The organism is Bacillus cereus (assembly GCF_007678085.1).
Classification (GTDB): Bacteria; Bacillota; Bacilli; order Bacillales; family Bacillaceae_G; genus Bacillus_A; species Bacillus_A cereus_BE.
In genome coordinates this window covers 1,211,100-1,253,408 of sequence record NZ_VEDW01000001.1, presented here as the reverse complement: position 1 = coordinate 1,253,408, position 42,309 = coordinate 1,211,100, and the positions used below count along the sequence as shown (strand labels likewise).

Sequence of the window (42,309 nt, the reverse complement as noted above, 5' to 3'; positions counted from 1 at the left end):
GAAGAGGAAGTAACTGAAGGAAAGGAAGAAGAGGAAGTAACTGAAGGAAAGGAAGAAGAGGAAGTAACTGAAGGAAAGGAAGAAGAGGAAGTAACTGAAGGAAAGGAAGAAGAGGAAGTAACTGAAGGAAAGAAAGAGGAGGAAGTAACTGAAGGAAAGAAAGAGGAGGAAGTATCTGAGGTAAAGAAAGAAAATGCAACATCTGAATCACAAATAGAATCTTCAGTGCGTTCAATGGTAGTGAAAACACCATTTTCTATTATTTCTGAAGTGTCTAGTTTTAAAATATTTCCAAAAATAAACATAAAAAATCAAGAAGCGTTTGTTTTTCAAAATGAAAAAGATGTAGGTAGGCGTGAATTAGATTCTAAGTTATTAACTACAGTACAACAGTATCATTCGGAGGCTTATTGTGAAATAGTTTCTTTTAATCTTCATGAAAAAAGAGTGCTTATGGAATTATATAATAAAAAAGTCATAGGGAATATTGAAGAGAATAAGGTAGAGACATCTTCATGGACCCCTATACATAGCATAGTATTAGAGGGTGAAAATGAAGGAGAAATAAATAATGTTATAACAGCCAAGCTACCAATAGAAATAGGGAAATATAAAGGTGAAATTATTTTACGAGAAAAAGTTGTATTTAAAGAAAAAGTCATAGGAATAAAAGAGGTGGAACAGGAGATTGTTTTGACAAAAACTGAATTCTTAGTGCCAAAAGTAATAAAAAATGGACAAAATACATTTACAGTTGAAAAAGGGAGCTTATTTGTAGAAGGCTATATTTATCAATGTATTGAATACATATCAGAACAAAGTACATTTCATAATAATGTGTATCAATTAATGCAAAATATTGTACTGGAATTAGTCGTTCAAGTAATACAAGAACAGGAAGTACAAGTACGAATTAAATAAAAATGAATATATTCCCTAAATGCTACAAATGTTTTTTCCTCAATAAATTCAGTGTAATATTTATAAATACTAATTTTTGCTAACAGGGATAGTTACTTTATTATATGAATCTATTTAGGTCTATGAAAAAATAAGTGCTAACATGTTTGAAAACGAACTTACTAACACTTATTAAAAACAGACATAAAATTTGGATTATATGTGGTTTGATTTAAGAATTTAATAAAAAACATTGAAAATTACTTGCTATAAATTGATGTGTAATATAAAGTGTATTCACTTCTTTTTTTACAGGACTCACAATTTAAATAGTAATACATGCCTATCATAATGATCTAAACACCAATTATATTTTTTTAGAATAATTGGATGAACTATTTCTTTCTTGGTATCGACCGCAGTATATCCATATTTCTTATAAAAGTATTCTAATTCCTCAAAAGGAAGGCAATATACATGTTGTACTTGTAATTTCTTCGCAATTTCTACTAAAAATGAAACAAGTTCCCCCGCTAATTGTAGACCTCTAAATTTAGGGAGAATAAAAATCCCGCCCATTTCTATAGTATCTTTATCTATTTGGACTAATCGACCAACACCTGCATACACATTATCGTATGTAATGATTGCCACTAGATCCCGTTCTAAATCACTGGGTACAAATCCTATCGATTTATATTGATTATTAACCCATTCTAAATCATAAGAGGTGGCTAGTTGAATACTCATTTGTATCACTCCTTTGGAAAATTCGATATATTTGTATTATACAGAATGTAAAGCGGTTAAATTTAGATGATTTTTATTAACAGTTCAAGTTTTGAAGAATAGTGCATACAATATAAAGTCTTTTCCTTTCTTCATTTAAGTTTTACGTATATAATTTAAAAGTACTATTTTTATTTTATATTTTTTATATTTATAACAGAATAGAGGTTTAAAAATGGGTGTTAAAATCATTACGGATAGTGCGGCGGATTTACCGGTAGAATTGCTGCAAGCATATGATATTGATTTAATTCCACTCCGTGTTTATGATGAAGCAGAAACAGAGTATTTAGATGGAGTTACATTAGAGTCAGTTACATTATTGCAAAACATGAAAGAAGGCGCTGTTTATAGAACGTCATTGCCTTCGCTTGAAACTTTCCAAGAAAAATTTGTTTCTTATGCAAAAGAAGGTAATCCTTGTATATATTTAGCTTTTTCATCTGAACTGTCTGGTACATATCAATCGTCAGTTGTTATTAAAGAAGAAGTAAAAGAAACATATGCTGATTTAGATTTAGAAATTATCGATACAAAATGTGCTTCGCTTGGTCAAGGGCTTGTCGTACTAGAAGCTGCTAAAATGGCGAAAGATGGTGCATCAAAAGAAGATATTTTAAAACGTGTTGATTTTCTAATGAACCATATAGAACATATCTTCACAGTAGCTGACTTACAGTACTTAGTGAGAGGTGGGCGCTTAAGTAAAGTAGCTGGTTTTATCGGTGGTTTACTAAACATTAAGCCGATCTTAAACGTGGAAGAAGGAAAGCTTGTACCACTTGAAAAGGTAAGAGGGAAAAAGAAAGTACTAAGCCGAATTGTAGATATTATGGAAGAGCGCGGAAAAGACCTTAAAGGTCAAACAATCGCTATGACTCACGGTGATGACTTAGAAACAGCTGAAGCATTAAAAGCATTAATTACTGAAAGATTTGGCTGTGAGGTATTTATCGTAAATACAATTGGAGCAGCAATCGGTGCGCATACAGGACCTGGTGCGTTAACATTGTTCTTCTTAAATGAAGTAGAGTAAAGGATTGATCTTTTGATCAATCCTTTTTTCTTATTAATCAGTAATAATTGGTCGATATGGTATCGGTGAAGATAAAATCATCGAATATTACCTAGTATGACAGCGAGTGTAGCAGAAGGGAATGCGATTGTTTCTTGGCTTGTTATGATATTACTTAGTATTCCACTTGCATTTACGTTCGCTTTTTTATCGATTGAGTACTCAAGTGCAGGTGGAATTGCCACGTTTGCAGAAAAAGCTTTCGGTAAAAATATAGGTGCTATTATAGGATGGTGTTTTTTTATTGCGGGTAGCGTTGGTCAAATCGTAGTCTCAATGACTGGTGGAATTTATATAGTGAGAGTGTTTGCATTATCAGTAATTGGAACGAAATCCTATCATATAAATGCTGATAATACTACGGCTCTCGTGCTTGTAATGAAACAAACATTAGGCGAGCAATTTGCATGGATAATTGGATTTGTAGCTTTTATAATTTGTTTAGGGACGACAAATGCATTTATCGCAAGTATGGGTCGCTTAGGTTATTCGTTAGGAAAAGCTGAAGTTGCACCACATTATTTAGCACATATAAATAAAAAAAGAGAAACCCCAACAAATGCATTAAAAGTTGTAGGTTGCACTGCAATAATAGGTTTGTTAATAAGTTTCGTTTTCCATATTAGTATAGATAAAATTGTATTAATACCGAATTCGTTAGGAATTGTTACATATATAGTCGGTACTGCGGCTGGAATGAAATTAATAAAGAATAGGTTAGGTAAAATTTTTTCTATAGTAGCTTTTACATGTTGTGTAGTTGTTTATCCTTTTATTGGAGGAGTAATACTGATTCCAGTAGCAGTAGCATTCATATGTTTATGGTATGTGTGTTTCAGTAGCAGAAGAATATAAATAAGAATGTATTTATAGAAATCTAAATATTTAAAGATATTAAAAAATTTACATTTCGTTTATAATTGTGAGGGGAGAAATATCTGTAACTATTTGTAAAAATAGGAGGCGGCTATAAAAATGAACGAAATTGCTAGGTGGGATTTAGATCGATTGTATGCGATTGAGGATATTCTAACTCCAATATTAGTGCTGAAAGAACAATATTATGCGACAAAAGCTGTAGGGGGCCTTTCAAAACTTATACAAGCTATTGAAAAGGCTGAATATTATTTGTATTGCCGATCGGCTGAAGAAAGTGTTGCATCTGACCTTACTATATTGACCAAGGAAGTAATAGATTTGAAAAGAGAAGTGCAGCAAGTATTACAGAAAAGTGAAATGGAAACTTCCAATAATATTAATACTAATTTAATAAAAGATGAACTTCATGCATGGGAAAATATGTACATACAATTAAGAAATAAGATAGAAATAGAGCACAATAATAAGCAATTATCATTTGGACAAGCAAATAATATTGCAATGAATAGTAATAATGAAAAGGAAAGAGTACAAGTATTCGAGTTAGTAACAATTGCCTTACATAAGGAAAAAGAAATCTTTGCTACCGTATTGACTCACATAGGGAGATTACGTAATACAAAGATTAATGAATTAGAAGATAGAGAGGTTTTAACGCAATCTCTACATGCGAATGGCATTACTGACACTGTATTATTACAAATGTGGAATGCGACAGAAGAAAATCTTGATAAATTAGTAAGTGTTTTAAACGTGTTTAAGAAGGGGGAAGCTTCGATTACATGGCATGAACTTATGACAGTAAAGGAAAATAATGAAGTTAATTTCCCCTTTTCAGTAGCAGTTCAAAACATATACGATGCATTTGAAAATATAGATAAAGAATTAGCAGAATTTGCACGTAATGCAATAGAGAGTGGATGGGTAGATGCGGAGCCGGGAGATAATAAAGCACCAGGCGGGTTTTGCGCTCCTTTCTTCAGTGAGAAAGAATCGCGAATTTCAATGCGTTATGACGGAAGTATCGATAGTGTAAGAGTACTTGCGCATGAACTAGGACATGCTTGGCATTTTTATAATATGAGCTTTGAACAATCTACTTCTTTTTTAGATGATTATTTGCCAATGAGTACAGCAGAATCAGCGTCTATATTTTTTGAAACCGTGCTTATAAACTATCTAATTCAAACAACAGATAGTATAGATATGAAAAAGTCATTGCTTAGTTGGAAAATAAGAAATAGTTTTAATTATGTAATGGCAATACGAGCATCATTTGAATTTGAGAAGAACTTTTATGAAAAATGTAAAGAAGGTCCTTTAAGTGCTGATGAAATTGAGAAATTATCTATAGCATCACAAGAAAAAGCATACGGGCATGCTTTATTAGAATATCAGCCGTTTGTGTGGATGAAATACATTCAATTTTATATAGCAGATGTTCCATTTTATAATTATCCATACACATTTGGGTATTTAGCTAGTTTTAGTTTAATAGAAATAGCTCAAGAAAGTAAAAGTACTTTTCATTCGAAATATAAAAAGTTTTTACGAGAAACAGGAAAAGCTCCAGTGGAAGAACTTATGAAAAAACATTTTGAAATAGATATAACGAGATATGCATTTTGGGATAAAGCTTTTAGACAAATTTCGAAAGATCTTGATGAATATTTGCAACTGATGTAAAGAACGTCAAGTTAAGAAAGGATAAGTAAGATGATTGAGCCATTATGTAATAAAAAAGCTGCAATGATTTTTCAAGAGCTGAAAGTGGAGTGTGAGTCTTTATTTAAGTTTAAAATTCGAAATGCAATACCTATTCATCGTGGTTGGCTAAATTTAAAGTGGAAACTCGATACGGATGCAGGATTTTTTGTATTAAAGCAATATAATAAAGAACGTTACAAAATGTATAACCCAGAACTTTTAATACAAGCATTACAACAACAGCAAAGACTACATAATAATGGTGTAAGTTGTCCAAATCTCCTAACTTATAAAAATAATGTAATGCATTTATCAAAAAACAATGAAAGATTTATAGTTTTAGAACATAAAGAAGGTAATATAATTTCACCAGGAAAATTGAATGAAAAGGAAATCTACTCTCTTGGTAAGACAATAGGTCAAATGCATAAATTGTTAAATGATGGCTCTTTAATAGAAGGAGAAAAACCTAAATTTGTTCCGCCTACTAAAGAGGAAAGGCTTAAACATTGGGAAGATAAAAGGAAAGAAGCAGAACAGCTAGGAAAAGAACATATTCTCTCCCATATAAAATTACAGCGAGAAGCAACACAATTAGTAAAAATAGAGCAATTTTATAGTAGTAAAAAAGGATGGGGGCACCGTGATCTATGGGTAGATAATTTCTTATTCCATAACGATGAAGTCTCAGCAATTCTAGATTTTGATCGTATGGATTATGATTATGTAGAGTTGGATATTGGGCGTGCGGTTATCTCTTGTGCTCTACATGATGGAGTATTAAATAAGAGTCTAGTTGCATCATTTTTAGCGGGATACCGTAATAAATTAGACTTTCCAGTAGGGAGTATTGTTCGGGCAATTCAAATGCTTTGGTATATGGAGAGTACATGGTGGATTCATGCCAATATGGATCAGCATAGTGTACCACCTTCACGTTTTGCAGATGAAATGAATTGGATAGCTGAAAATTATAGTGCATTACATAATATATTGGCAGACTTATAACAAAAAAGGAGATAACATTCATGAAGAGAATCGGCATTATCGGAGCAATGCAAATTGAAATAGACTTACTTTTAGAAAAACTAGCTATACAAGAGGAACAGACGATTGCGGGAATGCCTTTTTACGTTGGAGAATTCATGGGAACAGAAGTAATTATTACACGTTCTGGTGTAGGGAAAGTAAATGCATCCGCATGTACGCAAACATTAATTCATAAATTTCATGTAGATGCTATCATCAATACGGGTGTTGCTGGAGGGTTACACCGAGATGTAAAAGTTGGTGATATCGTTATTTCAACAAATGTTACCCATCATGATGTAAGTAAAACTCAAATGAAAAACTTATTCCCGTTCCAAGAAGAGTTTATCGCAAATAAGGAATTAATAGAGTTAGCACGTATTGCATGCAATAGTAGTGATTTACACATGGAGGTTCATGTAGGAAGAATTGTAAGCGGTGAATGTTTTGTTGAAGATTCAAAACTAAAAGCGAAATTAATAGATGAATATGCGCCACTTTGTACAGAAATGGAAGGCGCAGCAATTGGACATGTTGCGCACATAAATGATATACCGTTTCTCGTTATACGATGTATTTCTGACAGTGCAGATGATGAAGCTCAAATTTCATATGACGACTTTGCGAAAACTGCCGCAAATTATTGTTCAGAAATTATAGTTGAGATGCTGAAAAATATATCGAGTAATACTTATAGTTTAAAAGGGGAGAATGACATGTTACAAGCATTAATTTTTGATATGGACGGAACGTTATTTCAAACAGATAAAATCTTAGAATTATCGTTAGATGATACATTTGACCACTTAAGATCACTACAATTATGGGATACGGTAACACCTATTGATAAATACCGTGAAATTATGGGTGTGCCTTTACCGAAAGTTTGGGAAGCTTTATTACCGGATCATTCTCTTGAAATAAGAGAACAAACGGATGCATATTTTTTAGAAAAATTAATTGAAAACATTAAAAGCGGAAAAGGTGCTTTATATCCGAACGTAAAAGAAATTTTTACATATATAAAAGAAAATAATTGTTCAATTTATATTGCTAGTAATGGTCTAACTGAATATTTACGAGCAATCGTATCTTATTATGGTTTAGACCAATGGATTACTGAAACGTTTAGTATTGAACAAATAAACTCACTTAATAAAAGCGACTTAGTAAAAAGTATTTCGAACAAATATGATATAAAAGAAGCAGCTGTAGTTGGGGACCGGTTATCTGATATAAATGCAGCGAAAGATAATGGTTTGATTGCGATTGGATGCAATTTTGATTTTGCACAAGAAGATGAACTTGCTCAGGCGGATATAGTAATAGATGATTTATTGGAGTTGAAGGGGATGTTGTCAGTTGTGCAGAGATAGTAAAGATGTTTAATTTATAATAGAGCCATTTAAAAAATAATATAATTGTTAAAAAAATTATTCTTCCACTAACGAAGTAGATTAGCTGAATAAGGAATTAAAATAAGAGTTTGTAGTTTCTGAAGAAGTGGAAAAGTATGATTTTCTAATTCAAAATATACGCTGTTATGCAGAGGTAGAATAAGATTTTAATTCACTTATGATGAATTAGTAATAGTTTAATTTCTTAAAAATTGAGTAGTGAATTTTATAGTTTCTGTAGTTTTTTGCTAATTCCTATATGTCTTGTTTTACGGAGGAAATATGATTAAAGATTACTTTAAAATTGGTAATATTCCAGTGGTTTTATGGGGAGATAAAAGTGAAAAAGTTTTTATTGCAGTACATGGAAATATGTCAAATAAGGAAGATGCGGTTATTCAAATATTAGCTGAAGAAGCCAATCAAAAAGGCTATCAAGTATTAAGTTTTGATTTACCTGAGCATGGAGAAAGAACAAATGATAATACACCTTGCAAAGTACAGGTTTGTGTTAGTGAATTATCTATAATTATGAATTACGCAAAAGAACATTGGAAAGAAGTAAGCGTGTTTGCATGTAGTATCGGAGCTTATTTTAGCCTTTTAGCCTATCAAAATGATGTGATAGAAAAGGCATTATTTTTATCACCGGTAGTTAATATGGAACGAATTATCGAAAATATGATGAAATGGTTTAATGTAACACCAGAACTTTTGCAAAAAGAAATGACTATAGAGACACCGATTGGTCAAAAGTTATATTGGGATTATTTATGTTATGTAAAAGAACATCCTATTAATACATGGGATACGGATACATATATTATGTACGGAGCCAAGGATGAACTGTGCGAATTTGAAACTATTAATGATTTTAGAAAAAAACATCGTTGTGAATTAGAAGTCATGGAGACGGGTGAACATTACTTTCATACTGTAGAACAGTTAAAGATATTTGAACAGTGGTTACACAAACATATCAATTAACAAATTATAATTTATCTTGAGTCTGCTAGAGAAGGATGGCGAATATATAAACTAATACAATATTTGAGAGATATTATAAATGTATTTATTTAAATGGCTTTATTCATGATTTTTGAGTACTAATAGCTTTAAATGTATAGAAATTAGACAATTATATTATCGATTTACATATGAAGTGAAGAATAGCCATTCTACAAATTGAATAAAGTAACAATCATAAAAATGCTCAGAATAAATCATTCTAGAGCATTTTTATGTATTTCAAAATTAAGGAGGAAATCACTTGAAAGATATACTTATTCGACAAATAGAAGATTTAATGATATACGAACACGATTATCTTGTTCAAGAAAGCAAAGAAGAAGGATTCAATTTCCTAAAGAGACTAATAAGTGAATATGAAAATAAAATAAACACATTTAATAAAACCGGTGAATGTTTATTTGGTGTTTTTCAAGGGGAAAAGTTAATTGGAATAGGAGGGTTAAATGAGGATCCATATACAGAAACTAATAAGATTGGTAGGGTGAGGAGATTTTATATTTCAAAGGACTACCGTCGTATAGGGCTAGGGAATTTGTTGTTAATCCGAATATTAAATCATGCGGAAAAGTATTTTAAAGTGGTTGTTTTACATACAGATACAAAGCAAGGTGATGCGTTTTATACTGCAAATGGATTTGTGAAAGGGGAATTAGTTAAAGGATCTAGTCACTATAAAGTATTATATGAGTAAGAAAAGAGACCTCTGCTTATAAAAATAAGCTTATGAAGTCTCTTTTTTCTAGTCAATTATGTTTAACATTCATTTCTTTCAATAATCCCTTCGGATCACCTTTTACATAATAAAAATGCGGATTATTTTCATCATCGTAAAGCATAATATAAGGTTTTTGATTTAGCGGTAGAAGAATTAGTACTTCATCAATTGTTGTATGTAACCATTGATTTGTAATAGAAACTGGTTTAGATAAAGGGATTTTTATCATGTGACCATCTTTTGGAACGACGTTTAAGTTTTTGAACGGGCCAGTAATGGATTTAGCATATTGAACAGCTTTTTTTTGAATAGCTGGATCTAAAGATTGTTTTTGAATGACCATTTCTTTTTGACAATCAAATACTTCAATTTGTTGATTACTATTTGCGAACACATTTGTTGATAATAAGAAACAAAGAAGAGTAATGACCCCGATTTTTTTAATCATAATACAACACCTCGTCTTTACTATACCCTTAAAAGGTTCAAATATTTTTCTGTCACATTTATGTAACAAAGAAGTTGTATAATACAATTGGTTTTTGTTTAAAAGCAATGGAGGATCATGTATGAGAGTATTAATAGCAGATGATGAACAAGATATGTTAAGAATTTTAAAGGCTTATTTCGAAAAAGAAGGCTTCGAGGTTTTATTAGCGAAAGATGGAGAAGAAGCACTTCAAATATTTTATGATGAAAAAATTGATTTAGCTATTTTAGACTGGATGATGCCGAAACATAGTGGTATTACTGTTTGTCAGGAAATAAAAAAGAACTCAAGCGTTAAAGTATTAATGCTTACGGCGAAAAGTGAAAGCGAAGACGAATTAGCGGCGCTTCAAAGTGGGGCAGATGAGTACGTGAAAAAACCATTTCATCCAGGCGTACTCATTACACGAGCGAAAAAGTTGATACAGCATGATGATGTCATTCAAGTTCAAGATTTGAAAATAGATTTCACTAAAAATAAAGTTTATAAAAATGACAAAGAGTTAGATATCACAAAAACAGAGCTAGAATTAATAAAGTGTTTTTTAAATCATAAAGGCATGATTTTAACTCGTAAAAAATTGTTAGATATTGTATGGGGATTTGACTATTTTGGAGAAGAGCGGACTGTTGATACACATGTAAGAAGATTACGTAAAAAAGTTGGAGAAAATATTATAAAGACGCACCGAGGGCTAGGATATAGTTTGGAGGAGCAGAGTGAATAAACTTGGAAAAAAGCTATTTCTCAGTATTTCTTTAACTGTGGTACTTATTTTTACGATATCTTTATTATTAATTAACTATCTTTTACCGAAATATAATATTTACAAAACGCGAGAAAGTTTAGAAGGTATTACAGCACAAATACAGGCAATACCGAGTGAACAACTGGATGAAGCAATTTCTAGTATTGAAAATGAGGCGAATGTTACCATTACGTATACATCGATAAACGATTCAGAAGATCGTATTAATGAAGAGTTACGTATGCAACTTACAAAGAAAAGAGTTGCCCTTGATAAACTTTGGATTACAAAAGAAGAAATAATGAAAGTAAAGAACTTCGGGCATTCGAATAAAATATACGATCAAGAGAAGATGAAATCTAGTTTTTTTGTGAAATATATTGCGAAAGACAATTTGCTGATTTTAGTAGGAGTTTCTATCGCACATTCAAATGAAGTGATAAAAACGTTAAATTCATTTTATTTATACATATTAGGTATTACGATTTTTCTCATCATCGCACTTGTATGGATACTTTCAACAACAATCACGAGACCATTGAAAGAATTAAGTGAAGTGGCAGAAGATATTTCAAATTTGAAATTTGAACGAGCGAAAGTGAAAACAAATGATGAAATAGGAGAATTAGCAAATAGTATTAATATCATGAGTGATAAACTACATGAGGCACATGAAGATTTAACAAATCGAAATGAACATTTAAAACGATTTATGGGTGATGTGACGCACGAATTGAAAACACCAATCGCACTAGTAAAAGCATATTCTATGGGAATAAAAGATGGTTTAGATGATGGTACATACATAGATACTATTATTAAACAAACTGATCACATTTCGAACTTAATTGAAGAGTTATTACGATTTTCTAAATTAGAGAGAGATGTTTTACAAAAAGAACAATTTCCTATTGTATCACTAGTCCAAAGTATAGTAGATAAGCATAAGATTGAACTGGAGTCGAATGAAATTGATTTGCAAGTGAATTATACTGTTGGCGATGCAATTATTTATGCAGATATAAATAAAATGAGAATGGTGTTTCAAAATTTAATATCTAATGCGATAAAATATACAGCGAATCAACATATAAAAATTACTTTAGAAGATCGAAATGAAAGTGTATATTTTCAAATTCAAAATGGTATGAATGCGGAACAGATGAAAGATATCGATAAAATTTGGGAACCTTTTTATGTCTTAGAATCTTCTCGCAGTAAAGACCATTCTGGTACGGGACTAGGTTTAGCGATCGTGAAAAGTATTTTAGAGAGACATGGTTTTGACTATGGAGTATCTACTATAGATGGAGAAATACGATTTTATATTAATATGAAGAATGTTTAATTCAATATTATTAGGAGCATCGTCTATTATTAGGCGATGTTTTTTATTAATTATATGAGAGTGGTAAATCAGGATATATAATCTTGAAAGCTCGTTGGTAGAGTGTTCTACAAATTTCTCAAGTTTTTGTATAAAATATAAACTGAATTTTCAGTAATTTTGTTGTATAGTAAAAGGAGACATATATGGGGAGGAAAGAGTATGGGGAAAAAGAAAATAGCAATTACACTATCAACAATTTTATCTTTATCAGTCACATCGGGAGTTTCTAGTATGACTGCGCATGCAGACAAGAAAGAAACAAACTATATAAATGAGGATGATGTGAAGTTAAATGGGAAAGTTTCAGAAGGGTTACAATCAAATACGAAGATTGAATTAGAAAATGGGATGACAAAACCGATCTACTCGCTTGATGAAGCAATTATCGAAAATCTATTTGTAGAGACGGAAGTTGATAGTGATCGAGATGGTAAAAAAGACCGAGTGTCAGTAAAAGTTATGCGCCCGAAAACAGATCCTAATGTGAAAGTTCCCGTTATTTATGAAATGAGTCCATATCGATCTGGTTTAAAAGATGTTCCTGTATATAATGTAGATGAAGAATTGTATGCGTATGAAGGGAAACCGTATGGAGCTGTTAATCTTGGTTCATACGGAAATTATTATGTTCCGAGAGGTTATGCAGTAATTTTAGGTGAAAGTATTGGAACTGGAAAATCAGATGGATGTCCGACTACTGGAGACGAACAAGAAATACTAGGAACGAAATCTGTCATTGATTGGGTAAATGGGCGTGCGAAAGCATACACAGAAAATGGTGAGGAAGTTAAGGCTGATTGGTCTACAGGAAATGTAGGGATGACTGGCGTTTCTTATAATGGTACGTTACCAAATGCTGTTGCGACGACTGGTGTTGAAGGGTTAAAAACAATTATTCCAATCGCAGCGATTAGTAGTTGGTATGATTATTATCGTGCAAACGGTGCAGTCATTGCGCCAGGTGGATACCAAGGAGAAGATACAGATAATATGGCAGAAGCAGTACTAACAAGAGAAAATCCTGAAGTTTGTGGACAAGTAATAAAAGAATTAACAGCTGGACAAGACCGGAAAACTGGTAATTATAATGATTTTTGGGATAAACGTAATTATGTAAAAGATGCTAAAAATGTAAAAGCGAGCGTATTTGTTGTGCATGGTTTAAATGATTGGAATGTAAAGACGAAGCAGTTCGCGCAATGGTGGGATGCACTTGGAGAAAATAATGTTCCTCGTAAAATGTGGTTACATCAAGGTGGGCACGGTGGGACATCAACGAATGACTGGCAAAGAACACAAAATAAATGGCTCGATTATTGGTTGTATGGAATTGAAAATGGAATTATGAATGAACCAATGGTTGATGTACAACGTGAAAATAAAACTTGGGAGAAATTAAAAAACTGGCCGGATCCATCAGCTGTGCCGTCAAAAGTCCGTATGTATTTAAGTAACAAAGCAGTTAATTTGCCATTAAGTATGGGCTCTGCAAATAAAGTTTTCTCATTCGTAGATGATGCAAAAATGAAATCAAATCAATTAATAGCAAACCCAGAATTAGAAGGGGCAAATCGATTAGTGTATACAATGCCTGTATTACAAAAGGATATGAAAATAAGCGGTACACCAAAGATTTCAATTACAGGAAATATTGATCGATCTGTATCAAATTTAACTGCTTTACTTGTTGATTATGGAGGAACAAAGCCGGAAATTGTAACGAGAGGTTGGATGGATCCACAAAACTTAACGAGTATAGAAAGTTCAACAGCGATTAAACCGGGCAAAGATTATACATTTACATGGGACATGCAGCCAGACGATTATGTATTTAAAGCGGGGCATCAAATAGGGGTTGTTTTAATCGCTAGTGACTATGATTATACTATTAGACCGAAAGCTGGCACGAGGCTTACAGTAAAATTAAGTGAAGTGACATTGCCAATTGTGAAATAAATAGTGATGGATAAAGAGCTTACTGGATAGTAAGCTCTTTATATTTTGAAAGGGGGAGTTTAATGTGAATTTTTATTGGTGGATACAAAAATGCTTACAATAAATAAAAAAATGGCATTTATGATCAATAGGCCACTAAAGATAAGCCCAGCAAAGCCTCCAGCGAATCCATCTCCTACCTTTTCACCAATAATGTGCAAAGTGGCGAAGAAAACAACGGGAGAAGAAAGTATGAAAATACCACTGGCTACTTTCCATATTCTTTTATACTTCTTTGCTATAAAGAAAATTAGTGCATTTAAAGCAAAAAGGAGTAAAAGAAATATAATTAATGAATTCATCGTATCCTCCTTTTAGCAAAAGTCTGAATTTTCATTTTTATATTTTCATTTCGAAGGGAATATTATAGAATATAATTATATTCTATGGAAAGCGAGTGATATATTATGACAGTCAGCTCTTTCGAATTTTTATTAAAAATAAAGGTACAGGAAGATTAATTGAAAAAAAGTCTTCCGTACGTAAAAAACGGAGGAGAAAATAAATGTTTAGTTTTTATAGTACACTTTGCACGGAACTTTATGATTTCACTAAGCCTGTCGGTTATTCTTTAAATGGTGATATTGAGTATTACGAAGAACGTTTGAAAAATTGCACCGGAAGAATTCTCGAAGCGGCAGTAGGATCAGGGCGTGTCATCATCCCGCTTCTTGAAGCTGGTTTTACAGTAGATGGGCTAGATTATTCACCTGAAATGCTAGATTCTTGCCTTATACGCTGTAAAGAGAGAGGTTTACATCCTAATTTATATGAAGGAAGTTTACAACAATTTTCACTACCACATAAATATGAGGCAATTATCATTCCTACTGGATCTTTTTGTTTAATTGAAAATCGTACAGATTCTATAAACGCATTGAAATGTTTTTATGAACACCTTGAACGGGGTGGTCGGTTAATTGTAGATATTATGCTTCCACATGACTGGAAGACTGGAGAGATTCATACATCGACTTTCTCTTTGCCGAGCGGTGACGGAATTACATTAGAAAATAAATCAATTGAAATAGATTGGCTGAACCAAGTTACTCTATCATATTTAAAATATGAAAAATGGAGTAAAGGAAAGTTAGTACAAACAGAACTACAACGCTTCGCACTGCGCTGGTATGGAATAGAAGAGTTTAAACTTCTGTTACAAAGTATAGGTTTCTCTAACATTACTTGCTCTGGTGAGTATGTTTATGGAAAAGAACCGTCAAATGCAAATCAAATGTTTACTTTTGAAGCTGTGCGAAACGAAAAATAAAGAGCTATCTATGAAAACAAGGCAGTCGATATAATATCGACTGCCTTGTTTCAATTGTAAATTACTTACATGTTATTACCTTTTCACTATCCAAGCATTTTTCTACTACCTACATATACTATTTATATTAAAGACAGTTACTATTTTAAAAAGAACCGTAATTTTTTGTAAATGATATTTTGGAGAAATAGGGGGGATGAATTTGGAAAACGAAGCACAAGATAGGGTTGAAAATCAAGTGTATTCCAATCGGGTATTAAGATCAGAATTTGATGAGAATTGGGAAACATGTATATCAAAAAGTGGGTATGTAATTTATGTAGCAACAAGTAATAATGCTGAAGTAATAGTACTACTTGCAGATGGTTCAAGTAAATTATTAATTTTTGAAAAAGGAGGTAAAGTAGTAGTAGGCGGCGGTGGTACAAGTCATTACAGTAAGCCGCATATTGCAAGAAATATTTAAGGTAGAACATGTTAATTGAGAAGAAACTGGAAAGTGGTTAGTCATTTGTGTCTAGAGCATGTATGACTAATCTCTTTTATTTGTTTATATGATTTAAGTAATACTTCGTTTATTGCAAATACATTGGGATGATGAGGAAATTAGAAGAGAATTGTATGGATAAGAATTCGAAATATAATGTAAGTATGGAAGAAACATGTAATCAATTTAAAAAAGCATTTCCTATTTCGGGAAATGCTTTTTTTATGTTATAGTATAATAGTGTTTTATAGGTATGTTATTTTAATATACTTCAAATTTTGTTGTGTATTATTTTTATATTAAATCAGTTGTTTAAGTATTTTTTTATATAAGGAGTAATAATTAGAGAAATGAAAAATATAGACTTTATACTAGAAAGTGATGAGGCATTAAAACCGTCTGAACGATTAGTACTATTATTATTAGAAAAGCATAGAATGTTATATACGAACGATCTATTAGCATTATCTAATTTATCATATAAAACATTAACAGATTCATTAACGGCGCTTGTTTTAAAATCATATGTGTTAAAGGAAACAGGTAAGGGAAGAAGGCAGAATTGTTATAGATTGGTATGATAAGACTGCTGATTTTAGAGAGTTTATACTAGTATTTTTCAAACGGAAGGTGAAATCTTATTTTTGTTTTTAAATGAAAAACACGCCGCGATGCGTACTTAAATATTCGGGATTCATTTTTGTTAATGATAATTGTATCAATATTAAAAATAGAAAAATAAAATAAACTGCATAAAAAAGAAATAAAAAAACAATCTATTTTTAAAATGGATTGTTTTTTTATTGGAATAATATTATTTGATATGTTGATAGTCTGAATGATTACTCTACTTCACTTGTGTACTTTTCAGGTAATAATTCCATTACGTTACATTTTACAAGTTCACCATTATATGAAAGTATAACGTTCGTATTTTTTCCGTAATCACTTATTAATTCTCGACACATACTACATGGAGCAACAACCCAACATTTTTCTATATCTTCATGGGGGGTGGGTGAGCAACCGCTACAATGGTATCAAATTCATGATCGCCTTCTGAAATAGATTTTCCAATCGCCATAGCTTCACCACACACTGTTATTATTCCAACATTTGGTTCAACATGCACTGCTGCATAAATATTACCCGTTTTAGTTCGTACAGCGGAAGCGATATGATGACGGCCATATTTATAATTTTTTTCAATTATTTTTTCAACAACTGTAATAAAATTTCACTAGAAGAAATTAAAGAGATAATATTATTATGTAAACTGTCGTCTTAAAAGGAAAATATCATAATCAATAGAACATATAGAAGAGTATACTTAAATATTTTGAAAGATGAGATAGCAGCATATGATATGGCATTAGAAAAAGGATACGAGCACCTTTTACAACATTTAAAACAGGAAGTGAATGTATGATAGATAAGTGGAGTGTAGGCATATTTTTATTTAATGAGGTAGAGGTTTTAGACTTTGCAGGGCCATTTGAAGTTTTTTCTGTAACCGAAGCGTATGAAGAAAAACCATTTACTGTGTATACAGTTAGCCAAAATGGAGAAATGATTACAGCAAGAAACGGATTAAAGGTACAGCCGGATTATAGTATTGAAGATTTACCACCAGTTGATATTTTAATCATTCCAGGTGGTAAAGGCGTTAGGGAAAGTGAAGTGAAAAATGATATTATAATAAACTGGGTTCGTCAGCAAATGAAAGAAGTAAAGCTAATGACTTCAGTTTGTACTGGAGCGCTATTACTTGCGAAAGCTGGTTTACTGGAAAATTTAAAAGCAACAACGCATTGGGCTAGTATTCAAACTTTCAAAAAAGATTTTCCGAATGTAGAAGTAATGGAGAATGTGAAGTTTGTAGATGAAGGACACATTATTACATCGGCAGGTATTTCAGCTGGTATTAACATGTCATTTCATATTGTGAAAAATTTGTTAGGTGTGGAGGTTGCTGCGGAAACAGCCAAAAGTATGGAATATGATATTGATTTGTAAAATAAAAAAGCCCAATTTGGGCTTTTTTATTTAGCAAAGTTTCTTAACAGGTGATCTATGCTCAAAACTTTAGTTCAGAAACAGTAATTTCAGTTTTAGCGAATATACGACAATTTATCTTTTTTCTCCTTGTAAGCATGTTATTACAAGGAGGAATTTCGTATGTAAAAAAACTCTTCTACAATAGTAGAAAAAGAATAACAGAAACTACTATTTTATGGCAGCATACATAAAAAAATTCAATGTAAATATGGAAATGTCGTCGAATGCTATCTTTAATTGGTTTATTTGTGAGATATTTTTGTGAAGGAGCTTATTTTATAAGAATAGAATTTAAGTTAGTAAGAAATCATGCCGATGGTAGTGAAAATATATGTGTTAGGGGGATTTCATAATGAGGAAACTCAAGCGAATAAATATTCCTAATATACAAGAACAACTATCACAGTCTAATGAGAATCGAGCAATTAATAAGAAAAAACTAAGGCGATTTATATTCATGTTTATATTTATTGCTGCGGCTACTTTGTACGTTCAATTTATTTTAACGAAACAACACGAAATAATCGTGGAAAAAAAAGATACAATAACGAATCAAAAAAAACAATTGGTTTCTTTAAAGAAAAATCAGGCTTCTTTAAAGACTAACATAGAAAATTTAACAGACGATGAGGAAGAAATTTTGAAGTTTGCGAGAAAAGAATATCAGTTTTCTAAGTCAAATGAAACTATATTTGTGTTGCCGAAGTAGTGTAATAGAACAGTTAGCGATAGCTAACTGTTTTTTCATGTATGAATGGCATGGTACAAGAAACAATCACATATTGTAAACATGAAGAGTTTGAGTTGTTTTTATAGTTATGGAATATATACCGAAATAAATGTTGTTAAAATTCTGTCAATTATATTATAATACAAGGTAAGCGGATACATTTTTAAATCTACGTTGAGTTTATCACTCATACGACTATTAAGAAAACCGTTATCCCGTATTAGAAAGGAAGATAGCTGTGTACGCTTCAAATACAATTTATGTCGTAGGGGATGCTAAAGCACCTCAAAATAATCCCATTACCGAAAAGTTTAAAAGCTATTTTGTAGCGTTTGTACTTGTTAAGGAGACTGGGGAAATTGTAGATGCAGATTGCTCAGCGACAATTGCATTAACATCTCAATTCGTTAAATATTTGTTTCTACATAAAAATATTAATGACCCACTATTAGTAACAGAAATAAAAAATAGATACTTCGGTTCGTCTCAAAAGGCACTACTTGTAGCGTTAAAAGATGCGCAGAAAAAATATAATCAAATCGCTGCTTTGTCTACACATTCCTAGACAAAATCCAGCCGTAAGAATCTTCTTATGGCTGGATTTTTTTATTTTACATTAATCTCTTGCATTTAAAGTAAGTGAAAGAGGAAATGAATTGTACGTAAAAACATAATTTGTTTTTAAAGATTCAAGTTCCACTTTGTTAGACAACGAAAGGATGAACAATATGAAAATTACAGATGTAAAAGTAAATCGTAGACGTGTTAATCTTCATACACCGTTTAAAACAGCTCTTCGTACCGTAACCGAAATAGAAAGTATAGATGTATTTGTTCATACAAATGAAGGGATTGTTGGCAAAGGTGCTGCAGCTGCAACGCCAGTTATTACGGGTGATTTCGCAAGCGGGATTGAAGAAGCCATTTTAGGGCCGATGCGTTCCTGTTTAATTGGTCAAGATATTATTCAATTTCAGCAGTTACTACAGCGCATTCAAATGAGTTGTATTGGAAATCCGAGTGCGAAAGCAGCGGTAGATATGGCTTTATATGATGTATATTGTCAATATCAAAACGTTCCACTTTACGCATTATTAGGTGGAAAGAAAGAAATTCATACAGATATTACTGTTAGTGTAGATGAGCCTTTCATAATGGCGAAAGAGGCAAAGCAACATGTAGAAAAAGGATTTCAAACTTTAAAAATTAAAGTGGGGAAATCTGCTCCTTTAGACTTAGAACGTATTGAAGCGATTCGAAATAGTGTACCAAAAAATACGACGTTACGATTAGATGCAAATCAAGGATGGAATCCAAAAGATGCGGTTAGGATCATTAAAGAGATGGAAAATCGCAATTTAAATATTGAATTTATTGAACAACCTGTTCATGCGAAAGATTGGGATGGATTAAAGTACGTCAAAGATCATGTACAAACGCCAATTATGGCAGATGAAAGCATATTTTCAGCGAGTGATGCATTTAAAATCGTTCAAGGAGGATATGCAGACTTAATCAATATTAAATTAATGAAATGTGGTGGTATACGTGAAGCGTGGCGTATTGCCGATATCGCTGAAACAGCTGGTGTAAAATGTATGGTCGGAAGTATGATGGAATCTTCACTTTCTGTTAGTGCTGTAGCTCATTTAGCTGCTGCACATCCTAATATTCATTATTTCGATTTGGATGCACCACTTTGGTTAATGGAAGAACCGGAAGGAATGACTTATTCTGGATCAAAGGTAAACCTTCAATCGACAGTGAATAGTAAATCTTAGGAGAAGAGACTAGTAAACTATCTTTTAAGGGGGATATGTATGAAAAAAGTAGGAACTGCATTTTTAACAACTTTATTTATATTTTCATCGTTTACATCAGCACATGCTGAAGAAAAGAAAGAGAGTAAAGCGTTTATCGATGTATCTGCCGCAACACTTTGGACTGCACCAGATTCATTACGGCCAATTGATGCACCGAGTGCTACAAATCCAGTTGATTTATGGAAGTGGACGAAATCAATGACGCTTGATGAGAAACTTTGGTTAACAAATGCAAATAAATTAGAAACGCAAGCGTTATTAGGTCAAGAAGTAACGGTTGTTGATAAAAAAGGGGACTGGGTGAAAGTTCTAGTCCACGGTCAGCCAACACCGCGAAATGAAGAAGGCTACCCAGGGTGGATGCCTGAAAAACAGTTAACATATAATCAAGAATTTGCAGATAAAACAAATGAACCTTTCGTATTAGTAACGAAACCGACAGCCATTTTATATATAAATCCTTCTGAAAAACATAAATCGCTTGAAGTGAGCTATAATACGCGACTGCCGCTACTTAGTGAAGATACGATTTCATATCGCGTGTTGTTACCAAACGGACAGAAAGCTTGGCTACGAAAAAATGATGGAACGGTTTACCGTTCTCAAAATGATATTCCAACTCCAACGACCGATGATTTAATCAATACAGGGAAAATGTTTTTAGGATTACCGTATATATGGGCTGGTACAAGTGGTTTCGGATTTGATTGCTCTGGATTTACACATACAATTTATAAATCACACGGTATTACAATTCCACGGGATTCTGGCCCGCAATCGAGGAATGGAGTTGCGGTTGATAAAGAACATTTACAAAAAGGAGATTTAATCTTCTTTGCACATGATCAAGGAAAAGGCAGTGTTCATCATGTGGGGATGTATATTGGTGACGGAAATATGATTCACTCACCAAGAGCTGAAAGATCAGTAGAGATTATACCGCTAAATACACCAGGATATATAGAAGAATACGCTGGTGCTCGTCGTTACTTACCTTAAAAAAATAGAGGGGGGTTTTCAAATGAAAAAAGTTGTTCGTTACTCATTAGTTAGTACTCTATTAGCTTCTTCAATTTTAGTCGGCTGCGCAAAAGAAAAAACAACGACAAAGCCGAAAGATGAGAAAAAAGTATTACAGTTACTAGAAACAGGTGAAATTCCGTCTTTACATTCAGGGAAAGTAACAGATGCGGTATCGTTTAACGTTTTAAATAACGTAATGGAAGGATTATTCCGTTTATCGAAAAATGATGAACTGATTGAAGCTGGAGCACAAAAATATGAAGTGAGTCAAGATGGGAAAACATATACATTCCACTTGCGTAATGCGAAATGGTCTAACGGAGATCCAGTAACAGCACAAGATTACGTATACGCTTGGAAGCAGCTTATTAATCCGGATACAGCTTCTCAATATGCATACATCGCCTACGATGTGAAAAATGCAGAGAAAATAAATAAGAAACAACTAGGGTTAGAGGAATTAGGAGTGAAAGCGAAGGATGATAAAACGTTCGTTGTGGAGTTAGAACATCCTGTACCGTATTTTACGAAACTACTAATTTTACCATCTTTCTATCCAATTAACGAAAAATATGCGAAAGAACAAGGTGATAAATACGGATTAGAAGCAAATAAAGCGGTATATAACGGGCCATTTACACTATCGGAGTGGAAGCATGAAGCGAGTTTTACAATGAAGAAAAACGATAAGTATTGGGATAAAAAAGAAGTGAAGCTAGATGAAGTAAACTATCAAATTGTTAAAGAAATTTCAACTGCGGTAAATTTATATGAAACAGATAAAGTTGATAGAGCTGTCATTTCAACAGAATTTGTAGATAAATATAAAAATAATAAAGAGCTAAAACAATATACAGATCCGGTTATGTACTTCTTCCGATTCAATGAAAATGTACCGATGCTGAAAAATAAAAATGCAAGGCTTGCACTAAGTACAGTGTTTGATAAGAAAGGACTTGCGACTTCGTTTTTAAATGATGGTTCGGTTGCGGCGAACTATTACGTACCAAAAGGATTTTTAAAAGGTCCAGATGAAAAAGATTTTAGAAGTACGGCAGGTGAGTTTAATAAGACGGATGTAAAACAGGCGAAAGAATATTGGGAAAAGGCGATGCAAGAAACAGGTACAAATGAAGTGACGCTTGAGTTATTAAACTATGACTTAGAAAACTTCAAAAAAGTAGGAGAATACATTAAAGAAGAGCTAGAGAAAAACTTACCAGGTTTAAAGGTAAATGTAAAATTACAACCGCATACGCAAAAACTAGCGTTAGAGAAGAAGAAAGAATATGAAATGTCACTATCACGCTGGTTACCGGATTATCCAGATCCAATGACTTACTTAGAAGTATTCCTTTCTGGAAGCAGTGTGAACAATACAGAATATGCAAATCCGGAATATGACGCGTTAATTAAGAAGATTAAAACAGAATTAGGTAATGATGAAAAAACTCGTTGGAAAGCAATGCAAGATGCGGAAAAAATGTTACTGGATGACGCAGTAATTGCACCGGTATTCCAGCGCGGGTTATCATACTTACAAAAGCCATATGTGAAAGATTTATATGTACATCAATTCGGTCCAGCTACAAGTTTAAAGTGGGCAGATGTAGAAAAATAAAAGTATGTAAAACAGACTTCACGTATGTGATAGTCTGTTTTTCTTATTTCAAGTTCGATTTATGGAATGCGGTATAATTTTCTAGAACGTAAACAGGGCTTGCAGGGGAATAATGTTGATTATGTGGACGTATCTTATTTTGAATTTAATTCATCATCTGATAGATTATAGACATTTTATATGCTTTTTCGCTGTTTAAAAATAAAATTATTACTAAATTTCCGGTGTGAAATTTATGTAGAATCTTGTATAATTAACGTGTTTCTATGGAAACATTTTCTTGTGCTATTTCTATAGGACAAGGAAGGAAATACATACATGTATATAATAGATAAATAGAATGGAACATGTATAGAGAAAAAGGAGAAAAAAATGACGTGTCAAAAACAAGGGTTACAATTTAATAGCGAGAGAAAGAGGAAGAGACGATGAAAATGAAGCATGCTTTTGGACCCATAATTTTAGCATGTGTGCTTTTTTTCATTATCATACTCATCCCATCGAAAAGTTTAGTATCACTTATTAGTGATAAGAAGGTAGAAGATGCTGCAACTTCCTTACAAAAAGAAAAACTACAAAGTGTTTTCTTACAGCAAAAAATGTTAGAGAATTCGCAGTATTTACCGATGTATGGTTCATCTGAATTTTTACGAATGGATGCATATCATCCATCTAATTACTTTAAAGTAAATCCGGCAGGTTTTACGCCATATTTAATGGGGATTGGCGGTACGCAAAGTTTAGCTCATATATTAAATATGACGTCTACTATGGATGGATTAGAAGGTAAGAAGGTAGTCTTTGTTTTATCACCACAATGGTTTACAAAGACTGGGGTATCACAAGGGGATTTTACGAACAATTTCTCTAAGCAACAAGCATATCATTTTATTTTTAATGATAAAATAAATGTTGAAATGAAGAAGCAAATTGCGAAACGACTATTAGATTATAAAGTTGTTCAAGAAGATGATATATTAAAAAATTCATTAGAAGGTATTGTATATAATGATACGAAATATAATATAAAAGCAGGTTTAGTCAAACCACTTGCTTATATGCATCGAAATATTTTAGATCATAGAGATTTATTTAACTCTATATTTAAGATTGAGCCGATGAAAGAAAAAACTAATGTGGGATTACGTTCAATATCTTGGGTAGATGCACGTAAACATGCGGAAGAAGAAGGGAAAGCGGAATCTACTACAAACTCATTCGGAATTGAAAATCCGTATTACTATAAACATAATTTAAAGAAAAAATTAAAAGGTTTAAAAAACTTTAGAGCAAATGAATCATATGAAGAATCAACAGAATATGATGACTTACAAATTGTTTTAAATATATTTAAAGAGAAAAATGTAAAGCCACTCTTTGTTTCTGTACCTGTAAACGGACCATGGTATGATTACGCTGGTTTCCCTAAAGAACGCCGCGAAGTGTATTATAAAAAAGTTCGGGAACAAGTTGAGAATGCAGGATACCCAGTAGTTGATTTCTCTGGCCATGAATATGATAAGTATTTCTTAAAAGATACAATTCATTTAGGCTGGAAAGGCTGGATTTATTTTGATGAAGCAGTACAAAACTTTTATACTGAGAAATAAGTGTGAAGAAAAAGGAACGGCTATAAGCTGTTCCTTTTTTAGTATAGAGGATTTTGATGTGGGCAATTCGGAAAGGCATGTATATCTTGAATTTGTCTAAAATCATAATGCTTCATTGCGAACTGAGCTTGGTAAAGGTATTCATACACATATAATTGACCATCATGTGCTGAACATAATACACCAGAAGTTCCTTGCCCATTAATGAAGGAAATACCGATAGGGCGTCCAATTAAGTATTGTATTTTTTGTTGCCAATGCATAGGGGAATCACTCCTTATTGAGATAATATACGAAAGGAATGAGTGAATCGTTGCTTATCCATGTAAATGTTAAATGAACGGGCTTTCTTGTGATTTATAAAGATTAGTCAATTTTATAATAAAAAACCGCTATAATTCGTAATGAATGTATAGCGGTTTTTATTATTATCTTAAGCAAGATTTTTACGTTTTTTTGTCCATTTTTTAATGATGAAGTATAAAAGAATAAGTATGACGCCGCCAAGTGCGAACGATTTCACATATGGCCCAGCAATATCGTTTATATTCTCCCAATTTTGACCTAGTTTTTCACCTAAATAAATGAAAATGATAGACCAAGGAATGATTGCGAGTGCTGTTAATGTAGTGAAGCGTAGTAATGGCATTTTTGTAATACCAGCAGGAATTGAAATCGCATGACGTACTATGGGAATAAAGCGTGCTGTAAAAATCACACCAGTCCCGTACCGATTAAACCAATCTTCAGCTGCATCTATATGTTTTTTATGAATGAAAATATATTTTCCGTATCGTTCTAATATAGGTCGTCCACCGTATCGACCAAGCCAATAAATAAAAATTTGAGCAATAACGCCGCCAATTGTACCGAATACAACTGCACCTACAAATGAGATACTCCCATTGAATACTAGGAACCCCGCATAAGCAAGGACAATCTCACTTGGGATAATCTCAATCATAAGTCCAAGCATAATGCCCCAATAACCTAATCCTTCAAAAAACGTTAATACTGAATGAATAAAACTACTTACCATTGTTGCACCTTCTAATTTATGAATTTTTGAATATATGCCCCTTTATTTAACTACATAAAAGGTTCACTATATGTAGATTATACCTTATTTATATAGGGGATTGCTATTTCAATTCTTTTATGTCTCCGATAAGTATTATAGTAAATGATAATGTATTGGAAATTTCCTATAATGATATGGGCTTTTAATTTACAAAGTGACAAGGGGAATGTATGCATAATAAGTATCAAATTTATGAACGACTTTCTATTTGGGATAGAGACATGATTCGGTTGATAAAAAGTATTTCAAAGGGTGGCTTATAGGTTCAAAAATTTAAAAATAATTCAAGGAGAATAAAAATATAAATATTCTCTTATCACCTAGACAGGTACTTCACTTTCAAATAACGAATTATAATGTTAATAAAATTTTATAGAAAATTAACGTGATGAAGGTGAAAATATGAAGAAAGCATTATTAGAAAAGGCCTCATATCTACATAAAGAAGAATTAGAACAATTACATAAAGCTATATTAGTTTCTGAGAAAGCTCATGAAGGACAATTTCGAGTTTCGGGTGAGCCGTATATTACTCATCCATTTGCAGTTACTGAAATTTTGTTAGATTGTAAGGCAGATATTATAACTTTAGTTGCAGCATTACTACATGATGTGGTGGAGGATACAGATTACACAATTGAGTACATACGTGATATATTCGGTAAAAAAGTGGCTGATATTGTAGAAGGGTTAACTAAAATTGATAAAAAACAAATCCCTAATAAAGAAGAGTATGAAGCAATAAATTTAAAGAAATTATTGTTAGCTACACAAGGAGATATAAGAGTAGCTATTATAAAAGTAATAGATCGTCTACATAACATGAGAACTTTACAGGTGAAAGCTGTAAAGAAACAAGTTCCTTATGCAAATGAAACACTCAAAATTTTCGCTCCGATTTGTAAAAGGCTGGGGCTATTTCATATTCAACACGAGTTAGAAGATTTAGGTTTTTATTATCTTAATCATTCTAAATATAAGGGAATGAAAATTCTTTTGCAAAATTATGTTAAGTTATTAGGGGATTTGTCTCAAAATATAATGCAAGATATAAATACTTTTCTAAATACATCTTTAATATTTGAAGTCGACTATGAAGTAAGCCCTATTTATACAGCTTATTCTCGTCTCCAAGATATTCAAGACATTACAGCAGTGTCAAAAATAATTATCACAGCCTCAAATAATTTAGACTGTTATAAAATATTAGGAATTATACATCAGCTATACAAACCAATTCCATATCAATTTGAAGATAATATAGCAATTGAAAGTGATGTATTAAACAAATACTTAAAGACCAAAGTGGTAATCAATAACCATGAAATAGTGATATGTATTGAAACAAAAATAAATCAGGAGATACGATATAAAGGGGTATTTCATATTCTTACAAAAAGTATAACTGATAAGGGCATGCAAAATATAATTCATAAATTGATGGAGCATTTTATTAAGACAAATGATCTAGTAACTCAAGATGCAATTGAATTTTATGATTTAGTATCATATGAACTATTCCAAGATAACATTGTAGCATTTACTCCTAAGTTAGATTCCGTGAACTTACCGCAAGGTTCTACTGTAATCGATTTTGCTTTCGCATTAAACCCTGAGAGTGCTAAGTATATGTCAGGTGCTAAAGTTAATGGTATAAATAAACCGATAACAACGAATGTTTCACATCTAGATATTGTTGAACTTGTGGTAACTGAAAACATAAGTAATGTAAGACAGGATTGGTTAAATTTCGCTAATAGTTCAAAAGCTCAAATCGAAATTTATAAAGAGTTACAAAGATGAATGGATTAAATTTATTGAGAAAACCTGTTCGAAATTTAATAGAATGAAATGATCATTTTTGAATTAATAATAGGCGATTATGATTTTTTATAATTATTATCTAAAAAAACAACCATCCACCTGTTCTAAATATATAACAGGTGGATGGTTGTTTTCATTATTAAAAAATAGAAGCATTTCTGCTCCTATTTCTTACGGTTTCACATCTAAATTCTGTAAAAATAACGTTGCTGTTACGTAACGTTTCGCCAACATTTGTACATAAGCGGTATGTACAGAAAGTGTGGCGATAATAATGGCGTTACGAATTGCTTCGCGTTGTTCGTTGTTAACCTGATCGAACTTGCTTGCGATTTTATCAGCTTTTTCTTTTACGATGTTTTCAATTGTATGAACTGTATCTGTTGCATTTAATTGCAAGCAATTCCCTTGATTGAGCTCTTCAAATAGAGAAGAGTATGCTCCATATAAATGAACAGGATTGATTAAGTCATCACTTCGATCGGCTGGGTCATTTACGATAAGGCGTAATAGCTTACGAATGGATTCGAAATCAAGTGCTGTTTTTAAATCTTCAACAATAAATAGTAAGGCCGCTTGTTCAATTGAATATTTTTTACCTTTTTGAGGAGAGCCAATCATTTCTTTTATATCTCGTTTCACCCAGTTTTGCATGGCCGTTACTGAGAAACTTGTATTTTCAATCTGATTTCCAAGCGCAACTATTTCATTTAATGAAAAACCGACGTCCGTATCTTCAATCTTAATTAGTTTTTCAAAAATTGGTGAAAGTGCGGTAGTAATAAAAGCAGTTACGCTTTGTCCGCTTTCAATATCTTTTTTATGTGACTTTGCCCAAGCTTCTTGTAAAATACCGAGAGGCTTTTTCGTATTCCACCCTCTTAATGATAGAAGAAGGGTAGCCATTTCGTTTCGTGTGAGATGAAATGTTTCCATCTTTTCACCTCCATAAATAATAAAAAGTTCTTATGAACCTATAATATGTTTTGTTTCATTTAAAGTCAATTCTGTTTTGCTTAATTTTTCCTTTGTCACCAAACTGTCGGAAGTAAATAATACTTGCATATTTCGACAAAAGTTCATATAATAAGTTCATAAGAACTTTTAAAATGTGTTTAAAACAAATCTATCATTCTGAATTTAGTAGAAAGGTAGATTTCACATATATCTATATAAAAGGAGAATGGATATAATATGTTGAAAAAACTTGTAGCAGTCATGACAGCATTCATGGTTATCTTTGGAGCTAGTAGCTTTATGTTTGTAGACCACGCAGCAGCGAAGGGGTACAAATCTGGTAAAAAATCATACACACCAACTTCTGGTCAAAAGTCAAAAGTTGATTTGAACAAAAAAGATAATAACGTGAACTCACAAAAAACGACAACAGATTCAAAAACAAAAGCAACAAACACAGCACCAAAAAGTAATAAAGGAAGCTTTATGAAAGGTTTATTACTAGGTGGTCTTGGTGGTTTACTAATGGGTAGCTTATTTGCAAATATGGGAGCTCTTGGTTCTGTATTAGCGTTTATGGTAAATATGTTAGTAATGGCTGGTATCGTAATGTTAGCAGTTCGTGCATTTAAATACTTCAAAGATCAACGTAAGAAAAAGGAAGATGAAGTAGCATGGAAACAATAAAAATTTCTGAACAAGAATTAATAAACGCGCTTTGTGTATATATCGCTGAAAAGAGACAAGTTGGTCCAGAAGAAGTTTTAGTTGAACTCATGTATGACGATGACTACGGCTTCTCTGCTGAAGTAGAGGTAAATGGTCGCCAGCAAATTTTAATTCAAGCGAACTTAATCGAAGCATTACGCTTATTACTTGACAGAGAATATAACGTCAATTCATTTGCAGCAAGATTACAACTTGAATTAGATGATGAAGAAGGCATTTACGCATTAGCGAAATTGAATAACTCAGATGAGTAGGAAAAAGAGCTGTTGAGAGTAATCTCAACAGCTCTTTTTAGTATGTGCATAAGAAAGGGAATAATCACGCCAAATCTCATTCATTTTGCGTCTACCAGCATTAACCATCGGGTTAAATTGTATGGAAGCTTGTTGACGTACGGCGTGTACATGTTGGATCGCTTGTTGTATGTGTTGTTCAATAGTATGAGCTTTTTTATTTGCTTGTTTTACGATAGAATACCCAGCAACATTCCCTTGTGCCATTGCGATTTTCCCGCTTTCAATGCCAGTTATATTGCCGGCGACAAATAAACCGGGAAGAGGGGTTTCCATTGTTTCGGAATGCAGTGGAACATGTCCGCCTAATTCCGGAATGTAACGGAAAGGACAGCCAGCTACAGCAGCAAGCTCAGCAAGAGGGTATAAGCCACCGGCAATACAAACGAAGTCTGCCTCATATATTTGTTCCGATCCAGTTATGATGTTTCCTTTCGTATCAATATTGGCAACGCGTACACCTTCAACTTGATCTGTTCCGATAATTTCAAGAGCTGCTTTTCGAAGGTGAAGAGGTGTGCCGTTTATTTTCATACCTTTATTTGGATAGAAGTTTAATCCAACTTGTTTCGCCCAATTATATTTCATTAATCGACTACCTATACGTAATAAAGGTGATGGGGCAAGGTGGGCAGCATGTAAGAGAGAATTTAATACTTCTTCTGGTTCACCAGCCTTTTGACTTAATTCACTTTTTTCAGGAAGTACGATCTGTTCTACTTTAATTCCTGCTAATTGTAATTCATTTAAAATGGCGAATGACAAAATGTTAGCACCAATAATTATTCCTTTTTTCCCAACTTGAACGCGATGTACATTTGTCATTACTTGGGCTGCCCCGATTGACATAACTCCTGGAATTGTCCAACCAGGAAGGGGAATGGAGTACTCAGCAGCTCCAGTAGCAAGTAAAACGAAAGGTGCTTCTAACGTACCGATATTCGTATGTACGAGCCAAGAACTTTCATCTTTATCTAAATTATAGACGGAAATGCCACATCGAATATGAACTGAAAGAGATTGTGCTTCTTCGTAAAGGCGTTTTGATTCTTCTATCCCGTTCCACCATTCTCCAGTAGGTTCTTGATGTAATTGACCGAGCAATCTTCCGCCAGGCTTCATAAATTCATCAATAACAAGTACATTCAGTCCAAATCGAGCGCAAGAGATGGAGGCTGATAAACCTGCGGGTCCAGCTCCGATAATAATGACATCTTTCATCGCTTTTTCACCATCTCTCTCACGATATTTGGATGCTGTTTTCCGCTGTCAACAATCATATCTTTTTCTACAACAGTTAAGCATGCTCGTACGTTCGTTTGATTATTTACTGTGACGCGGCACTCAGAGCAATGTCCAATATTACAGTAAATACCTCGCGGCGTCCCACTATCCTCATGCACTCTTAAAGTTCTTATTCCGTTTGCGAGTAAAGCGGCCGCAATCGTTTCATATTCATAGGCTTCATATTGTTGCCCGTTAAATTGGAAAGTGATGCGTTTACTATTATTTAAACTCCCTAAAATAGGGTGATGGGTAATTCTATTCATTGATTTTCACCTACCGCTCCAAAGGTAACTGCGCGCACAGGTGGTTGACATTTTAATGGGATTTCATTAGTAGTTACGTCAGGATTTGCACTTTCAATCATTCGATCTATCATCATTCTGCATGTGCGGCCACCGCAAAATCCCATGCCAGCACGTGTTCTTAGTTTTAATTCTCTTGCCGAGCATTTATATTCAGCAATTGTCGATTGAAGTTGACCGTATGTAACTTCTTCACATCGACAAACAATTAAGTGATCTTTATTCGTCATATGTATTCCTCCTCTAGTTCGGTTTGCACAAATTATATAATGCAAAAACTATGCCAATATAGAGGAGGGAAGATTTATTGTAACCCAAGTTTTTTTAATCGGTTATATAAGGTAGCCCTCGTAACACCAAGTTGTTTCGCGCACTCTAATTTATTCCCATTTAAAATGCGTAAAGCTCTCTCAATGACTTTCTTCTCATGTTCATCCATTTCTTCTTGCAAAGAGAGGATTGTATTATTGTTGCTGAGTAATAGAGAATGAGCCGTAGTATTTTCTACCGTTTCAGTTGTATGGAATGGTAAATATTCTTGTTTTATAATACCGTCAGTCGCAAATACGACAAGTCTTTCAACAACGTTACGAAGCTCGCGAATATTACCTGGCCAATTGTAATGAAGTAGCTCATGCATAATGCTGGAAGGTAAGTCACGAATTGGTCTGTTGTAATTGATTGAAAAATCGTTTAAGAAAGAATAGGTTAATTCAATAATATCCTCGCGTCTTTCTCGTAGCGGTGGAATATGCAAGCTAACTACATTTAGGCGATAGTATAAATCTTCTCTGAACGTGCCTTTTCTCATTTCCTCTTGTAAATCACGATTTGTAGCAGCGATAATGCGGAAATTAATATGAATTTCTTTTTCTCCACCAACACGGTAATATTTTCGTTCTTGTAGTACACGCAAAAGCTTTACTTGCATGTCGAGTGGCATTTCTCCTATTTCATCAAGGAATAGTGTGCCGCCTTGCGCAAGCTCTATTTTACCTTTCTTACCTTTACTATTTGCACCAGAAAACGCCCCGCGTTCATACCCGAATAATTCACTTTCAAATAACGCTTCTGGAATGGCGCCGCAGTTAATTGAAATGAAAGGTGCTTTAGCCGCCTCGCTTGCTTCATGAATCGCTTTCGCAAACACTTCTTTTCCAACACCACTTTCGCCGAGAATTAAAACAGTTGATTTCACCGAACAAACCTTTCTAGCTAATTGAATCGTTCTTTGTATAACAGGGCTCTTTCCATTCATCGCAAGGAACGGGTCTGATTCATCTTTATATTTTGCGACCTCTTGTTCTAATCGGTGCACTTCATGTGACATATTAAATAGCTTTTCATTTAAAGCGACTTGATTTGTAACATCAGTTTCTGAAACGACAGCTCCGATAATTTCATCGTTACAATATACTGGATTTGAATTAATTAATACGAACAAATCGGGACGAGGCTGATGGAACTGAGCGATTATGCTTTTTCCGTCATGTAATGATTGTAGGATCTCCAAATCTTTATAGTCAAAAAAGCGAGTGATAGGTTGTCCAATAATTTCATTATGATTGACTGAAAAAATCTTTTCGGCGCCATCTGTCCAAGTTCGAACGCATTCTTTATCATCGATGACTGTAACGGAAGAATCAGTTGTTTGTATTACGGTATTATAGAAAGATTGTAGTTCATTGTAAGACTTAACAAGAAACGGAATGATTTGCTGAGCCGTTATACAGCATATAGGCTCTTTATTTTCGTTTATTACGATAACGGTCATTTCATGAGAAAACGCGTCAATTAAAGTGTTGAATGAATCATCTTCATCTATAACTGCACAGTTGTATTTTTCTGTAGTAGAAGGGCTGTAATAAAACTTTTCGTTAACTTGCTCAATATGTTGCAAGCTGTTTGTATGATCAATTAATAAAGTTTTTAGAAATTCTTTTATTGTGGGAAATGAGAATGCCATATTGTCCTCCTATTATGTATAAAAATTTTGACAGTGATAAAAAAATAATACACCTATTTACGATAAATTTAAAATATTTTTACAAATAAAAATATTTTTTATAAAAAGTGTATATATGTAGAGTTGGCACGTCAATTGCATGGAAGAAAGTGAGGGATTAAAAAGAAGGGAGGGGTGCTACGTGAGGCACTGTGACGTTTTAATAATAGGTGGTGGAATTATAGGCTGTTCTATCGCTTATTACACTTCAAAATACGGAAGAGACGTAACAATCATTGAAAAAGGAGAATTTGTCAGTGGGACGTCTTCACGGTGTGACGGGAATATTTTGGCTATTGATAAAGACCCAGGCTTTGATAGTCAAATGTCTTTAGTTAGTCAAAAATTAGTAATCGAATTAAGTGAAGAGTTAGAGCACTCATTTGAATATAGGGCACCAGGAAGTATTCTCGTATGTGAGTCAGACGAAGAAATGGAAGCAGCGCAGCAATGGGTAAATCGTCAAAAAGAAGCTGGATTACCGTTTCGAATGCTTGATAGACAAGATATAAGAGAAGAATCACCATTTTTCGCGGACGATTTATTAGGCGGGTTAGAATGCGCAACGGATTCGACTGTAAATCCATATCTTCTTGCTTTTTCACTTCTTGCAGAATCGAAGAAATTTGGTACGAAAGCATTTAATCATACGGAAGTAAAAGAAATGAAAAGAGATATAGACGGTTCCTTTATTGTAGAAACGACAAATGGGACGTTTACTGCGAAGCAAGTGGTAAATGCAGCTGGTGTGTGGGCTCCAAAAATCGGACAAATGCTTGATGTAAATATACCAATTGAACCGAGAAAAGGGCATATTATTGTAGCTTCAAGGCAACAACACGTTGGTTGCCGTAAAGTAATGGAATTTGGTTATTTAATTTCTAAATTTGGTGGGAAACGAAAAGTGGATGCTTTAACTGAAAAATATGGGGTAGCTCTTGTATTTGAGCCGACAGAAAGCCAAAATTTTTTAATTGGTAGTAGTAGAGAGTTTGTAGGATTTCATACGAGGATAAATAACGAGGTTATTAAATGTATTGCGAACAGAGCAATTCGCTTTTATCCGAAAATGGCGGATATGATGGTGATTCGTTCATATGCTGGATTACGTCCGTGGACAGATGACCATTTGCCAATCATTTCACGTGTGGAACATATCCCGAACTACTTTATAGCAGCAGGGCATGAAGGAGATGGCATTAGTCTTGCAGCAGTTACTGGGAAAGTGATTGAAGAGTTATTAAATGAAAAAGAAACAATCATTCCTATTGAACCACTTCGTTTGAGTCGTTTTACAGAAAGGGTGTTAAACGGATGAGGTCACAAAGAGTCTTTACGACGATTGATACACATACGGGCGGGAATCCAACGAGAACATTGATTAGCGGACTGCCAAAGTTAATTGGAGAGACGATGGCAGAGAAGATGTTACATATGAAAAAGGAGTATGACTGGATTCGCAAATTGTTAATGAATGAACCGCGTGGTCACGATGTAATGTCCGGAGCACTATTAACAGATCCATGTCACCCTGATGCCGATATTGGTGTTATATACATAGAGACAGGCGGATATTTACCAATGTGTGGTCACGATACAATTGGTGTATGTACAGCTTTAATTGAATCAGGTTTAATTCCGGTAGTTGAGCCAATTACTTCGTTAAAGTTAGATACGCCAGCCGGCCTAGTTGAAGTAGATATCTTTGTTCGAGATGGAAAAGCGAAAGAAGTCTCCTTTTGTAACATACCAGCTTTTTTATTGAAAAACATTACGGTAGACGTCGAAGACATTGGAACTGTAGAGGCTGATATTGCGTATGGAGGAAATTTCTATGCCATTATCGATGCGAAATCAGTAGGGTTAGAGTTAGTACCGGAAAATGCATCTACAATTATTGATAAGGCAATTCATATTAGAAATATCATAAATGAGAAATTTGAAATCATTCATCCGCAGTATTCGTTTATTAGAGGATTAACTCATGTTGAATTTTATACAGATCCTACTCATGAAAGCGCTCATGTAAAAAATACAGTTGTCGTTCCGCCAGGAGGAATTGATCGTTCTCCATGTGGTACAGGAACATCAGCAAAGTTAGCTGTATTATACGCAAATCAAAAAATCGAGATGAATGAAGAGTTTATTCACGAAAGTATCGTTGGCTCTCTATTTAAAGGAAGCGTCATCAATACGACAAATGTTGAAAATATTGAAGCTGTCGTAACGAAAATTACAGGTTCAGCCTGGCTTATGGGTATGCATAGATTTTTTTACAATGAAAAGGATCCGCTGAAAGAAGGCTTTTTGCTAATTCCGCCGATGGAACATGAAACGGAGGATGTAAAATGAACATTCAAAAAATGTATACAGCAGTAGACGTACACGTAAATGGCGAGGCATTTCGTGTAATGAAAGATGTACCATGTAAGTACTACTACAATTTAGAACAATTAAACGAACAATTCTCAAATGAATTAGCAGATGAAATGCAGCTTTTATTAAATGAACCGCGTGGTTTTATCGGTTTAAATGGATGTATCGTCGTTCCTTCTATTCATTCGGAAGTCGATGCAGCTGTATTATTTTTTAATCATGAAGGATCCATTCCTCTTCATTATGGAGGTATTGTCGCAGTCATAACGATGTTACTAGAAAGCGGGTATTTAAAAAAGAGAGAGACGAATCAATACAAAATCGAAACGTTATCTGGCATATTCGCAGTCCTTGCGCATGTAGAGAATGATGAAGTTGTGTCTGTTTCGTTTGAAAGCAAACTATGTTATATGATTGAGAAAAATTTACAAGTAGGTAATTTAAGTTACTCTCTCATCCAGGCAGATAAAGTATATGCAGTTGTAGAAAAAGGTGCGTATTCGCCAGAAATTCGTATTGAAAATATTTCTGAATTAAAAAAATGGGGAGAAGCTACACTACAAGCTATACAAAAACAATCACTTATTAAAAGACTTATTTTAGTAGATTCTTCGCAGAAAGAAAAGAACCATATAAAGTCGATTACATTTCATGAAGATAACTTCATCGTACGTTCGCCAGGGTTTGTCTCTACTATTGTGTCTTTTGTTCATACATTATTTAAAAATGATTATATGGCGGATAAACCTTTTATAAATGAAAGTATATTTAATAGCTTTATAACTGTTGAAAAAGTGAAGAAGGAAGAAACGGGTTACATTTTCCGTTTTGAAAGTAGAGGATTTATTACAGGAATGCAGACGTTTCTATTAGACCCTACAGATCCGTTTCCGACAGGATTTTTATTAAAATAAAATGGTAAAGGGAGAGATAAATATGAAAAAAATTAAAGGGGCATTTCCAGTATTAATCACACCGATGGATGAGTTGCAAGAAATTAATTGGGACGGTGTAAAACAAAACGTAAACTATTTTATTGAGCAAAAAGTAGCTGGCATTATTATTAATGGAAGTACAGGGGAGTTTGTTAGTTTATCAAAAGAAGAACGATTTAAAATGGTAGAAACAGTATTAAAAGAAGTTGATAGACGTATTCCAGTTATTGTTGGAACTGCATCAGAAACGACGAAAGAGACGATTGAATATACGAAACATGCCGAAGCACACGGAGCGGATTGTGCATTAATTATTAACTCGTACTATTGTAAACCGAAAGAAGAGGAAATTTATATTCATTTTAAAGAAATCTCAAACGCTGTAAATATACCAATTATGTTATACAATAACCCGTTTACATCTGGTGTTGATATGAGTACGGAGCTCATGTTACGCATTGGAAAAGAATGTGAGAATGTTACACATATTAAAGAATCTAGCGGGGATGTTCGAAAAGCTAGAGATTTAGTAAGACAAGGCGAAGGTGCTTTTCAAGTATTCTGTGGATCTGAAGATTTAGTTATGGAATCTTATTTAGTCGGTGCGACAGGATGGGTTTCGGTAGCCGGAAATATCGTACCGGGACTTGTTACGAAAATGTATGAGCATTTCCAAAATGATGAATTAGAAAAAGCTTGGGAAATTAACGATGCTATTTTACCACTTTGTGAGTTTCTTGAAGGATCAGGAAAATATGTACAAATCGTTAAACGCTCAATGGAATTACACGGGCAAGCCGGGGGACCTTCTCGTTATCCAAGACTTGGATTAACTGAAGAAGAAGATCAAAAACTTCAAACGATTATTTCAAAAATTGCAGCTCATGCAGCTGTTTAAATAAGGAGGAGGGTCTATATGTTAACGACAAACATTGAACTGAGACCAAAAGTGAAAGCGTTTTTAAATGAAGAAATTAAAATGTTTATTAATGGTGAATTTGTTCCTTCCATTAGCGGGAAGACATTTGAGACATATAATCCAGCAACAGAAGATGTTCTAGCTGTCGTATGTGAAGCACAAGATGAGGATGTCGATGCAGCAGTAAAAGCGGCAAGAACAGCATTTGAATCAGGACCTTGGGCAGAAATGACTACCGCTGAAAGAGCGCACCTTATTTATAAATTAGCAGACTTAATTGAGGAACATGGAGAAGAATTAGCACAGTTAGAAGCTTTAGATAATGGGAAACCATATCAAGTAGCACTAGATGATGATATTGCAGCGACTGTAGAAAATTATCGTTATTATGCTGGATGGGCTACAAAAATTATCGGGCAAACAATTCCGATTTCGAAAGATTACTTAAATTACACACGCCATGAACCTGTTGGGGTTGTAGGTCAAATTATTCCTTGGAATTTTCCACTCGTTATGTCTTCTTGGAAAATGGGGGCTGCACTAGCAACAGGTTGTACAATTATATTAAAACCAGCAGAACAAACGCCTTTATCATTATTATATACAGCGAAACTTTTTAAAGAAGCAGGTTTTCCAAATGGTGTTGTAAACTTTGTTCCAGGTTTTGGCCCTGTAGCAGGAGCTGCAATCGTAAACCATCATGATATAGATAAAGTAGCATTCACAGGTTCAACAGTTACAGGGAAATATATTATGCGTCAATCTGCAGATACAATTAAACATGTAACGTTAGAACTTGGTGGTAAATCACCAAATATCATTTTAGAAGATGCTGATTTAGAAGATGCGATTAACGGCGCATTCCAAGGCATTATGTATAATCATGGTCAAAATTGTAGTGCTGGATCTCGCGTGTTCGTTCATCGAAAACATTACGAAACAGTCGTAAATGAATTAGTAAAAATGGCGAATAACGTGAAACTTGGAGGAGGTATGGAGAAGGAAACTGAAATGGGTCCACTCGTATCTAAAAAACAACAAGAGCGTGTGCTACATTACATTGAACAAGGAAAAGCTGAAGGAGCTACTGTTGCTGCTGGTGGTGAACGTGCATTTGAAAAAGGTTATTTTGTACAGCCCACGGTATTCACAAATGTTACCGACGATATGACGATAGTTAAGGAAGAAATCTTCGGTCCAGTTGTCGTTGTCCTTCCATTTGATTCGACGGAAGAGGTAATCGAAAGAGCAAATCGTTCTTCATACGGACTCGCTGCAGGCGTATGGACACAAAATATTAAAACAGGACATCAAGTTGCCAATAAATTAAAGGCAGGAACAGTATGGATTAATGATTATAACTTAGAAAATGCAGCTGCGCCATTTGGTGGGTTTAAACAATCTGGTATCGGCCGTGAGTTAGGTTCATATGCGCTTGATAACTATACAGAAGTGAAAAGCGTTTGGGTAAATATAAAGTAAAAGAGAATCTAACTGTTAATAAATAGAGGGATGAAATAATAAGAGATGCGGACAACTGGAAGGTTTAATAATAGTTGTCCGTTTTCTTATATATAAAATAGCTTTTAAAAGAATGATAAGGGGGATTGGGATGGAGCAATTAGTAGAGTGGTTAGTAGGGCAAGTATGGAGTATTGGGTTAGTTATTTTTGCATTAGGGGCAGGCGTGTATTTCACAATTGCAACTCGTTTTCTACAAATTCGTTATTTTAAAGAGATGATTAAACTATTATTTGAAGGGAAGAGCTCGGAGACGGGAATTTCATCCTTTCAAGCATTTTGTTTAGCTTTATCAGGTAGGGTTGGAATAGGTAATATTGCAGGGGTCGCGACAGCTATCGCTTTTGGCGGCCCTGGAGCTGTGTTTTGGATGTGGGTAATGGCACTTTTAGGAGCAGCGAGTGCATTTGTTGAATCAACATTATCTCAAGTCTATAAAAGTAAAGTCGGAAATGAATACCGCGGTGGTACACCATATTTCATTGAAAAAGGCCTGAAAATGAAATGGTTTGCAGTTATTGTAGCGGTCGTTGTAACACTTTCATACGGCGTTTTATTACCAGGCATTCAATCTAGTAGTATCGCAGTTGGATTTGAAAACTCTAATGGTATTAGTAAATATATAACTGGTATATTGTTAGTCGTATTATTAGCAGCGATCATTTTTGGCGGTGTAAAGAGAATTGCTGGCGTTTCGCAAATGCTTGTTCCATTTATGGCAATTGGTTATGTAATTGTTACATGTATCGTATTAATTGCGAATGTAACGGAAATCCCGAGTATGTTTACATTAATTTTCTCAAGTGCTTTTGGTGTAAATGAAATGTTTGGTGGAATCGTCGGTGCAGCAATTGCATGGGGTGTAAAACGCGCTGTATTTTCAAATGTTGCTGGTGTTGGAGAAGCGACGTATAGCTCCGCTGCTGCTGAAGTATCACATCCTGCAAAACAAGGGTTAGTGCAAGCGTTTTCTGTTTATATCGATACAATTGTTGTTTGTACAGCGACAGCTCTTATGATTTTAATAACAGGTATGTATAATGTTATACCTGAAGGAAAAAGCGCTATTGTAAAAAATATTGGGAATGTTGATGCAGGTCCAATTTATACACAACAAGCAGTTGAAACTGTTATGACAGGGTTTGGTCCATTATTCATTTCAATCGCAATCTTCTTCTTCGCATTTACAACATTACTCGCATACTACTATATCGCTGAAACGACACTGACTTATTTAGATCGTGAGCTTAAACATAGCTGGTTAAAACCAGTTTTAAAAATTGGATTTTTAATTATGGTTTACATCGGTAGCGTAGAATCAGCGTCACTTTTATGGAATCTTGGTGATTTAGGAATTGGTAGTATGGCTTGGTTAAATCTAATTGCGATTCTACTACTAAGTAAAATCGCATTAAAAGTGTTAAAAGATTATGAAGCACAGAAAAAAGAAGGGAAAGATCCGGTATTTGATCCTAAAACTATAGGAATTGAAGGTTTAACATTTTGGGAAGAGAGAAGTCAAGAGATTGAAAGGAAAAACTATAAGGAACAATCAGTAGTAGATGATAGCCTAAAATTGTAAATAAAATAAACTGAATATTCATTTTATTTAGATAGGTATATTGCCTTCTGTTCATCACATACTACAATAGGTACACATAATTGGAATGGGGGTAATAATAAGATGGAACACGAACAACATAGTTCAGTAAATGATGTTCTACATCATTATAAAGAAGGAATTGGTAGTTTTACAAACCAAATTCCTGAAATTGCTGAAACATATAATGCATTCACGCAAGCTTGTTTTCAAGAGGGCGCTTTAACAAAAAGGGAAAAACAACTTATCGCATTAGGAATTAGTCTAGCAACGCAAGATGAATATTGTACCGTTTATCATACAAAAGGTTGTCTTGATCAAGGGTGTTCAGATAAAGAAATTCTGGAAGCGTGTGGTGTATCAGCAGCATTTGCTGGTGGAGCTGCAATGAGTCAAGCGGTAACTTTAGTACAGGAATGTTTAACAGAACTGAAAAATCAAAAGCATTGAATGTAAAAAACGTTTTAAGCTCTATGTTTAAAACGTTTTTTTATGTGAAATTAAATTTGTATTCTCTTTAATATTCTATGTCTTTATAAATTGATTTCTCTATATCAGAAAGAATTTTGTATATGCTCTTACCAATTATAGATTCTAATAATTTCATCTTAGTATTTCATTGTTCCTTCGTTTAAAATTGATACAATGAAACAAAAGGGGGATTAGTAATGCGAAATTTAGTGATTGAAGAGATTAAGCAAATAAAATATGATGTGGAAGAGCTTTCTAAACTTTTGAAAACGGTTGTAGATGATGGGGCTTCGATTGGTTTTTTACCTCCACTGGAACAAAAAGAATCAGCGAAATATTGGGAAACTGTTTTAGCACCAGAAATAATCTTGTATGTTGCTAAAATAAATAATGAAGTGGCAGGGAGTATTCAATTACATTTAGTTACAAAGCCTAATGGGATTCATAGAGCTGAAATTTGTAAGTTGATGACTCATCCCAACTTTAGACGTAATGGTATTGGACGTTCGCTTATGCAACAAGCAGAGGAACGAGCGAAGCAAGAAAATAGGTCTCTTTTAGTGTTAGATACGAGAGAAGGAGATCCTTCCAACAGATTGTATAAATCATTAGATTATCAAGAAGCTGGAAAAATACCAAAATACGCAATTTCTCCAAATGGTAATTTAGATGCGACAGTTATTTATTATAAAATGATTTAGTATTTTTATTTAAAAAGAGGGATATTTTTAAACGAAAAATCTGTTATTAGGTCTGAGTATTGATTTGTAAAAAGATTGAACCACCCCTATATAATAGGGGTTTTATTTTCATTCATTAACTTCATATTGAATGTTCAATTTGAGGGCCAATTTGTATAAGGTTTTAACAGTTGTATAAGAGGTATTACTTAAATAGGAATTTTGAAGTCTTTTGGTGAATAGTAAATGTTAATCTAAAAGCTGGAGGTTGCTGTGATGTTGAAACTGTTTCAATATAACTGGCAAGTTCGTGATGATTGGTTTACGTGGTGCGAAGACATACCGACCGAAGAACTGGTAAAGAAACGGGTCGGTGGATTCGGCAGTATACTACATACCCTATTTCATATTGTAGATGTGGAATATATGTGGATCTTAGGGTTGCGTGGTGAATCAGTGCCTGAGGAGCCATTGTTTGAAGAGTATGCCAGCTTACAAAAAGTGAAAAATCTTTCAGCTCAATACCACGGGAAAGTGAAGCCATTTGTGACCTCTTGGACA

Annotated in this window: 42 protein-coding genes and 3 pseudogenes (1 of these 45 cut by a window edge); 33 read left to right on the top strand and 12 right to left on the bottom strand. The window is 33.7% G+C overall.

The genetic code is table 11. The features are described 5' to 3' along the window. The coding region (locus tag FS742_RS06440) for a BC_2427 family protein (RefSeq protein WP_260869629.1) at positions 1 to 921 on the top strand (921 nt) is incomplete at its 5' end. 297 nt (positions 922 to 1,218) lie between these two features. Here the strand turns inward: FS742_RS06440 and FS742_RS06435 are convergent. Beyond that, positions 1,219 to 1,650: a GNAT family N-acetyltransferase gene (locus FS742_RS06435; RefSeq protein ID WP_144611657.1), complete on the bottom strand. Its 432-nt coding sequence runs from the start codon at positions 1,648 to 1,650 to the stop codon at positions 1,219 to 1,221. A gap of 214 nt (positions 1,651 to 1,864) precedes the next feature. Here FS742_RS06435 and FS742_RS06430 point away from each other — a divergent pair, with 214 nt between their 5' ends. The 7 genes and pseudogenes from FS742_RS06430 (at position 1,865) to FS742_RS06400 (ending at position 9,499) form a co-directional block, all read left to right on the top strand. Then, positions 1,865 to 2,725, top strand: coding sequence for a DegV family protein (locus FS742_RS06430; protein ID WP_144611656.1), 861 nt, complete (start codon positions 1,865 to 1,867; stop codon positions 2,723 to 2,725). Between the two features lie 84 nt (positions 2,726 to 2,809). Next, positions 2,810 to 3,619: pseudogene (locus FS742_RS06425) on the top strand (amino acid permease); the annotation flags it as partial. A 120-nt stretch (positions 3,620 to 3,739) separates the two neighbouring features. After that, positions 3,740 to 5,329: a M3 family metallopeptidase gene (locus FS742_RS06420; RefSeq protein ID WP_144611655.1), complete on the top strand. Its 1,590-nt coding sequence runs from the start codon at positions 3,740 to 3,742 to the stop codon at positions 5,327 to 5,329. A 30-nt stretch (positions 5,330 to 5,359) separates the two neighbouring features. Then, positions 5,360 to 6,358, top strand: coding sequence for a phosphotransferase (locus tag FS742_RS06415; protein ID WP_144611654.1), 999 nt, complete (start codon positions 5,360 to 5,362; stop codon positions 6,356 to 6,358). Positions 6,359 to 6,378: 20 nt separating this feature from the next. After that, positions 6,379 to 7,755, top strand: a complete 1,377-nt coding sequence (locus tag FS742_RS06410; protein ID WP_144611653.1) for a 5'-methylthioadenosine/adenosylhomocysteine nucleosidase — start codon at positions 6,379 to 6,381, stop codon at positions 7,753 to 7,755. A gap of 303 nt (positions 7,756 to 8,058) precedes the next feature. After that, positions 8,059 to 8,763, top strand: coding sequence for an alpha/beta hydrolase (locus FS742_RS06405; protein ID WP_144611652.1), 705 nt, complete (start codon positions 8,059 to 8,061; stop codon positions 8,761 to 8,763). 283 nt (positions 8,764 to 9,046) lie between these two features. Continuing rightward, positions 9,047 to 9,499 (top strand): GNAT family N-acetyltransferase, encoded by a 453-nt coding sequence (locus FS742_RS06400; protein ID WP_144611651.1) that lies wholly within the window; start codon positions 9,047 to 9,049, stop codon positions 9,497 to 9,499. A 52-nt stretch (positions 9,500 to 9,551) separates the two neighbouring features. Here the strand turns inward: FS742_RS06400 and FS742_RS06395 are convergent, their stop codons facing one another. After that, positions 9,552 to 9,971 (bottom strand): hypothetical protein, encoded by a 420-nt coding sequence (locus tag FS742_RS06395; RefSeq protein ID WP_144611650.1) that lies wholly within the window; start codon positions 9,969 to 9,971, stop codon positions 9,552 to 9,554. A gap of 121 nt (positions 9,972 to 10,092) precedes the next feature. Between FS742_RS06395 and FS742_RS06390 the strand changes: the two genes are divergently transcribed. The 3 genes from FS742_RS06390 (at position 10,093) to FS742_RS06380 (ending at position 14,107) form a co-directional block, all read left to right on the top strand. Continuing rightward, complete coding sequence (locus FS742_RS06390) at positions 10,093 to 10,740, top strand: response regulator transcription factor (protein ID WP_097952464.1); 648 nt, start codon at positions 10,093 to 10,095, stop codon at positions 10,738 to 10,740. Beyond that, positions 10,733 to 12,109: a sensor histidine kinase gene (locus tag FS742_RS06385; RefSeq protein ID WP_144611649.1), complete on the top strand. Its 1,377-nt coding sequence runs from the start codon at positions 10,733 to 10,735 to the stop codon at positions 12,107 to 12,109. Before FS742_RS06390 ends, FS742_RS06385 begins: the two co-directional genes overlap by 8 nt. 201 nt (positions 12,110 to 12,310) lie before the next feature. Further along, entirely contained in the window at positions 12,311 to 14,107 is a 1,797-nt protein-coding gene (locus tag FS742_RS06380) for a Xaa-Pro dipeptidyl-peptidase (protein ID WP_144611648.1), read from the top strand. Between the two features lie 59 nt (positions 14,108 to 14,166). Here FS742_RS06380 and FS742_RS06375 read toward each other — a convergent pair whose 3' ends face one another. After that, on the bottom strand, positions 14,167 to 14,448 hold the full coding sequence (locus tag FS742_RS06375) for a hypothetical protein (protein WP_144611647.1): 282 nt from the start codon (positions 14,446 to 14,448) through the stop codon (positions 14,167 to 14,169). A gap of 203 nt (positions 14,449 to 14,651) precedes the next feature. Between FS742_RS06375 and FS742_RS06370 the strand changes: the two genes are divergently transcribed. The 3 genes from FS742_RS06370 (at position 14,652) to FS742_RS06360 (ending at position 16,484) form a co-directional block, all read left to right on the top strand. Then, on the top strand, positions 14,652 to 15,416 hold the full coding sequence (locus FS742_RS06370; RefSeq protein WP_144611646.1) for a class I SAM-dependent DNA methyltransferase: 765 nt from the start codon (positions 14,652 to 14,654) through the stop codon (positions 15,414 to 15,416). 202 nt (positions 15,417 to 15,618) lie between these two features. After that, the gene (locus tag FS742_RS06365; protein WP_144612069.1) at positions 15,619 to 15,882 is read left to right on the top strand and encodes a hypothetical protein; all 264 of its coding nucleotides are present in this window, start codon (positions 15,619 to 15,621) and stop codon (positions 15,880 to 15,882) included. Positions 15,883 to 16,253: 371 nt separating this feature from the next. Further along, a complete protein-coding gene (locus tag FS742_RS06360) occupies positions 16,254 to 16,484 on the top strand; it encodes a hypothetical protein (protein WP_000789031.1) in 231 nt (76 codons plus the stop codon). A 261-nt stretch (positions 16,485 to 16,745) separates the two neighbouring features. Here FS742_RS06360 and FS742_RS06355 read toward each other — a convergent pair. Next, positions 16,746 to 17,134: pseudogene (locus FS742_RS06355) on the bottom strand (cytidine deaminase). Positions 17,135 to 17,328: 194 nt separating this feature from the next. On the opposite strand from FS742_RS06355, the gene FS742_RS06345 reads away from it, so the two are divergent. From FS742_RS06345 to dltD, 7 genes are all read left to right on the top strand, one after another. After that, positions 17,329 to 17,919: a DJ-1/PfpI family protein gene (locus FS742_RS06345; RefSeq protein WP_144611645.1), complete on the top strand. Its 591-nt coding sequence runs from the start codon at positions 17,329 to 17,331 to the stop codon at positions 17,917 to 17,919. A gap of 394 nt (positions 17,920 to 18,313) precedes the next feature. Next, the gene (locus FS742_RS06340; RefSeq protein WP_144611644.1) at positions 18,314 to 18,670 is read left to right on the top strand and encodes an FtsB family cell division protein; all 357 of its coding nucleotides are present in this window, start codon (positions 18,314 to 18,316) and stop codon (positions 18,668 to 18,670) included. A 259-nt stretch (positions 18,671 to 18,929) separates the two neighbouring features. Beyond that, on the top strand, positions 18,930 to 19,256 hold the full coding sequence (locus tag FS742_RS06330; protein ID WP_046954146.1) for a DUF3870 domain-containing protein: 327 nt from the start codon (positions 18,930 to 18,932) through the stop codon (positions 19,254 to 19,256). Between the two features lie 154 nt (positions 19,257 to 19,410). After that, positions 19,411 to 20,472, top strand: coding sequence for a dipeptide epimerase (locus FS742_RS06325; protein WP_144611643.1), 1,062 nt, complete (start codon positions 19,411 to 19,413; stop codon positions 20,470 to 20,472). 39 nt (positions 20,473 to 20,511) lie between these two features. Then, on the top strand, positions 20,512 to 21,513 hold the full coding sequence (locus tag FS742_RS06320) for a C40 family peptidase (protein ID WP_144611642.1): 1,002 nt from the start codon (positions 20,512 to 20,514) through the stop codon (positions 21,511 to 21,513). Between the two features lie 22 nt (positions 21,514 to 21,535). Then, on the top strand, positions 21,536 to 23,158 hold the full coding sequence (locus FS742_RS06315) for a peptide ABC transporter substrate-binding protein (RefSeq protein WP_144611641.1): 1,623 nt from the start codon (positions 21,536 to 21,538) through the stop codon (positions 23,156 to 23,158). A 428-nt stretch (positions 23,159 to 23,586) separates the two neighbouring features. After that, positions 23,587 to 24,768: a D-alanyl-lipoteichoic acid biosynthesis protein DltD gene (gene dltD, locus FS742_RS06310; protein ID WP_144611640.1), complete on the top strand. Its 1,182-nt coding sequence runs from the start codon at positions 23,587 to 23,589 to the stop codon at positions 24,766 to 24,768. Between the two features lie 38 nt (positions 24,769 to 24,806). Here dltD and FS742_RS06305 read toward each other — a convergent pair whose 3' ends face one another. Together FS742_RS06305 and uptA are read right to left on the bottom strand one after the other, a co-directional pair. Then, positions 24,807 to 25,031: a hypothetical protein gene (locus tag FS742_RS06305; protein WP_000558703.1), complete on the bottom strand. Its 225-nt coding sequence runs from the start codon at positions 25,029 to 25,031 to the stop codon at positions 24,807 to 24,809. Positions 25,032 to 25,201: 170 nt separating this feature from the next. Then, a complete protein-coding gene (gene uptA, locus FS742_RS06300) occupies positions 25,202 to 25,807 on the bottom strand; it encodes an undecaprenyl phosphate transporter UptA (protein WP_144611639.1) in 606 nt (201 codons plus the stop codon). Positions 25,808 to 26,251: 444 nt separating this feature from the next. Here uptA and FS742_RS06295 point away from each other — a divergent pair, with 444 nt between their 5' ends. Beyond that, positions 26,252 to 27,652: an HD domain-containing protein gene (locus FS742_RS06295; protein ID WP_144611638.1), complete on the top strand. Its 1,401-nt coding sequence runs from the start codon at positions 26,252 to 26,254 to the stop codon at positions 27,650 to 27,652. Positions 27,653 to 27,844: 192 nt separating this feature from the next. Here FS742_RS06295 and FS742_RS06290 read toward each other — a convergent pair whose 3' ends face one another. Continuing rightward, positions 27,845 to 28,609, bottom strand: a complete 765-nt coding sequence (locus FS742_RS06290; protein WP_144611637.1) for a DUF1836 domain-containing protein — start codon at positions 28,607 to 28,609, stop codon at positions 27,845 to 27,847. 258 nt (positions 28,610 to 28,867) lie between these two features. Between FS742_RS06290 and FS742_RS06285 the strand changes: the two genes are divergently transcribed. Both FS742_RS06285 and FS742_RS06280 read left to right on the top strand, forming a co-directional pair. Then, positions 28,868 to 29,317 (top strand): hypothetical protein, encoded by a 450-nt coding sequence (locus FS742_RS06285; RefSeq protein ID WP_048525932.1) that lies wholly within the window; start codon positions 28,868 to 28,870, stop codon positions 29,315 to 29,317. After that, the gene (locus FS742_RS06280; protein ID WP_098438047.1) at positions 29,305 to 29,613 is read left to right on the top strand and encodes a YxcD family protein; all 309 of its coding nucleotides are present in this window, start codon (positions 29,305 to 29,307) and stop codon (positions 29,611 to 29,613) included. The genes FS742_RS06285 and FS742_RS06280 overlap by 13 nt, the downstream gene beginning before the upstream one ends. A gap of 24 nt (positions 29,614 to 29,637) precedes the next feature. Here FS742_RS06280 and FS742_RS06275 read toward each other — a convergent pair whose 3' ends face one another. From FS742_RS06275 to FS742_RS06260, 4 genes are all read right to left on the bottom strand, one after another. Beyond that, entirely contained in the window at positions 29,638 to 30,873 is a 1,236-nt protein-coding gene (locus tag FS742_RS06275) for an NAD(P)/FAD-dependent oxidoreductase (protein WP_144611636.1), read from the bottom strand. Further along, complete coding sequence (locus tag FS742_RS06270; RefSeq protein ID WP_087983834.1) at positions 30,870 to 31,202, bottom strand: (2Fe-2S)-binding protein; 333 nt, start codon at positions 31,200 to 31,202, stop codon at positions 30,870 to 30,872. Before FS742_RS06270 ends, FS742_RS06275 begins: the two co-directional genes overlap by 4 nt. Beyond that, positions 31,199 to 31,471 (bottom strand): (2Fe-2S)-binding protein, encoded by a 273-nt coding sequence (locus tag FS742_RS06265; protein WP_144611635.1) that lies wholly within the window; start codon positions 31,469 to 31,471, stop codon positions 31,199 to 31,201. Before FS742_RS06265 ends, FS742_RS06270 begins: the two co-directional genes overlap by 4 nt. A 74-nt stretch (positions 31,472 to 31,545) precedes the next feature. Next, positions 31,546 to 33,207 (bottom strand): sigma-54 interaction domain-containing protein, encoded by a 1,662-nt coding sequence (locus FS742_RS06260; RefSeq protein WP_144611634.1) that lies wholly within the window; start codon positions 33,205 to 33,207, stop codon positions 31,546 to 31,548. A 181-nt stretch (positions 33,208 to 33,388) separates the two neighbouring features. Here FS742_RS06260 and FS742_RS06255 point away from each other — a divergent pair, with 181 nt between their 5' ends. The 7 genes from FS742_RS06255 to FS742_RS06225 all read left to right on the top strand — a co-directional run bounded on the left by FS742_RS06255 (position 33,389) and on the right by FS742_RS06225 (position 41,047). Continuing rightward, complete coding sequence (locus FS742_RS06255) at positions 33,389 to 34,564, top strand: NAD(P)/FAD-dependent oxidoreductase (RefSeq protein WP_144611633.1); 1,176 nt, start codon at positions 33,389 to 33,391, stop codon at positions 34,562 to 34,564. Further along, a complete protein-coding gene (locus FS742_RS06250) occupies positions 34,561 to 35,598 on the top strand; it encodes a proline racemase family protein (RefSeq protein ID WP_071759361.1) in 1,038 nt (345 codons plus the stop codon). Before FS742_RS06255 ends, FS742_RS06250 begins: the two co-directional genes overlap by 4 nt. Further along, positions 35,595 to 36,536: a proline racemase family protein gene (locus FS742_RS06245; protein ID WP_144611632.1), complete on the top strand. Its 942-nt coding sequence runs from the start codon at positions 35,595 to 35,597 to the stop codon at positions 36,534 to 36,536. Before FS742_RS06250 ends, FS742_RS06245 begins: the two co-directional genes overlap by 4 nt. 1 nt (position 36,537) lies before the next feature. Further along, positions 36,538 to 37,455 carry a 4-hydroxy-tetrahydrodipicolinate synthase gene (gene dapA / locus FS742_RS06240; RefSeq protein ID WP_144611631.1) on the top strand — a complete coding sequence of 306 codons (918 nt, stop codon included), beginning with the start codon at positions 36,538 to 36,540 and terminating at the stop codon, positions 37,453 to 37,455. An 18-nt stretch (positions 37,456 to 37,473) separates the two neighbouring features. After that, positions 37,474 to 38,958, top strand: coding sequence for an aldehyde dehydrogenase family protein (locus FS742_RS06235; RefSeq protein ID WP_144611630.1), 1,485 nt, complete (start codon positions 37,474 to 37,476; stop codon positions 38,956 to 38,958). A gap of 130 nt (positions 38,959 to 39,088) precedes the next feature. Then, positions 39,089 to 40,579 (top strand): alanine/glycine:cation symporter family protein, encoded by a 1,491-nt coding sequence (locus FS742_RS06230; protein ID WP_144611629.1) that lies wholly within the window; start codon positions 39,089 to 39,091, stop codon positions 40,577 to 40,579. A gap of 102 nt (positions 40,580 to 40,681) precedes the next feature. Next, on the top strand, positions 40,682 to 41,047 hold the full coding sequence (locus tag FS742_RS06225) for a carboxymuconolactone decarboxylase family protein (RefSeq protein WP_000399730.1): 366 nt from the start codon (positions 40,682 to 40,684) through the stop codon (positions 41,045 to 41,047). Between the two features lie 67 nt (positions 41,048 to 41,114). Here FS742_RS06225 and FS742_RS27915 read toward each other — a convergent pair. Further along, positions 41,115 to 41,201 (bottom strand): annotated as a pseudogene (locus tag FS742_RS27915) (HD domain-containing protein); the annotation flags it as partial. Between the two features lie 64 nt (positions 41,202 to 41,265). Between FS742_RS27915 and FS742_RS06215 the strand changes: the two are divergent. Together FS742_RS06215 and FS742_RS06210 are read left to right on the top strand one after the other, a co-directional pair. Next, the gene (locus FS742_RS06215; RefSeq protein ID WP_144611628.1) at positions 41,266 to 41,769 is read left to right on the top strand and encodes a GNAT family N-acetyltransferase; all 504 of its coding nucleotides are present in this window, start codon (positions 41,266 to 41,268) and stop codon (positions 41,767 to 41,769) included. A gap of 255 nt (positions 41,770 to 42,024) precedes the next feature. Next, positions 42,025 to 42,309: the 5' portion of a DinB family protein gene (locus FS742_RS06210; protein WP_144611627.1), read on the top strand. Its footprint extends 231 nt past the window's final position; the window shows 285 of its 516 coding nt (coding positions 1-285); its start codon is at positions 42,025 to 42,027; its stop codon lies off the right edge, out of view.

Coding starts and splice junctions, on each gene's coding strand:
- FS742_RS06435 (WP_144611657.1), bottom strand. CDS start 1,650: ATGAGTATTCAACTAGCCACCTCTTATGATTTAGAATGGGTTAATAAT.
- FS742_RS06430 (WP_144611656.1), top strand. CDS start 1,865: ATGGGTGTTAAAATCATTACGGATAGTGCGGCGGATTTACCGGTAGAA.
- FS742_RS06420 (WP_144611655.1), top strand. CDS start 3,740: ATGAACGAAATTGCTAGGTGGGATTTAGATCGATTGTATGCGATTGAG.
- FS742_RS06415 (WP_144611654.1), top strand. CDS start 5,360: ATGATTGAGCCATTATGTAATAAAAAAGCTGCAATGATTTTTCAAGAG.
- FS742_RS06410 (WP_144611653.1), top strand. CDS start 6,379: ATGAAGAGAATCGGCATTATCGGAGCAATGCAAATTGAAATAGACTTA.
- FS742_RS06405 (WP_144611652.1), top strand. CDS start 8,059: ATGATTAAAGATTACTTTAAAATTGGTAATATTCCAGTGGTTTTATGG.
- FS742_RS06395 (WP_144611650.1), bottom strand. CDS start 9,971: ATGATTAAAAAAATCGGGGTCATTACTCTTCTTTGTTTCTTATTATCA.
- FS742_RS06390 (WP_097952464.1), top strand. CDS start 10,093: ATGAGAGTATTAATAGCAGATGATGAACAAGATATGTTAAGAATTTTA.
- FS742_RS06380 (WP_144611648.1), top strand. CDS start 12,311: ATGGGGAAAAAGAAAATAGCAATTACACTATCAACAATTTTATCTTTA.
- FS742_RS06375 (WP_144611647.1), bottom strand. CDS start 14,448: ATGAATTCATTAATTATATTTCTTTTACTCCTTTTTGCTTTAAATGCA.
- FS742_RS06370 (WP_144611646.1), top strand. CDS start 14,652: ATGTTTAGTTTTTATAGTACACTTTGCACGGAACTTTATGATTTCACT.
- FS742_RS06360 (WP_000789031.1), top strand. CDS start 16,254: ATGAAAAATATAGACTTTATACTAGAAAGTGATGAGGCATTAAAACCG.
- FS742_RS06345 (WP_144611645.1), top strand. CDS start 17,329: ATGATAGATAAGTGGAGTGTAGGCATATTTTTATTTAATGAGGTAGAG.
- FS742_RS06340 (WP_144611644.1), top strand. CDS start 18,314: ATGAGGAAACTCAAGCGAATAAATATTCCTAATATACAAGAACAACTA.
- FS742_RS06325 (WP_144611643.1), top strand. CDS start 19,411: ATGAACAATATGAAAATTACAGATGTAAAAGTAAATCGTAGACGTGTT.
- FS742_RS06320 (WP_144611642.1), top strand. CDS start 20,512: ATGAAAAAAGTAGGAACTGCATTTTTAACAACTTTATTTATATTTTCA.
- FS742_RS06315 (WP_144611641.1), top strand. CDS start 21,536: ATGAAAAAAGTTGTTCGTTACTCATTAGTTAGTACTCTATTAGCTTCT.
- dltD (WP_144611640.1), top strand. CDS start 23,587: ATGAAAATGAAGCATGCTTTTGGACCCATAATTTTAGCATGTGTGCTT.
- FS742_RS06305 (WP_000558703.1), bottom strand. CDS start 25,031: ATGCATTGGCAACAAAAAATACAATACTTAATTGGACGCCCTATCGGT.
- uptA (WP_144611639.1), bottom strand. CDS start 25,807: ATGGTAAGTAGTTTTATTCATTCAGTATTAACGTTTTTTGAAGGATTA.
- FS742_RS06295 (WP_144611638.1), top strand. CDS start 26,252: ATGAAGAAAGCATTATTAGAAAAGGCCTCATATCTACATAAAGAAGAA.
- FS742_RS06290 (WP_144611637.1), bottom strand. CDS start 28,609: ATGGAAACATTTCATCTCACACGAAACGAAATGGCTACCCTTCTTCTA.
- FS742_RS06285 (WP_048525932.1), top strand. CDS start 28,868: ATGTTGAAAAAACTTGTAGCAGTCATGACAGCATTCATGGTTATCTTT.
- FS742_RS06280 (WP_098438047.1), top strand. CDS start 29,305: ATGGAAACAATAAAAATTTCTGAACAAGAATTAATAAACGCGCTTTGT.
- FS742_RS06275 (WP_144611636.1), bottom strand. CDS start 30,873: ATGAAAGATGTCATTATTATCGGAGCTGGACCCGCAGGTTTATCAGCC.
- FS742_RS06270 (WP_087983834.1), bottom strand. CDS start 31,202: ATGAATAGAATTACCCATCACCCTATTTTAGGGAGTTTAAATAATAGT.
- FS742_RS06265 (WP_144611635.1), bottom strand. CDS start 31,471: ATGACGAATAAAGATCACTTAATTGTTTGTCGATGTGAAGAAGTTACA.
- FS742_RS06260 (WP_144611634.1), bottom strand. CDS start 33,207: ATGGCATTCTCATTTCCCACAATAAAAGAATTTCTAAAAACTTTATTA.
- FS742_RS06250 (WP_071759361.1), top strand. CDS start 34,561: ATGAGGTCACAAAGAGTCTTTACGACGATTGATACACATACGGGCGGG.
- FS742_RS06245 (WP_144611632.1), top strand. CDS start 35,595: ATGAACATTCAAAAAATGTATACAGCAGTAGACGTACACGTAAATGGC.
- dapA (WP_144611631.1), top strand. CDS start 36,538: ATGGTAAAGGGAGAGATAAATATGAAAAAAATTAAAGGGGCATTTCCA.
- FS742_RS06235 (WP_144611630.1), top strand. CDS start 37,474: ATGTTAACGACAAACATTGAACTGAGACCAAAAGTGAAAGCGTTTTTA.
- FS742_RS06230 (WP_144611629.1), top strand. CDS start 39,089: ATGGAGCAATTAGTAGAGTGGTTAGTAGGGCAAGTATGGAGTATTGGG.
- FS742_RS06225 (WP_000399730.1), top strand. CDS start 40,682: ATGGAACACGAACAACATAGTTCAGTAAATGATGTTCTACATCATTAT.
- FS742_RS06215 (WP_144611628.1), top strand. CDS start 41,266: ATGCGAAATTTAGTGATTGAAGAGATTAAGCAAATAAAATATGATGTG.